The 57,671-nt window shown below is 71.7% G+C and carries 48 protein-coding genes and 1 pseudogene (1 of these 49 running past the window's edge); 27 read left to right on the forward strand and 22 right to left on the reverse strand.

All coding sequences use genetic code 11. The features are described 5' to 3' along the window. A protein-coding gene (locus ACIRR9_RS27015) for an NAD(+) synthase (RefSeq protein ID WP_403756971.1) crosses the window boundary here: on the forward strand, positions 1-71 show its 3' portion. It extends 1,963 nt beyond the left edge of the window; only the last 71 of its 2,034 coding nucleotides appear in the window; its start codon lies beyond the left edge, outside the window; the stop codon is at positions 69-71. A 171-nt stretch (positions 72-242) separates the two neighbouring features. Here ACIRR9_RS27015 and ACIRR9_RS27020 read toward each other — a convergent pair whose 3' ends face one another. From ACIRR9_RS27020 to ACIRR9_RS27035, 4 genes are all read right to left on the reverse strand, one after another. Then, the gene (locus ACIRR9_RS27020) at positions 243-542 is read right to left on the reverse strand and encodes a serine hydrolase (protein WP_403756635.1); all 300 of its coding nucleotides are present in this window, start codon (positions 540-542) and stop codon (positions 243-245) included. Positions 543-632: 90 nt separating this feature from the next. Then, a complete protein-coding gene (locus tag ACIRR9_RS27025; protein ID WP_403756638.1) occupies positions 633-1,097 on the reverse strand; it encodes a PaaI family thioesterase in 465 nt (154 codons plus the stop codon). A 44-nt stretch (positions 1,098-1,141) separates the two neighbouring features. Next, entirely contained in the window at positions 1,142-1,693 is a 552-nt protein-coding gene (locus ACIRR9_RS27030; protein WP_365349823.1) for a TetR/AcrR family transcriptional regulator, read from the reverse strand. A 205-nt stretch (positions 1,694-1,898) separates the two neighbouring features. Then, positions 1,899-3,182: an MFS transporter gene (locus ACIRR9_RS27035; protein ID WP_403756641.1), complete on the reverse strand. Its 1,284-nt coding sequence runs from the start codon at positions 3,180-3,182 to the stop codon at positions 1,899-1,901. A gap of 269 nt (positions 3,183-3,451) precedes the next feature. Between ACIRR9_RS27035 and ACIRR9_RS27040 the strand changes: the two genes are divergently transcribed. Then, positions 3,452-4,084 (forward strand): hypothetical protein, encoded by a 633-nt coding sequence (locus ACIRR9_RS27040; protein WP_403756644.1) that lies wholly within the window; start codon positions 3,452-3,454, stop codon positions 4,082-4,084. A gap of 42 nt (positions 4,085-4,126) precedes the next feature. Here ACIRR9_RS27040 and ACIRR9_RS27045 read toward each other — a convergent pair whose 3' ends face one another. After that, positions 4,127-4,816 carry a DUF6215 domain-containing protein gene (locus ACIRR9_RS27045; protein WP_403756647.1) on the reverse strand — a complete coding sequence of 230 codons (690 nt, stop codon included), beginning with the start codon at positions 4,814-4,816 and terminating at the stop codon, positions 4,127-4,129. 116 nt (positions 4,817-4,932) lie between these two features. Here ACIRR9_RS27045 and ACIRR9_RS27050 point away from each other — a divergent pair, with 116 nt between their 5' ends. Together ACIRR9_RS27050 and ACIRR9_RS27055 are read left to right on the forward strand one after the other, a co-directional pair. Then, complete coding sequence (locus ACIRR9_RS27050) at positions 4,933-5,682, forward strand: dienelactone hydrolase family protein (RefSeq protein WP_403756650.1); 750 nt, start codon at positions 4,933-4,935, stop codon at positions 5,680-5,682. 56 nt (positions 5,683-5,738) lie between these two features. Beyond that, entirely contained in the window at positions 5,739-7,652 is a 1,914-nt protein-coding gene (locus ACIRR9_RS27055) for a glycoside hydrolase family 5 protein (protein ID WP_403756653.1), read from the forward strand. Between the two features lie 84 nt (positions 7,653-7,736). Here ACIRR9_RS27055 and ACIRR9_RS27060 read toward each other — a convergent pair whose 3' ends face one another. Then, positions 7,737-8,567 (reverse strand): BTAD domain-containing putative transcriptional regulator, encoded by an 831-nt coding sequence (locus ACIRR9_RS27060; protein WP_403756657.1) that lies wholly within the window; start codon positions 8,565-8,567, stop codon positions 7,737-7,739. A 294-nt stretch (positions 8,568-8,861) separates the two neighbouring features. Further along, on the reverse strand, positions 8,862-9,830 hold the full coding sequence (locus tag ACIRR9_RS27065; protein WP_403756660.1) for a DMT family transporter: 969 nt from the start codon (positions 9,828-9,830) through the stop codon (positions 8,862-8,864). A 580-nt stretch (positions 9,831-10,410) separates the two neighbouring features. Here ACIRR9_RS27065 and ACIRR9_RS27070 point away from each other — a divergent pair. Together ACIRR9_RS27070 and ACIRR9_RS27075 are read left to right on the forward strand one after the other, a co-directional pair. After that, positions 10,411-11,682: an FAD-dependent oxidoreductase gene (locus ACIRR9_RS27070; RefSeq protein ID WP_365349837.1), complete on the forward strand. Its 1,272-nt coding sequence runs from the start codon at positions 10,411-10,413 to the stop codon at positions 11,680-11,682. Positions 11,683-11,836: 154 nt separating this feature from the next. Further along, complete coding sequence (locus ACIRR9_RS27075) at positions 11,837-12,949, forward strand: MFS transporter (protein ID WP_403756974.1); 1,113 nt, start codon at positions 11,837-11,839, stop codon at positions 12,947-12,949. Positions 12,950-12,998: 49 nt separating this feature from the next. Here ACIRR9_RS27075 and ACIRR9_RS27080 read toward each other — a convergent pair. The 4 genes and pseudogenes from ACIRR9_RS27080 to ACIRR9_RS27095 form a co-directional block, all read right to left on the reverse strand. Then, positions 12,999-13,515 (reverse strand): annotated as a pseudogene (locus ACIRR9_RS27080) (BTAD domain-containing putative transcriptional regulator); the annotation flags it as partial. Positions 13,516-13,746: 231 nt separating this feature from the next. After that, entirely contained in the window at positions 13,747-14,418 is a 672-nt protein-coding gene (locus ACIRR9_RS27085; protein ID WP_123971291.1) for a ScbR family autoregulator-binding transcription factor, read from the reverse strand. A gap of 156 nt (positions 14,419-14,574) precedes the next feature. Continuing rightward, positions 14,575-15,348 carry an SDR family NAD(P)-dependent oxidoreductase gene (locus ACIRR9_RS27090; RefSeq protein WP_403253540.1) on the reverse strand — a complete coding sequence of 258 codons (774 nt, stop codon included), beginning with the start codon at positions 15,346-15,348 and terminating at the stop codon, positions 14,575-14,577. Beyond that, entirely contained in the window at positions 15,345-16,076 is a 732-nt protein-coding gene (locus tag ACIRR9_RS27095) for an HAD family phosphatase (protein ID WP_403756665.1), read from the reverse strand. The genes ACIRR9_RS27090 and ACIRR9_RS27095 overlap by 4 nt, the downstream gene beginning before the upstream one ends. Before the next feature lie 397 nt (positions 16,077-16,473). Here ACIRR9_RS27095 and ACIRR9_RS27100 point away from each other — a divergent pair, with 397 nt between their 5' ends. Next, on the forward strand, positions 16,474-17,430 hold the full coding sequence (locus ACIRR9_RS27100) for a ScbA/BarX family gamma-butyrolactone biosynthesis protein (RefSeq protein ID WP_403756668.1): 957 nt from the start codon (positions 16,474-16,476) through the stop codon (positions 17,428-17,430). 72 nt (positions 17,431-17,502) lie between these two features. Here the strand turns inward: ACIRR9_RS27100 and ACIRR9_RS27105 are convergent, their stop codons facing one another. After that, the gene (locus tag ACIRR9_RS27105) at positions 17,503-18,234 is read right to left on the reverse strand and encodes a lamin tail domain-containing protein (protein WP_403756671.1); all 732 of its coding nucleotides are present in this window, start codon (positions 18,232-18,234) and stop codon (positions 17,503-17,505) included. Positions 18,235-18,719: 485 nt separating this feature from the next. Between ACIRR9_RS27105 and ACIRR9_RS27110 the strand changes: the two genes are divergently transcribed. After that, positions 18,720-20,054, forward strand: a complete 1,335-nt coding sequence (locus ACIRR9_RS27110) for a jacalin-like lectin (RefSeq protein WP_403756674.1) — start codon at positions 18,720-18,722, stop codon at positions 20,052-20,054. Positions 20,055-20,283: 229 nt separating this feature from the next. On the opposite strand, the gene ACIRR9_RS27115 is transcribed toward ACIRR9_RS27110, so the two are convergent. Then, positions 20,284-22,005 (reverse strand): sigma-54-dependent Fis family transcriptional regulator, encoded by a 1,722-nt coding sequence (locus tag ACIRR9_RS27115; protein WP_403756676.1) that lies wholly within the window; start codon positions 22,003-22,005, stop codon positions 20,284-20,286. A gap of 174 nt (positions 22,006-22,179) precedes the next feature. Here ACIRR9_RS27115 and ACIRR9_RS27120 point away from each other — a divergent pair, with 174 nt between their 5' ends. From ACIRR9_RS27120 to ACIRR9_RS27130, 3 genes are all read left to right on the forward strand, one after another. Next, positions 22,180-23,919, forward strand: a complete 1,740-nt coding sequence (locus ACIRR9_RS27120; RefSeq protein WP_403756679.1) for an FAD-dependent oxidoreductase — start codon at positions 22,180-22,182, stop codon at positions 23,917-23,919. An 81-nt stretch (positions 23,920-24,000) separates the two neighbouring features. Then, positions 24,001-24,915: a YceI family protein gene (locus ACIRR9_RS27125; RefSeq protein WP_403756682.1), complete on the forward strand. Its 915-nt coding sequence runs from the start codon at positions 24,001-24,003 to the stop codon at positions 24,913-24,915. 106 nt (positions 24,916-25,021) lie between these two features. Then, a complete protein-coding gene (locus ACIRR9_RS27130; protein ID WP_403756685.1) occupies positions 25,022-25,822 on the forward strand; it encodes a thioesterase family protein in 801 nt (266 codons plus the stop codon). Between the two features lie 91 nt (positions 25,823-25,913). Here the strand turns inward: ACIRR9_RS27130 and ACIRR9_RS27135 are convergent, their stop codons facing one another. After that, positions 25,914-29,090, reverse strand: a complete 3,177-nt coding sequence (locus ACIRR9_RS27135; protein ID WP_403756688.1) for an amidohydrolase family protein — start codon at positions 29,088-29,090, stop codon at positions 25,914-25,916. 219 nt (positions 29,091-29,309) lie between these two features. On the opposite strand from ACIRR9_RS27135, the gene ACIRR9_RS27140 reads away from it, so the two are divergent. The 10 genes from ACIRR9_RS27140 to ACIRR9_RS27185 all read left to right on the forward strand — a co-directional run bounded on the left by ACIRR9_RS27140 (position 29,310) and on the right by ACIRR9_RS27185 (position 41,430). Continuing rightward, entirely contained in the window at positions 29,310-30,608 is a 1,299-nt protein-coding gene (locus ACIRR9_RS27140) for an extracellular solute-binding protein (protein ID WP_403756691.1), read from the forward strand. Continuing rightward, positions 30,605-31,477 (forward strand): carbohydrate ABC transporter permease, encoded by an 873-nt coding sequence (locus tag ACIRR9_RS27145; RefSeq protein ID WP_403756694.1) that lies wholly within the window; start codon positions 30,605-30,607, stop codon positions 31,475-31,477. Before ACIRR9_RS27140 ends, ACIRR9_RS27145 begins: the two co-directional genes overlap by 4 nt. Next, positions 31,474-32,358 carry a carbohydrate ABC transporter permease gene (locus ACIRR9_RS27150; RefSeq protein ID WP_403756697.1) on the forward strand — a complete coding sequence of 295 codons (885 nt, stop codon included), beginning with the start codon at positions 31,474-31,476 and terminating at the stop codon, positions 32,356-32,358. The genes ACIRR9_RS27145 and ACIRR9_RS27150 overlap by 4 nt, the downstream gene beginning before the upstream one ends. Positions 32,359-32,360: 2 nt before the next feature. Continuing rightward, entirely contained in the window at positions 32,361-33,764 is a 1,404-nt protein-coding gene (locus ACIRR9_RS27155; RefSeq protein WP_403756700.1) for a carboxylesterase family protein, read from the forward strand. Positions 33,765-33,772: 8 nt separating this feature from the next. Continuing rightward, positions 33,773-34,903 carry an ROK family protein gene (locus tag ACIRR9_RS27160; RefSeq protein WP_403756977.1) on the forward strand — a complete coding sequence of 377 codons (1,131 nt, stop codon included), beginning with the start codon at positions 33,773-33,775 and terminating at the stop codon, positions 34,901-34,903. 35 nt (positions 34,904-34,938) lie between these two features. Continuing rightward, positions 34,939-36,498, forward strand: a complete 1,560-nt coding sequence (locus ACIRR9_RS27165) for a GMC oxidoreductase (RefSeq protein ID WP_403756702.1) — start codon at positions 34,939-34,941, stop codon at positions 36,496-36,498. Further along, entirely contained in the window at positions 36,495-37,103 is a 609-nt protein-coding gene (locus tag ACIRR9_RS27170; protein ID WP_403756704.1) for a nucleoside deaminase, read from the forward strand. Before ACIRR9_RS27165 ends, ACIRR9_RS27170 begins: the two co-directional genes overlap by 4 nt. Then, on the forward strand, positions 37,100-38,035 hold the full coding sequence (locus ACIRR9_RS27175; protein ID WP_403756707.1) for a sugar phosphate isomerase/epimerase family protein: 936 nt from the start codon (positions 37,100-37,102) through the stop codon (positions 38,033-38,035). The genes ACIRR9_RS27170 and ACIRR9_RS27175 overlap by 4 nt, the downstream gene beginning before the upstream one ends. Positions 38,036-38,113: 78 nt before the next feature. Further along, entirely contained in the window at positions 38,114-38,956 is an 843-nt protein-coding gene (locus tag ACIRR9_RS27180) for a DUF1684 domain-containing protein (protein ID WP_403756710.1), read from the forward strand. A 206-nt stretch (positions 38,957-39,162) separates the two neighbouring features. Continuing rightward, on the forward strand, positions 39,163-41,430 hold the full coding sequence (locus ACIRR9_RS27185; RefSeq protein ID WP_403756713.1) for a nitrate- and nitrite sensing domain-containing protein: 2,268 nt from the start codon (positions 39,163-39,165) through the stop codon (positions 41,428-41,430). A gap of 18 nt (positions 41,431-41,448) precedes the next feature. On the opposite strand, the gene ACIRR9_RS27190 is transcribed toward ACIRR9_RS27185, so the two are convergent. Next, positions 41,449-42,624 (reverse strand): AI-2E family transporter, encoded by a 1,176-nt coding sequence (locus tag ACIRR9_RS27190; protein ID WP_403756716.1) that lies wholly within the window; start codon positions 42,622-42,624, stop codon positions 41,449-41,451. Positions 42,625-42,710: 86 nt separating this feature from the next. Continuing rightward, entirely contained in the window at positions 42,711-43,517 is an 807-nt protein-coding gene (locus ACIRR9_RS27195; RefSeq protein ID WP_403756719.1) for a serine hydrolase, read from the reverse strand. A 233-nt stretch (positions 43,518-43,750) separates the two neighbouring features. Here ACIRR9_RS27195 and ACIRR9_RS27200 point away from each other — a divergent pair, with 233 nt between their 5' ends. After that, positions 43,751-45,202 carry a purine-cytosine permease family protein gene (locus ACIRR9_RS27200; protein WP_403756722.1) on the forward strand — a complete coding sequence of 484 codons (1,452 nt, stop codon included), beginning with the start codon at positions 43,751-43,753 and terminating at the stop codon, positions 45,200-45,202. 6 nt (positions 45,203-45,208) lie between these two features. Here the strand turns inward: ACIRR9_RS27200 and ACIRR9_RS27205 are convergent, their stop codons facing one another. Then, positions 45,209-45,805 (reverse strand): AAA family ATPase, encoded by a 597-nt coding sequence (locus ACIRR9_RS27205; protein ID WP_403756725.1) that lies wholly within the window; start codon positions 45,803-45,805, stop codon positions 45,209-45,211. 58 nt (positions 45,806-45,863) lie between these two features. Between ACIRR9_RS27205 and ACIRR9_RS27210 the strand changes: the two genes are divergently transcribed. The 3 genes from ACIRR9_RS27210 (at position 45,864) to ACIRR9_RS27220 (ending at position 49,549) form a co-directional block, all read left to right on the forward strand. Continuing rightward, the gene (locus ACIRR9_RS27210; RefSeq protein ID WP_403756728.1) at positions 45,864-46,589 is read left to right on the forward strand and encodes a response regulator transcription factor; all 726 of its coding nucleotides are present in this window, start codon (positions 45,864-45,866) and stop codon (positions 46,587-46,589) included. Continuing rightward, positions 46,586-48,079 carry a sensor histidine kinase gene (locus ACIRR9_RS27215; RefSeq protein ID WP_403756731.1) on the forward strand — a complete coding sequence of 498 codons (1,494 nt, stop codon included), beginning with the start codon at positions 46,586-46,588 and terminating at the stop codon, positions 48,077-48,079. The genes ACIRR9_RS27210 and ACIRR9_RS27215 overlap by 4 nt, the downstream gene beginning before the upstream one ends. A gap of 147 nt (positions 48,080-48,226) precedes the next feature. Further along, positions 48,227-49,549: a DUF3500 domain-containing protein gene (locus ACIRR9_RS27220; protein WP_403756733.1), complete on the forward strand. Its 1,323-nt coding sequence runs from the start codon at positions 48,227-48,229 to the stop codon at positions 49,547-49,549. Here the strand turns inward: ACIRR9_RS27220 and ACIRR9_RS27225 are convergent. Genes ACIRR9_RS27225 through ACIRR9_RS27240 form a run of 4 tightly spaced genes read right to left on the reverse strand, consistent with a single transcriptional unit; the run spans position 49,532 to position 55,032 of the window. Beyond that, complete coding sequence (locus ACIRR9_RS27225) at positions 49,532-51,916, reverse strand: bifunctional salicylyl-CoA 5-hydroxylase/oxidoreductase (RefSeq protein WP_403756736.1); 2,385 nt, start codon at positions 51,914-51,916, stop codon at positions 49,532-49,534. The genes ACIRR9_RS27220 and ACIRR9_RS27225 overlap by 18 nt on opposite strands. Positions 51,917-51,927: 11 nt before the next feature. Continuing rightward, positions 51,928-53,580: an AMP-binding protein gene (locus tag ACIRR9_RS27230; RefSeq protein WP_403756739.1), complete on the reverse strand. Its 1,653-nt coding sequence runs from the start codon at positions 53,578-53,580 to the stop codon at positions 51,928-51,930. A gap of 46 nt (positions 53,581-53,626) precedes the next feature. After that, complete coding sequence (locus tag ACIRR9_RS27235) at positions 53,627-54,553, reverse strand: acyl-CoA thioesterase (protein WP_403756741.1); 927 nt, start codon at positions 54,551-54,553, stop codon at positions 53,627-53,629. Then, a complete protein-coding gene (locus ACIRR9_RS27240; RefSeq protein ID WP_403756744.1) occupies positions 54,550-55,032 on the reverse strand; it encodes a cupin domain-containing protein in 483 nt (160 codons plus the stop codon). The genes ACIRR9_RS27235 and ACIRR9_RS27240 overlap by 4 nt, the downstream gene beginning before the upstream one ends. A 192-nt stretch (positions 55,033-55,224) precedes the next feature. Here ACIRR9_RS27240 and ACIRR9_RS27245 point away from each other — a divergent pair, with 192 nt between their 5' ends. After that, positions 55,225-55,638: a RidA family protein gene (locus ACIRR9_RS27245; protein ID WP_316775764.1), complete on the forward strand. Its 414-nt coding sequence runs from the start codon at positions 55,225-55,227 to the stop codon at positions 55,636-55,638. Between the two features lie 5 nt (positions 55,639-55,643). Here ACIRR9_RS27245 and ACIRR9_RS27250 read toward each other — a convergent pair whose 3' ends face one another. Then, entirely contained in the window at positions 55,644-56,498 is an 855-nt protein-coding gene (locus ACIRR9_RS27250) for a PaaX family transcriptional regulator C-terminal domain-containing protein (RefSeq protein ID WP_403756747.1), read from the reverse strand. 288 nt (positions 56,499-56,786) lie between these two features. Between ACIRR9_RS27250 and ACIRR9_RS27255 the strand changes: the two genes are divergently transcribed. Continuing rightward, positions 56,787-57,392: a GPP34 family phosphoprotein gene (locus tag ACIRR9_RS27255; protein ID WP_403756750.1), complete on the forward strand. Its 606-nt coding sequence runs from the start codon at positions 56,787-56,789 to the stop codon at positions 57,390-57,392. The last annotated feature ends 279 nt before the right edge of the window (positions 57,393-57,671 follow it).

Here is a 57,671-nt window from a genome sequence, read left to right on the forward strand (position 1 = left end):
ACTGGCGCGCCCCGTCCGACAGCTCGGCGAAGGCCTGGCTGCACGACCTGGCCCGCGTCCCGGAGGCGTAGGAGCGGGCGGACCGGTCAGGCGGAGGGCTGCCGACAGCCCTCCAGATGGGCGACGGCGCGCGCGGTGGCGGTCCCGATGGCGGTGTTGATCGCGAAGTCGTCCGCGCCGGGACCTGGTGAAAACGGCCGCCAGGTACTGCCGGTCGTCCGTGCAGGGGTTGTCGCTGATCGTCAGCATGAGGACGACCATGTCCCGCCAGGACATGGCCACATCGTCCTCGAACAGGGAGAGGCCGACCGGTCCGGGCGTCCGGTCCGCCCCCCGAGGGCCACGCGCTCACGAGGATCCAGGCTGCCGTCGGCGAAGCGCGTCTCCGCCTCCAAGGCGACCAGCACCTTGATGACCGAGGCCGGTACCACGAGTTCGTCGGCACGCAGCCCGAACTCGGCGCCGTCCGCCGCCGATCGGACCAGCATCGCACCCTCGCAGCCCGACCGTTCGAAGATCTCCTGGATCTCGTCGTCGACCATGGCGGAGATCATGCCAGCGGTACGACGCGGTGAACAGGACAGCGGCTTCCCGCACCTCGATCCCCGGTCCCCACCCCTCGGTCCCCCTCCTCAGTCGTCGCTCGGCCGGAGGATCAGGCAGGTGGTGGTGGCGTGGGCGATCAGCTTTCCGTTCTCGTCCAGGACCTTTCCCTCGGCCGTGGCGGTGCTGCGGCCGACGTGGATGACGTTCCCCTCCGCCGTGAGCGTCTGGCCTCCGGTGTGGGCGGCGCGGATGTAGTTGACCTTGAGTTCGAGAGTCGTGTAGCCGACACCGGCCGGGAGGGTCGTGTGCACGGCGCAGCCCATGACGGAGTCCAGGAGGGTGGCCCCGATGCCGCCGTGGACGGTGCCCAGGGGGTTGGCGAAGTCGGGCCGGGTGTCGAGCGAGATGACCATGCGCCCGTGCTCCACTTCGTCGAAGCGCATGCCGAGCAGTCGGCCGATCGAGGGGGTCACGGTGTCGGTCGGCCGCGCGGACTGTATCCAGCGCATCAGTTCGAGGCCGGACAGGGCGGCGAGGTCGGTGGTGGACACGGGGTGGCTCCTTGCTGTGCTGGTACTGGTCGACCGTGGGGTCGTCACTCGTCGCGAAAGGTGTGCAGAAGCAGTTCGCGGATCTCGGCGGCGGCCGCGTCGAGCGGAGCGGTGCTCTGTTCGGCCCGGCACATGATCACGGCGCCTTCGAGGGCCGCGATGACGAAGGAGGCCAGCCGAGTGCTCCTGGCCGGCGCCAGGCCGTGACGGACGAGCAGCTCGGCCAGTGCCTCCCGCCAGCGCGCGAACACCGCCGCGGCCGAGCGGGCGAGCTGGGGTGCCTCGTCATTGGTCTCCACGGCGACCGCGACGACCGGACAGCCGACCCGGAAGCCGCTGTCCACGAGCCGGACCCGCCACAGCACGAAGAACGAGTCGACCGCCTCCAGCGGGTCCGGCAGCTCCCCGGCGGCTTCGATCATCTCCGCGATGTAGTCCCCGGACAGCGCCACCGCCTCGTCGATCAGCTGTGCGCGTCCCCCGGGAAAGTGGTGGTACACGGAGCCGCGCGGCGCACCGCTGTGGGCGAGGACCCGGTCGATGCTGGTGGCGCCGGCACCGTACTCACGGAGCAGGTCCGCGGCACCGCGAACCATGCGCTCCCGGCTGTCACTCCTGCGTGGGCTCACCGCGCCACCGCCTTCCGCCGGACCGCCTCCGGACCACCTTCCTGACACCTACGTATCGGTAACTTATGCTGTATGCCATAGAACATGCAAGAGGGGCATCCCTTCGGCCCGAGTGCAAGGGCTCGCGCTCGGGTGACGCGCGGTGCACGACGCGCGATGCGTTCGTGATCCGTCAGGGGCGGGACTCCTGCTTCGCGGGCACGGGCACGGGCGCGGTCGCGGCGCGGAGACCCCAGGGCAGCAGGACGGCGCTGGCGAGGCAGAGGACGCCTGCCACGGCGAGGGCGGTACGCACCCCGGTCCACTCGGCCAGGAGGCCTCCGGCGAGCATGAACACCGGCTGCACCGTCTTCGAGCTCACCGACCAGGCCGTGACGACCCGGGCCATGACATGGTCGGGCGTGGCGGCCATCCGGTAGGCGACGAAGGACGGGTTGAACACCCCGGCCACGCACAGCAGCCCCGTGTCGATCGCGACGAGCACGGCCAGGCCGGTGAGCCCGGAGGGCACCAGGGGCAGCAGAAGCAGCCATGGTGTCCGCAGGACCCCGAACAGCAGCAGGACACGTTCCGCGCCCAGCCGGCGGGTGAGCGGCACGGTCAGGCGCGAGCCGACGATGCCGCCGAGACAGGGCAGTCCCAGTGCCAGGCCGTACTGCCACGGGGTGAAGTGCAGCTCGCGCAGCATCAGCACGGTCATCAGCGGAGACGTCATCATCACCGCCCCGCCGAACAGCATCGCGTTGAAGAAGAGGGGGCGGAGGCTGCGGTGCCCGAGGAGGTACCGCCAGCCCTCCGTCAGACTCCCCCGGCGCGCGGCAGCGCCGGCACCGGCCGGAGACTCCGGGCGGGCCGGGGGCGGCGGCTCGGGGGTGCGCAGGCGGCGGACGCCCAGGGCCGAGAGCAGGAAGGAGACGGCGTCCACGGCCAGCGTCGCCGTCGTTCCCACGGTCCCGATCAGCAGTCCGCCGACCGGCGGGCCCGCGCTCTGGCTCACCCAGTCCGTGGTCTCGAAGCGGGCCGCGGCCCGGACCCGGTCCTCCGCCGTCACGAGCCCCTTCAGATGCGCGGTGCTCGCCGCGGAGAACACGATGACTCCCGCCGCCTGCACCACATCCACGACGCACAGCTGCACGAACGACAGCACGCCCAGGGCGGCCGCCACCGGCACGCTGCCCAGGGCCACGCAACGCACCAGATCCGCGGCGACCATCACCGGGCGCTTGCGGCGGAACTCGACCCGGCTGCCGAGAGGCAGGGTGAGCGCGGCACCGGCGACCGCCGACAGCGCGGCGAGCAGCGAGACCTGGAACGCCGTGGCGTGCAGCGCCATCACCGCCACCAGCGCCAACGCGCCCGAGCTGACGGCCGTCCCCGCCGCGCTCACCGCGTACGCGCGCCACAGTCGAGCGAAATCCCGTCGGACGGAGTTGAGTTGACCGGCAGCAGTGATCACAGCGGGTGATCCTATGGACCTTCGCCGCGACGCCGAACCAAATCCGGCCAACCGGCAGCCCGCTCACGATCCCGGCCGTGCGGTGCGGGCCCACCCTGACGGGCGAACCACCGCCCGACACCCGGAAGGAGCCTCATGGCGAGGCAAACATCCTGGTCGGGGGCTTTGCGACGGTACGACGGGCAGAGCCTTCGGTGTGCGACCGGTTGCGGTGCCCCGCGCCGCTTCCCACGGTGGGCCCAAGGACAGCAGTTCTCGAAAGGAAACCCATGCGCGCCCCAGCCTCCCGCGGCCTTCTCGTCTGCCCCCTGGTCTGTGCCGCCCTGGTCCTCGGACCGGCCGCCGCCACCGCTGCCGCCGCCGACGTCGGCCGGGAAGCGTCGGGACTGCGTGTCACGCAGCCGGTCGCGCCGCCCGGCACCGACATCGCCACGCTCCTGAAACGCGTCGACGCGACGGACACGACACGGTACGGCCACGTCCTGGCCCCGCTCCTGGACACGCTGCCCGACCTCGCCGGGGAACACGGCACCCGTCTCGACCCGGCCCGGGCCGCCGCCTACGCGGAGGCGGTACGGAAATGGCGCAGCACCCTGCAGGAGCGGCTGAGGCACCTGGACTCCGGCTCCGCGGACCGCGCGCACCGGACCCTGCCCCGCGCGGCCGACCCCGTGTACGACCTGGTGAACGCAATCGAGTCAGCGGTCGACAGCCTGCTCAGCTCCCTGGTCTCGCTCGACCTCGGCGGAGTGCTGAGCGCCGCCACCGGGCTGCTCGCCCCGGTCCTCGACACGACCACCGGCCTGCTCGGCGACGCCGTGCCCGCGCTGCCGCCACTGCCCGCACTGCCGCCACTGCCCGCCGCGGACGCCCCGACGGCGACGCTGACCGTCACTCCGTGAGGAGTTGAGAGAGGCGGTTGCGGCCGCCGGCATTCCGGCGCGTCAGTGCGCGCTCCATCCCGGGACCGTCTGCAGGACCTGTTCGGCGACCCGCAACAGCGCCGTGTCGTCGGGAGGCACGTCGTCCTGACGCCAGACGGCGACCTCGAACGAGCCGTCGCCGTCGTCCTTGCGGTGCTTCGAGACCAGGACGCAGCGCGCGGTGCCGCCGGGGCCCGTGTGCGCCTTCCCGCCGCCGAGGTTGAACTTGATGGAGATGGTCGGGCTGGAGTAGACGACGGCGGGGTGCCCGAGAACCGTCGTCTTCCGCGCGTCACTCATCAACTCGCCCGTCTCGGCAACCGATATGTCGTCGTACGACGCAGACAGCTTCACGGAGTACGTCTCCAGCGACACGGTCGCCTCGGGCGCGGCGATCTTCGTGCCCCCGGCGAGGGTGATCCACTCCCCGCTGCCGTTCGCGCTCTCGATCTCCTCCTTCGGCGTCCCCAGGAGGGCCGGGAGGTCCGAGCGGTTCAGCGCCGTACACAGCCGGGCGCCGGACACATAACGCGCCGGCAGGTGGTTCTCCGAGTTCGAGCACGCCGCCGGTCGACCGCTCGCGTCCTTGTGGGCGGCGAACTTGTGCTGGGCCCACAGCCCGCCCATGACACCCATGACCAGCACCACCGCCGCGATCGCCTGAAGAGCCGGTCTGCCGCCGCCTTCGGGCGCGCTGGAACCTTCGGTCATATGCCCCACCCCCGCTGTGCATCCCCTGTGCGCGCGTGGAGCCTAGCTGATGTTGGCGTGAACGGCACAAGCCGGACGGCACCCATGGTGGCTGCGGATTCCTCCGGGAGTGTTTGATGGCGACAGCACGCAGCACGCCGGAGGAGGCAGACGTGGACACGGTGGGCGACGGGCGGGCCGTCGAGGCGGGCGGGAGCGCCCTGGTGGTGCGGCGCGCACCCCGGGACCGGGCCCGTGGGGCGGTGCTCGTCCTGCACGGCGGTCAGGAGAACGGCCGGCAGGCCGCCCGCCCGTGGCAGCCGGCGGCGCTGCGCATGCGCCCCTTCCTGGGCGTCGCCGCGTCGGTCTCCTCGCCCCGTGAGGTGCTGATCGGACAGGTCCGGTACCGCTACCGGGGCTGGAACGAGGGCGCCGACCCACTCCAGGACGCCTTGCGCGCCCTGGACGAACTGCGCCTGCTGGCCGGGGACGTGCCCGTGGTGCTGATCGGGCACTCGATGGGCGGACGGGCGGCGCTACGTGCGGCGGGCGACCCCTCGGTGCGCGGCGTACTCGCCCTGGCACCCTGGTGCCCGCCGGGCGATCCCGTGGCCGACCTCGCCGGGACCAGGATCCTCGTCCTGCACGGCGACCGGGACCGGGTGACCGAGCCCGCCGAGTCGGCCGCGTACGTACGGCAGGCCCGCGGCGCCGGCGCGGAGGCCGGGATGGTGCTGCTCAGGGGCAGCGACCACGCGATGCTCCGCCGGAGCCGGGACTGGCATCGCGCCTCCGCCGCCGCGATCAGGCGATTGCTGCACCCCGAGCGTGACCTCGAAGGCTGGACGGCCGAAGCCTGCGGGGCGCAGGAGCCACTTCTGCGCTGAGACCCACGCTGATAAGGTGCCACGCCCCCACGCGAGTTCGGCCCGGAGGACTGCTGATGCCGATCATGAAGCCGATCAAGATTGTCATATACCTGACAGTCACCTTCCTGGTGCTGACTCTCGTCGGCACCGCCCCGACGACCGCCGGATCGCGGTCCCCCGCGCCGGCACCGGTCGCCGCGGCCACCGGCACCTGGCAGCCGCCGCTGTCCACCCGGGGCCGCTACATCGTCGACGCCGACGGGAACCGCTTCCGCCTGAAGGCCGCCAACTGGGACGGCGCGCAAGGCTCGTGGACCGGCAGCGGCAGCATCACCGACCCCGCCGAACACCACGCCGGCCAGGACTCCTACGGCATCCCCCTCGGCCTGGACCGCGCAACCCTCCCCCAACTCCTCGCGGACTTCCACGCGTTGGGCATCAACAGCATCCGGCTGCCGTTCTCCAACGAGATGATCCACACGACGACTCCGGTGCCGGACGCAGCCGTCGCGGCCAATCCCCAGTTGCGTGGGAAGACACCCCTGGAGGTCTACGACGCCGTCGTGGCCGCCCTCACCGGAGACGGGTTCGCCGTCATCCTCAACAACCACACCAACACGTCCCGTTGGTGCTGCGGCATCGACGGCAACGAGCGCTGGAACACCAGCCAGTCCACCGGGCAGTGGGCCGACGACTGGGTCTTCATGGCCCGCCGCTACGCCGCGAACCCCCGTGTCGTCGGCGCCGACCTCTACAACGAGGTACGCCGGAACGTCCTGGACGACCCCAACTGGGGCCTGGGCGACGACCACGACTGGTATGCGGCCGCACAGCTCGCCGGCGACCGCATACTCACCGAGGCGAACCCGAACCTCCTCATCGTCATCGAGGGCATCAACTGGACGGGGCTGCCGGTCGACGGACTCCCGCACGGCCGCCCCACCCTCACCCCCGTCCGCGCCCTCTCCAACACCCTCGTCGACGCCCACAAGCTGGTCTACTCGGCCCACTTCTACGGCTACACCGGCCCCCACCACAGCGGTGCCACCGGCATCGGCGAGACCAGCGACCCGCGCTACCAGGACCTGAGCCGCGACGAGCTGTACCAGGCCCTCGCCGACGAGGCGTTCTTCGTCACCACCGAGGGCAAGCACTACACCGCGCCGGTATGGGTCAGCGAGTTCGGCATCGGCGCGAACGAAACCGGCACCGCCGCCCGCACCTGGTTCGGCAACGTCACCGACTACTTCACCGACCACGACACCGACTTCGCCTACTGGCCGCTGGTCGGCTGGGAGGGCCACGACGACTGGGCGCTGCTGCGCTACGACACCTCCGGGCACCGGTACGGCCTCCTCGACGGGGGAGACTGGCGGGCCACCGCGTGGGACCACCTCATGGACACCCCCGGCCGCACCGGGTACGTCGAGCCCGGGACGACCTGGCGCATGCTGTCCACGGACCACGGCGACCAGGTCGAGTCCCTGCGCGTCAGGGCGGGCGGCGACTGGGACTCGGGCGCCTACAAGGCGGCCTGCCCGGACGGACTGCGGCTGATCGGTCTCGCGCACTCCGGCGGACGCGGCCTGTGCACCGACGCGACGGCGGGCGGCCTGCGGGCCCCGGGCAGCACCCAGACGGTCGTCACGGACGAGCGGTACGTCCCGGCGGGCGGTGACTGGGCGTCCGGCTACACCAAGTTCCAGTGCCCGGCGGGCCAGTTCGTCATCGGGTACAGCCGGCGCGGGGAGCGGGTGTCGGCGGCGTTGTGCGCGCCGGCCGGCCGGACGCTGGGGACCGGTGCCCGGACCCTGTGGTTCGACCGGTCCGACAACCGCCCAGCCGACGGCGCGGGAGACGACTACGCGTCCGGCGCCTACAAGGGCCAGTGCAACGCCGACGAGTACCTCGCCGGGGTCGCCTTCACGACCCGCGTGGGCAGCACGCCCGGCCCGGCCGCCGTGCTGTGTGTCCCGCTCCAGCCCTGACCAACACCCGACCACCGCTTTGGCACCGGTCGCGGTGACCCCACTCCGCCCACTCCGCCCGGGACCGGGACGGCGGAAGGGTGTTCAGGACACCCCGGCCAGGTCGTCGTACTGCTGCGGTGCGCCGGGGCCGTCGGCGGTGGCCGTGAGGATGGAGTGCTGCAGTCGGCGCAGCCGCGCCGAGGGTTCCAGTCCGAGCTCTCTGACGAGGAGGGCGCGCAACTGCTGGTAGACGTGGAGGGCTTCGCCGCGCCGGCCCGAGCGGTGGAGGGCCAGCATGAACTGCGCGTGCAGGTTCTCGTGGGTGCGGTAGCGGCTGGTGAGGACGGTGAGTTCGGCGAGCAGTTCACGGTGCCGGCCGAGCCGCAGGTCGGCCTCGATGCGCTGGTCCAGGGCGCACAGCCGGCTCTCCTCCAGGCGCCGTGCCTCCATGGCCAGGTGGGCGCCGGTGTGCACGTCGGCGAAGGGGGTGGCGGTCCACAGGTCCAGTGCCTGGCGCAGGGTGCGGGAGGCGCAGGCGAAGTTGTCGTCCTCCATGGCGCGGTAGCCCAGTTCGGAGAGCCGCTCGAACTCGCGGATGTCGCTGGTGCCGCCCCCGGAGGCGAGCAGGTAGCCGCCCGGCAGGGTCGTCAGGACGTCCTTCGCGTTCCTGGCTTCCGGGTCCTCGTGGCCGGCGCCCTCGCGCAGTGCCGTCGCGATGAGCTCTCTGAGCTGGAGCACATAGGTCTGCAGGGTGGTGCGGGCGCTGCGCGGCGGGGTGCCCGCCCAGAGTTCCTCGATGAGGGCCGGGACGGGCACCACCTGGTCGGCGCGCAGTGCCAGCAGGGCCAGCAGCTGCCGGGGCTTCGGCGCGGTCGGGGCGATGGAGACCCCGTTCTCCCTCACATCCAGTGCACCCAGCAGGCCGATGTCCACACGCGTCTCCCTGGTCCTCTTTCCTGACACGACGCCAGTAGAAAACAGCACGACCGGTCTGTCAACAGACCGGCTGCCGGACCGTCCCTGACGAGCTGCCGGAGAACGGCCGCACGACTCCGCCACACCCGGGAGAAACGAGAAGTGGCAGCACAGCGCGACCGTTTCCACGGCCGACAGGGCAGGACGGCACGAACCCCCTTACAGAGCAGGGAGGTTGGGCCACAAAGTATCGGGCTCTCCAGGACCGTACCGAAACTGGCCAACCGGTCGGTTACTTGATCGTGTCCCAGGTCAGTGTTTCCGGCGGCCGGAGTCGGCCGGGAAGGCGAGGAACACGATCCCCAGGGCCAGTACCGCGAGTCCGCACCAGGAGACGGCGGGCAGGCGTTCGCCCAGGACCACGACTCCGAGGACGGCGGCCACGGCCGGTTCGACCAGGGTCAGGGTGGTCGCGGTCTGGGCGGCGGTGTACCGCAGGCCGTATCCGAAGAGGCGGTAGCAGAGGAAGGTGGTGGCCGCTCCCAGGTACAGGACGACCAGCGCGCCGCGTGCCGTCAGCAGCCACGGCCCCGCGCTCCACAGCAGTACCGGCAGCACGAGCAGGGCCGCTCCCCCGAACAGCACGCCCATCACCGCGCCGGAGCCGTGCCCCCGCGCGATGAGCCGGCCGCCGACGAGGGCGTAGACGGCGTAGGACAGTCCCGCGAGCCCCGCCAGCAGGACGCCGACGAGGTCCACGGGGGCGGCGGCGCCTGCGAACTCGGGCCCCAGGACGAGCACGGTGCAGCCGAGGACGGCCGCCGCGGTCGCGGTCGCCCAGCGGGCGGTGGGCCGGGACCGGCGGGTGAGCCAGGCGAGGAGGCCGGCGAAGACGGGGGCGCCGCCGAGCGCGATCACGGTGGCCACGGCCACACCCGTGCGCGCCACGGCGGGGTAGAAGGTGAGCGGGTACCCGGCCACCGCCAGGGCGCCCAGGACGAGCAGCCGGCGTTCTCCCCCGGTGCAGGACCCGGGCAGGGAGCGGCCGCCGGGTGCGGTCAGGAACAGCAGGAGACCGCCGAGGACCAGCCCGGCGGCACCGATGGCGGCGGCCGACGTTCCGGCGGGGGCCAGGGAACTGGCGGTCCCGGTGGTGCCCCACAGCACGGCGGCCGTGAGGATCGGGAGCGGGCCGGCGGTGCGGGGGCGCTGGCGCGCGGGGGACGCGCCGGTGAGGTCCCGGGAAGAGCGGGAAGACCTGGATGAGGTGTCGTTCGGCACAGTCGTGAACTTCCGTCGTCGAAATACCGTCTGCGGACTGGTTTCGAAACGGGCGCACGACACCGGCTCCGGGCGGCCTCGGGGCCGGGCCGGGAGCGTGGTTTCAAGCCGTCAGCGGGTGCGCCCGGTCAGGCGCAGAGGGGCGGCAGAACGACGTGCCAGTAGGTGTTCACGAGGGGATCGTACCGAGTCGGACAGGGGGCGACCGGCTCGTCCGCACTTCGGGACGCCGGAACCGCCCCGGAGCACGGCCGAGGGCACGGCCCGGGGCGGGTATTTCTTCCGCTCCGCGCTGCCGGTATCACGGAGTGCCGCACGCTCTCCACCGCTAGATCGTTCCTATCGCATCCGTGATCACCGGCAGACCTCTGACGCACGTCAATGACATGGTCGACGTCGCTTGTCGTATGATTCGACCAAGTTTTGGCCAACGTGCGTCGTTATCGTTTCCCGGTACCGGCCGGTGGGACAGACTCAGCCGCGGAGGGGGGACGAGCACGGCCGAGTCACGCCGGGCGTGCCATCCCGCAGTGTCGCGCCGCCCAGGGGAAAGGCGGCGAGCAGACCAGCGGAGGGTTGCATGACGCAGTCGCTTCCGGGGCAGAGCCCTGCCCAGGAGCAGGCGTTCGCCGGGGCCGGACGACCACCGGTCGTGGTGATCGGCGCCGGACCGTACGGATTGTCGGTGGCCGCCCATCTGCGGGCGGCGGGGTTGCCGGTCCGCGTCTTCGGTGAGGTGATGGGCAGTTGGCGGCATGCCATGGCCACGGGGATGTTCCTGAAATCGACGCCGGCCGCCACCGACCTGTCGGCGCCGGAGCCCGGCGGCCGGCTGGCGGACTTCCGGCGCGAACACGGCGAGCCGGAGCTGACCGAGCTGACCCCGATCCCGTGCGATGTCTTCGTACGGTACGGCCAGTGGTTCCAGAAGCGGTACGTCGGTGAGGTCGAGCCGACCCGGGTGACGGCGGTCGAGCGCCCCGAGTCCGGGTCCGGATTCGTCGTCCGGCTGGACGACGGGAAGGAGATGGCGGCCTCGGCCGTCGTGGTGGCGACCGGTCTGAACGGGCTCGCCCATGTCCCGGAGGAGTTGCGGCAGCTCGCGCCCGAGGGGCCGGGGCCCCGGGCACCGGTGTCGCACACCAGCCACCACACCGATCTGTCGGTGTACGCGGGGCGGCGGGTGGCCGTCGTCGGCGGTGGTCAGTCCGCCCTGGAGAGCGCCGCGCTGCTGCACGAGGCGGGCGCCGAGGCGCAGGTCCTGGTGCGCGAGCGGAACGTGCTCTGGGGTATGACCCCGGACCTGGGCCGACCCTGGTCGCAGCGGGTGGCCAAGCCCGCCTCGCCGCTGGGTACGGGCTGGGTCCTGGCCGCGGTCTGTGCGGCACCGGGAAGTGTGCGGTGGTTTCCGGCGGCTGCCCGGCTGCTGCTGTTCCGGCGGGCGCTCGGTCCGTCGGGCGGCTGGTGGCTGCGGGACCGGGTGGAGGGTGTCGTACGGGTGCGGACCTCGCGCCGGGTGACCGGTGCGGTGCTCTCCGGGCCGGCGGTGCGCCTCGATGTCGCCGGTCCCGGGGGCGAGCGGGAGTCCCTGACCGTCGACCATGTGCTGGCGGCCACCGGATACCGGCTGGACCTGGACGCCCTGCCCTTCCTGTCCCCGGCCCTGCGACGTGCCGTGGCGTGTGTGCCGGGTTCGAGGGCGCCCGCGTTGCGGGGGACGTTCGAGTCCTCGGTGCCCGGCCTGTACTTCACCGGGTCGCTGGCCGCGCCGATGTTCGGGCCGATGATGCGGTTCGTGGCGGGCACGCGGTTCGCCGCCGTCCGGATCGCCCGGCACGTCAGGTCCTCCTGAGCAGGGAAATCGGTTGCGGCGGGACCGGTGCGCCCGCTGAGCTGATCGCATGGGCGGTGCCACGGAGCAGGGGCGGCGGGCGACGGCGGGCGGCGACCGCTTGCGCGCGCGGCGACGGGCTCCGTGGCGCGGGCCGGCGGTGCTCGGGGCCCTGATGCTGGCCGCCTTCACCTTCAACACCGCCGAGAACCTGCCGGTCGGTCTCCTCGAGGTGATCTCCGCAAGCCTTCGGGTGTCGCTGTCGGCGGTCGGTCTCCTGATCACCGGCTACGGCGTGACGGTGGCCGTCGCGTCCCTGCCGCTCGCCCATGTCACCCGGTCCGTGCCCCGCCGCCATGTCCTCACGGGACTGCTGGCCGCGCTGGTCGTGTCCAGTGCGGCCGCGGCGCCGGCCACTTCCTACTGGCTGCTGCTCGGGGCGCGGCTGCTGACCGCGCTCGCCCAGGCGCTGTTCTGGGCGGTGCTGGGGCCGGTCGCGGTGGGGCTGTTCGCACCCCGGGTCCGTGGGCGTGTGGTCGGGGCGCTGTCGGTCGCCGGTTCCCTCGCCCTCGTGCTCGGTGTTCCTGCCGGGACCTGGCTGGGCCGGCACACCGACTGGCGGACCCCGGTCGCCGTACTGGCGGCGCTGGGGCTGGTCTCCCTGGTGACGATCGCCGTGCTGCTGCCGACGTCGCGTCCGCAGGAGGCACCCGCCGCCTACGGAACCGGTCCGGACGCCCGCCGGTTCGGCACGGTGCTGGCGGCCGGGACCCTGTCCGCCACCGGGGCGTTCGCGGGATACACCTACGTGGTGGAGTTCCTGGGCGAGGTGGGCGGATTCTCCCCAAGTGCGGTCAGCGCCCTGCTGGTGGCCTTCGGTGTCGCGTGTCTGACCGGTACGGCCGTCACCGGGGCGCTGCTGGACCGCTTCCCGCACTCCTCGCTGAGCACCGCCGTGGCCGTCCAGGCGGTGGGCATGCTCGGCCTGTACGCGATCGGCACCCGTCCGGTGGCGGCAGTGGTTTTTCTGGTCCTGACGGGCGGTGCGCTCGGGCCGGTGTTCATGGCCGCCCAGAACGCGATGCTGCTCTGCGCGCCGGGTCGCACGGACATCGCCCTGGCGGCGAACTCCGGCTGCTACAACGCCGGTATCGCGGCGGGTGCCGCTCTCGGAGGTCTGATCCTGCCGTCGGCCGGCGTGCGGGACACCTTCCTGGCGGGCGGGCTGCTGACCGTGGCGGCGTGCGCGGTGCTGCTCCGCGCGGGTCGTGCCCGTCAGCCGCTCTGAGCGAACGGGCCCTGGGTGTCGTCCGCGGGGGTCAGGATGGACTGGCGTACAGCGCGCAAAGCCGGCTCTCCTCCAGCCCCCGGATGTGTGTGCGCAGATGCTCCCCGGCGGCGACGTCGGCCAGGGCGGCCCCGGTCCACAGGTCGAGCGCCGTGCGGAGCAGCCGCGCTGCCTCACGGTGGCCCCCGTCGTCCATGGCCCGGTATCCGGTCTCGGCGAGCCGCTCGAACTCCGGGATGTCACTGGTCCCTTCACCGCTGTCGAGCAGATAGCCGCCGGGGACGGTACGAAGGACCTCCTTGGCGGTGCGTGCGTCCGCGCCGTCGCCCGTCCGCCGCAGCGCCGGGGCCATGAGCTCGCGCAGGTGCATGACGTACGTCTGCAGGGTGGGGCGTGCGCTGCGTGGTGGCCGTTGCCCCCAGAGTTCCTCGGTCAGTGTCTCGACGGTCAGCCCGGTCGGCGTGCAGGGCGAGGAGAGCAAGTACCTGGCGGGGCTTGGGCGCGGTCGGGGTGACGGAGATGCCGTTCTCGCGCACGTCGAGAGCGCCGAGTATGCCGATGTCCACGCCGTCTCCCTGCTCGTCCGCCACTTGGGTCCTCCGGGGCGACTCCCGGCCCGGAGTCAAAAACGGCACGGACGGTTTGTCAACGGCATGCCGGTCGGTTTGTTCCCTCTTCACCGAGGCCGGGAATCGGACAGCGCGGCACGCACGAACCAGTCGCCGCATACGGCCGGTTGGGGTGGATCGAGCGCCTTGGCGAACAACGGACCGGACGGATGGTTCGCCGGAGGCGGGTCAGGCCTCGGTGTCCACCGGTACCGGTGCTTCCAGCCGGCGGCGTTCGACTTCCTCGACGACGCGGGCGCCCCGGTCGGGCGCGGTGTCCAGCCGGATCAGGGCCGCGGGGGTGGCGATGGCCGGCAGGACATGGTTGTAGAGGACGGAGATACGGTCGTTGAGGTCCGTCCAGTCGGAGACGACCTCGGACATGAACTGGGTCCCGATCCAGGCTCCGAGGAAGCACTCCGCGGTCTCGCGGGGGTTGACGTGCGGCAGCACCTCGCCGCGGTCCTTGGCCTCCACGAGCTTCTCCGTCACCACCTCGGTCCAGGCGGGCCAGGCGCTGCCGAACAGTGAACGCCCCTGGATGTCGGCGGACAGTCGTATGCCGGCGAGGAGGATGACCTCCTTGGGGATCCGGTGGGCCAGCGTCAGGCCGATGTCCACCCACTCCTGGAGCTTCAGCTCGCGCGGCACCCAGTAGTCGTCGCTGATCTGGGCGTTGATCACGCCTCGCGCGAGGGATTCCTTGGAGTCGAAGTGGAAGTACAGGGCACCCTTGGTGACGCCGGCCCGTTCGAGGATCTCGGAGATCGTCGCCGCCGTGTAGCCCCGCTCGGCGAAGACCGCGGCGGCGGCCTCGACAACAGCACGCCGGGTCCGAATCGCACGCTCCTGACGCGCCATGGGGACCCCTCCTCGGTCAAAACAAAACCGGACGTGACGTACCTTACCCCAATCGGGGGTCGGTATTTCGGCCGTACGGGCCGGACGCCCGGCCCGTCCCGCGCCGGGCGGCGCAGCGCCGGCGCCGGAGCGTCGGCGCGTGCCCCGGCGGGCAGTTCACCAGGCAGTGCGCCCCCCGTCCACGGTAAGTGTCGCACCCGTGACGAAGCTCGCCCTGTCGCTGCACAGCCAGGCGGCCGCCTCGGCGACCTCCTCCGGATCCGCGGCGCGGGCCTGCGGAGCGGAACGGTACGCCCGTGCCTCGTTCTCGGGCGACCTGGCGAACCAGTCGTCGATCATCTCGGAGCGGGTCAGGCCGGGGGCGATGGCGTTGACCCGGATGTGGTGCGGGGCGTACTCGACGGCGGCGGCCTTGGTCAGTCCGATCACCGCGTGTTTGGAGGCGATGTAGGGGGCGGCCGTCGAGGAGGCGACCAGGCCGCCCACACTGCTGGTGTTGACGATCGAGCCGCCGCCGCTCTCCAGCATCGCCGTGATCTCGTGGCGCAGGCAGTTCCACACGCCTCGCACATTGGTCTCGGTGACCCGCTCGTAGTCCGCGTCGTCGATGAGGTGCATCGGGGTCCTGGGCAGCGCGACGCCGGCGTTGTTGAAGGCGGCGTCGAGACGGCCGTACCGCTCGACGGTGAACTCGACCGTCCTGCGCACCTCTTCCCCGTCGCGCACGTCCAGGGTGCGGTGGCCCGCCTCGGCACCCGCGGCACGCAACTCATCGGCGAGCTCGCGCAGTCGGTCCTCGCGGCGGGCGGTGACGACGACAGTGGCGCCCTGCCTGGCGAACACCCGGGCGGCGGCTGCCCCGATGCCGCTGCTGGCGCCGGTGACGAGGACGACCCGGCCCGCGAGCACGGCTCCTTCGGCCGCGGTCACTTGACCGCCTCACGGGCGACGGCGAGGGAGCCGGCCGGGTCCCAGACGGTGCCGAGCCCGGCCTCACGGTCCAGGGTGCGCAGGAGCTCCTCGTCGATCTCTGCGAGGCCGCCGACCAGGTGCCGGACGCCGAGTTCGCGCATCAGCTCGCGCTGGTAGCCGTGTTCGAAGGTACTGGGGTGGCCGACGAACGGCACGTTCAGCTCCTTGGCGTGGCCGGCGAAGCGGGCCACGTCGTCGATGAAGAGGGCCTGGTGGTGGTCGAGGCCGAAGTGGTCCTGGACGATCTCCCGGATGCCGGGGCGGAAGGCGTCGGTGCAGATGTAGTGCGGGGCGGTGAACAGGTGCTCCCAGGTGCCGAGATGGCGGCGGAAGTGGCCCATGTCGAGGCCGCCGTAGCAGATGACGTCGAGGCCCAGGGCGCGCAGCCGGTGCAGGAGTTCCTCTGCTCCGTCGAGGGTGTGGACGGGGTGGCTGCGCAGGTAGCGCTCACGTTCGGCGAAGTAGTCGTCGATGGCCTCCTGCTCGCCCACACCGGCGCCCGTCTCGTCCAGCAGCACCCTGGCGGCCGCGAGCCGGGGCTGCGAGAAGAGCCGCTGCTCCAGGTCCCGGGTGTACTCACCGCCGTATCTGAGGACGAGGCGGTGCAGGACGGGGCTGAAGCTGTCGTTGAGCAGGACGCCGTCGATGTTGACGGCGGCGAGGCGCAGGGTGCGCAGTGGTTCCATCGGGTCTCCCTCTCTCGCAGGCCGTCAACAATCATGCAGCGGCTGTCGAGACCGGGGAGTCACGGGTAGGGCTGTAGCGGCGCCAACTCCCCTGTGGAACCTGGCCAAATGAAACCGCTGGACTGGTTTTGACGAAGTCGTGCCCTGCTCGCCACCCGACGATAACCGGCCGTCGACATCCGCCAGTTAGTCCGTTTTTCGCCGTGCCTTCGACGTAATTGAGCGCGAAAATACTTGGCCAAACCACCACTGAGCGGAGTCATGCATGGATCGAGTCGAACCACGCTTGGTGAATCCTTTACCTTGTGGCCGACCCGAGAAAACCGGTAGGTCCGTATCTTATAGGCGGCGAACAGGGCTTCAAGCCAAAGTAGAGCGTTCCGACGGGGGGTTGTCGATGAGCGTGTCCACCAGCGAGATCGGAGTCGGTCTGCCCGCACTGCCCCGGTTGACCACCACGGTGCCCAAGGAGTACGTCCACCGGGCGTCCCTGGCCGAGGTGTTCCTCACCGGCTGCACCGCCCAGGACGACGGACTGCGGTTCTCCCTGACCGGACAGTGGCCACGCGCCCATACGTTCTTCAACAGCGCCGACGGCTCGAGTCATGACCCGCTCCAGGCCGCAGAGACGTTTCGGCAGGCCGGTATGTTCGTGACACACGCGGAACACGGGGTACCGCTCGGCCATCACTTCGTGCTGTGGTCGCTCAGCTGCCACACCGATCTGGAGCAGCTGCGGATCACCTCCCGGCCCACCGACTTCGACCTCGAGGTGACATGTCCGGACTCCGCCCCGCGCGGCCGGGCGTCCGCCCGCCGGATGGGCATCGGGTTCGCGCTGCGCCGGGACGGCAGGCCCGTGGCCCGTGGTGAGGGGCTGTACTCCATCGTCACACCCGGCGTCTACGCGCGTCTGCGAGGCAACCGGCTGGAAGAACAGCCGGGTTCGGCCGACTTGGTCGTAGCGTCCGACCCGATGCCGCCGGCCGCGGTGGGCCGCACCTCTCCTGCCGACGTGGTGCTGACGCCCACCCGCACGGCGAACCGCTGGCTGCTGACACCGGATCTGAACCATCCGATCCTGTTCGACCACGACGGCGACCATCTGCCCGGCATGGTCCTGATGGAGGGCGCCCGGCAGGCCGCCTGCGCCCGGCTGGCACCCCGTGCGCTGATACCGGCGAGCACATCCACGTCATTCAGCCGCTACGTGGAACTCGACAGCCCCTGCTGGATCGACACGACGGGGGTGACGTCCGGCAGCGACGGCACGGCGACCGTCGATGTCGTCGGCGTGCAGGACGGCGAGATCGTATTCACGTCCACGGTGAGCGGGCCGGTCGTCCAAGGCTGACACCGGGCGCCGCCCGGACACACGTGCGCCGCCGGCCCCTTCTCAGGGGTCCGGCGGCGAAGGTTTCACGCGTCAGCGCTGGTGGTGCCCGAAGTCGCCCCGGTCACCGCCCTCACGCCGGTCACCGAACCCGTGGCGGTCGCCGCCCTCATGACGGTCACCGAACCCGTGGCGGTCGCCGCCCTCATGACGGTCACCGAAGCCATGCCGGTCGCCACCGTCATGACGGTCACCGAAGCCGTGCCGGTCGCCACCGTCATGACGGTCACCGAAGCCGTGCCGGTCGTCGAAGTCACCGCGGTGGCCGAACGCGTGCCGGTCGTCGGCGTCGCGGCGGTGGTGCAGGCCCCAGGAGGCGGAGTCGACGTAACGCCCGCGGTCGTTGCGCAGGGTGGCGGTGTCGGCGTCCCGGTTCCACACGGAGCGGCTGCGGTCCTGGTAGAGGTCCGTCATGGTGTCCCGGCCCTCCCCGGTGTGGACACGGACCGTGGTGCGGCCCTCCAGCCGGTAGTACCGGAAGGTGTAGCTGTGGCCTTCGGCGTCCGACAGCGTCCAGCCGCTCAGGTTCACATCCCGGCGGGAGGTGTTGCTGACGTCGACCCACTCCCGGTTCAGAGCACGGTTGGAGACCACCGCACGGCCCGGTACGTCGTGCTGCACGGCGCTGATGACGACCGTGCCGCGCTCCGGCGCGGGGTACGGGGCAGCGGCCGAGGCCGGCAGGGCCAGCGCGCCCACCAGGGCGGCGGCCACGGCGGTGGCGGAACCGAGACGACGTGCGGTCACGGAAACGGAAACGGACACGGGGTCCCCCTTTGCAGGGTTCGAGCACACCCCGGCGAAGCCGCAGGCCACGCGGAGTGTGTGGTGCGAGGTGGCGACCGGACGGCCGCGCAGCCACACCCTGCGCCCCGGCCGCGCGCAGACCGGGCGACACACGGCGCCTATTACGGATCCTTCGCTTTCCCATGACTCTCGCATGTAACGTCCATTTATTAGTTGAATGAGGGGATTTGACGGGTTCTCAGCCCTTTCTGCCCCATGAACAAAGGGCTCGGCCACCAATGGAGCAGTCGGCGAACAGGGCCCCTTTCACCCGAAAGTGAGTAACAGTCAGCCCCCCGATCGGACCGACCGGCGGAAGTCGATCTTCTGGGCGTCACGCGGAATTTCCAAACTGGTTAGTAACAAGAGGGGGGCAGGAGAAAGCGTTTGCCGCTACGTTTTGCCATGCCTCATTGGCATGCTCACACCCCTCTCAGCGCACACTCCCCATAGGAGACACCCCCATGCGCAGACTCGTTGCCTGCCTGGCGGCCGCAGTCGCCGCTCTCGGCGGGCTCACGGCGACGGCCACTCCGGCCGCGGCGGCCGGGGGCACGTTCAGCGTGCTCACGTACAACGTCGCCGGGCTCCCCGAAGGCCTGTCGAGCGCGCCGACTCCGCGCGACACCAGCACCACCGAGATCGGCAAGCGGATCGCGCCGTACGACATCGTCAACGTCCAGGAGGACTTCAACTACCACGCGTACCTGTACGCCACGGACACCCACCCCTACCGCACCGCGACCAGCGGCGGCGCGGGCATCGGCAGCGGGCTCAACACCGTCTCCGACTACGCCTGGGACACGGACGACTTCGAGCGGGACGGCTGGAACTCCTGCCAGATCGACTCCGGCGACTGCCTCACGCCGAAGGGCTTCACCTTCATGCGCGAGCGGCTCGCCGAGGGTGTCTACGTCGACTTCTACAACCTGCACACCAACGCGGGCACGAACGACGGCGACGAGGCCTCCCGGGCCGACAACCTCAGCCAGCTGACGTCCTTCATCAGCACCCACTCGGCCGGCAACGCGGTCGTGGTGATGGGTGACACCAACACCCGCTACACCCGCTCCGCCGACACCATCGCGGAGTTCGCCTCGAACAACGGGCTCACCGACGCCTGGGTGCAGCTGATCCGCGGCGGCAGCGCGCCGGCCAAGGGCAGCGACGCGCTCGTCTGCGACGACACCGCGGCGACCGTACCCAACACCTGCGAGGTCGTGGACAAGGTCCTCTACCGCAGCAGCAAGCTCGTCAACCTCAACGCAACCTCGTACAACAACGAGCACGCGAAGTTCCTCACCTCCGACGGGCTGATGCTCTCCGACCACGACCCGATCACGGTCGGCTTCTCCTGGTCGCAGAACGCGAACTTCCAGCTGAGCGACCAGTTCGGCGGTCCGCACGGCGACTACTACCAGGACATCGACAAGGTGGCCGCCGGAGCCCGCGCCACCAGCATCTCGCTACGCTCCGGCTCCCGTGTCGACCAGGTCGGCATCACCCTCGGCGACGGTACGACGCTCACCCACGGCGGTACCGGCGGCACCGCGTCCTCACTGACGCTGGGCAGCAGCGAGTACGTGACCACGGCGTACCTGTGCGAAGGCGTCAAGGACAGCCACACGCGGATCTTCTACGCCAAGTTCACCACCAACCTGGGCAACACCCTCGCGGGCGGTACGACGACCTCGGACTGCGTGACCCGCACCGCACCGTCGGGCTGGCAGATCGCCGGCTTCCACGGCCGCTCCGGCGACGAGCTCGACAAGGTCGGCTTCATCTACACCAAGCGCTGACCACGCCCGGCCGGCGATCCGTCGCGACGGGTCCGCCGGCCGGCCGAGGTGTCCCTGGCCGACGATGCGGCAGGGGGACTGCCCGGCGGGCGGGTGCCGAACGGCCGTGCGCGGGACCGGGAGTCGTTCGCGCCCACCCCTATCACCGCGATGCCGGCCTGCGGCGAGTCGCCGACGGCCCGGGCGCCGTCCGTGATCCTCAGCGCGGCCGGGCGGTGCCGCCGACCGCCTACGCGTGGGGGCCGTAAGTGCGCAGTTTCCGGTAGAGCGTCGCGCGGCCGATGCCCAGGGCGGCTGCCGCGCGGGCCTTGTTTCCGCCGTGGCGGCGCAGGGCCTCCAGGATGGCGGTGCGTTCGGCGTTCTCCATGGGGCTCAGCGGGCGTCCCGCCGGCCCTTCGCGTACGGGATCGGGCAGTTCGGCCCGCCGGACCGGCCCGGTCGTCCGGCGGCGCTGCGCCAACGACCGTACGACGTGGGTGAGTTCGGTGACGTTGCCGGGCCAGGGGTACCGCTCCAGCGCCCGCCGGGCGTCCAGCGTCCAGGTGAGCGGGGGCTGCCCGGGAACAGGTGCCGGCGCCACGGCCGTGAGCAACTCCCTGATGTCTTCCGTGCGTTCACGCAGCGCGGGCAGGGTGACCGAGCGGGCGGCCAGGGTGTCGAGGAGCCGCTGGAGACACGGTCCGGGCGGCGCCCCGGGTGTGTAGGTGACCAACAGGGGTGCGGTGGGCCGGGTTTCCAGCAGGGCGACGATCGCCGCCACGTCCGGCTGAGCCAGTCGCTCGGCGTGGCGCAGCACCAGACCGCGGGATCCGCCGGGCAGGGCCTCGTGCAGTCCGCCTTCGGCTGCGTCGACCACGAGCGGGTCGGTCCCGTTCAGCAACTCGCGGGCCAGGGCGGTCTTTCCGGTGCCACGTTCACCGACGAGCAGTAACGGGGCGTGGGTGGTGGCCAGTTCGGCCGCACGCTCGGTGGCGTGCCGCCAGGGCACCGACTGCCCGGCCAGTGCGATGGGCAACCGCCCGGCAGGGGTGGCGGGTTCACGTTCGCGTTTGGGGTCGAGTACGGCGACGGCGCCGACGGTCTCACCCAGGTGCCGGACCGGTTCGACCTCGGCGCCGTGCGGGAGCCCGGTGCCGGACCCGTCCTGTCGCAGCACCGCGTGTACGGCGCGTTCCAGGTCCTCGATCTCCCGTGTCGACAGCAGCCGGCCCGCCTCGTCGCTGACCAGACGGCTGTGCCCGGCGAATGCCACCACCGGCCGGTCCTGTCCCTCGCGCGCGGCGAGGTAGGCGTCCAGCAGGGCCCGCTCCGGCGGACGGGCGTGCGCCCGCAGTTCCGCCTCCACCGCGGCGGCCGTCGCCTCGGCCAGGCCCGCCTGCGGGTGCTGGGCGCAGCCGCCGCACAGGGCCGACGCGACGGTGACCGTGCCGACCGGCCTGCCGTCGCCGGGCGCCCGCAACGGCACGCTCACCGCGGAGACCTCCTGCCACACGTCGAGGATGTGCTCGGGCCCGTGCACCTCTGCGCGGTGACCGGTACGCAGGGCCAGGGCCGCACTGTTGGGACCGACCCGCTGCTCGGAGAGGTCGGGGCAGAGCACCTCGTCGGGGGCGTGTCCCCTGGCCCACTGCACGCGCAGCCTGGCGTCGGTGAGGACCAGTGTGGCCCGCTCGTGGTCGAGCACCGGGCCCAGCCGGTCCAGCACCGGGCGGGCCGCCTCCAGCAGCGCCGGGTCGGGCAACCGGGGCGTCTGGGCGGGGAAGGGGCCCGCGAGGTCGTGCCGTACTCCGTAGAAGCGGGCCCGGCGCCAGGCGGCGGCGACCTCGTCCGGTACGTCCTCGGGAAGGGGGTGACCGGCGAGGAAGCGGGCGCGAGCCCGGCGCAGCCGGCCGAGGGCGGGGCGGGGCGAGAGGTGCCGGTCGGCCGTGGGGAGATGCTCTGCGGTGGTCATGGCGCCCCTCACCGTACCGGGAGCAGTTGAACGGGCAACGACCGGTGTGCCCCGCCGGGTTCCGGCCCACACCGCGTGTCTCGGATTGAGACACCCACGGTCGTCCGGACCGATTCATGATCTTGAACGGTCGGTTTCCGTCCCCTTTTCCTGACCCCCTCCGGAGCGTTCCCCGTGCACACCGATGTCGTGACCGACGTCCTGATCGTGGGCAGCGGCCCGGCCGGCGCCTCCGCCGCCCTGGCCCTGAGCACCTACGGCGTACCGAACATGGTCGTCACCCGCTATGCGAGCCTCGCCGACACCCCGCGCGCCCACATCACCAACCAGCGCACGATGGAGGTCCTGCGTGACCTCGGCATCGAGCAGGAGGCCCTCGCCCAGGCGACCCCGCAGCACCTGATGGGGAACACGACGTTCTGCACCAGTCTGGCCGGCGAGGAGCTGGGCCGGGTGCGGTCGTGGGGCAACGAGCCGCTGGTGCAGGCGGCGCACGAACTGGCCAGCCCCACCACGATGTGTGACATACCACAGCACCTGATGGAGCCGGTGCTGGTGGACGCGGCCGTCGCCCGCGGCACCGTCTTCCGCTACAGCACCGTCTACAAGTCCTTCACGCAGGACGCGGACGGCGTGACCGTCACCGTCGAGGACCGGGTACGCGGGGACGAGTACACGATCCGCGCCAAGTACCTCATCGGCGCGGACGGCGGGCGTTCGCAGGTGGCGGAGGACGCCGGGCTGCCGATGGGCGGTCAGATGGGGGTCGCGGGCAGCATCAACATCGTCTTCGACGCCGACCTGAGCAAGTACACCGCGCACCGCCCCTCCACCCTGTACTGGGTACTGGCCCCGGGCGCGACCGTCGGCGGCATCGGCGCGGGCCTGGTGCGGTGCGTCCGCCCGTGGACGGAGTGGCTGATCGTGTGGGGGTACGACGTCACGGCGGGCGCCCCCGACCTCACCACCGAGTACGCGGAGTCGATCGTCCGTCAGCTGATAGGCGACGACGAGATCCCGGTGACCGTGAAGTCGTCCTCGGCGTGGACGGTGAACGAGATGTACGCCGAGACGTACTCCGACGGCCGGGTCTTCTGCGCCGGGGACGCCGTGCACCGCCACCCGCCGTCCAACGGGCTCGGCTCGAACACGTCCGTCCAGGACTCCTACAACCTGGCCTGGAAGCTGAAGCTGGTCCTCGACGGCGCCGCGGACCCGAGCCTGCTGGACACCTACACCGCCGAACGCGCGCCCGTCGGCAGGCAGATCGTGACCCGCGCCAACAAGTCGATCGGCGAGACGGCCCCCGTCTTCGAGGCGCTCGACGGTCTCGCGCCGCAGACGCCCGAGCAGTTGTGGGCCAACATCGCCGGCCGCAAGGAGCCCACCGAGGCGGCCGAGAAGCAGCGGGCGCGGCTGCGGGACGCGATCGCGTACAAGGTGTACGAGTTCAACGCGCACGGCGTCGACCTCAACCAGCGCTACGAATCGACCGCGATCGTCCCCGACGGCACCCCCGACCCCGGGTTCGCCCGCGACCCGGAGCTGTACCACCAGCCCAGCTCCCGCCCGGGCGCCAAGCTGCCGCACGCCTGGATCACTTCGGGCACCCGGACCGTGTCCACCCTGGACACCGTCGGCAAGGGCCGGTTCACCCTGCTGACCGGCATCGGCGGCGAGGGCTGGCTGCGCGCGGCGCGGGCCCAGGACCTCGACATCGCCACGGTCGTCATCGGCCCCGGCCAGGAGTACGAGGACCCGTACGGCGACTGGGCCCGGCTCAGCGAGGTGTCCGACTCGGGCGCGCTGCTGATACGCCCGGACGGGTACGTCGCCTTCCGCCACCAGACCGCCGCCCAGAATCCGGAAGAACTGCTGGCCCAGGCACTGCGCCGGATCCTCGGCCGTGACTGACCCGACCGGCCGATCACGGCACGGCCGTACCGGCGGCGGCCTTGCCGCCTCGGTCCCCGACACTCACGGAAGGTGAACAGCATGGCCCTCGGGCTGCTCAGGCGCCGGTGGTCCAAGGACGCCCCGGCCCGCACCGCAGGTCTCACCCTGCCCCTCCCGCCCGGTGCGGGCGGTGTCGCCCGCGCCGTCCTGGACCCCGTCGACCAGCCGCTCGGCGGCGCGGACGTCACGATCACCGCCCTGGACACCCACCAGGTGGCCGCGCGCGGCACGACGGATCCCTTCGGCTTCTTCATGGCGGCCCTCCCGCCCGGGCGCTACAGCATGCTGTTCGTCGCCGAGGGACTGGACCCGCACCGCGAGACCGTCGAGATCGTCGCCGGCGACTGTCCGGCACCGGCGCACATCCGGTTGCAGCCGGCCCGGCAGCTGCCGCTGCCGCCGACCGGCGGCTGGGTCTTCGATCCGCCGCACACCGCGATCCGGTTCATCGCCAAGCACGTCGGCATGGCCCACGTCCACGGCCGCTTCGAGCGTTTCGACGGTGCGATCAACGTCGCCCCGGACATGGGCCAGTCGACCGTCCGGGTACGGATCGACGCGTCGAGCATCAACACCGGGAACACCACCCGGGACAACCACCTGCGTTCGGGCGACTTCCTGGACGTCGAGCGGTACCCGTACATCGACTTCGTCAGCACCCGCTTCGCCTACCGGGGCGGCAGCAAGTGGACCCTCCTGGGCATCTTGACGATGCACGGCGTCAGCCGCTCGGTCTCCCTGGACACCACCTACCTGGGCACGGTCAACGGCGGCTACGGCGAGGAACTGCGCTGCGCCGCGCTCGCCACGGCCGAGCTGCACCGGGAGGACTACACCCTCAACTGGCGGACGATGCTGGCCCGCGGCATCGCGGTGGTCGGCCCGACGGTGCAGCTGGAGCTGGACGTCCAGGCGATGTACCGCTCGCCCGACACGCCCACTCCCCCGGAGTGAACGGACCGCGCCGGAACCTCGCCCGCGCGGTCGGGTACGTCGGCCTGGTGAGAAACTTGGCCTGTACAGCGACAGTGAGTGCACCGACCGCGAGGAGAGACGACCGTTGCCCAGCCCGACCGCTCCCCGGGGTAGTTACTTCGAGGCCATCGACGACCACCGCTACAAGCCGACGCCACACGCGAGCGGGGCCTGGGACACGGACGAGCAGCACTTCAGTCCGCTGGGCGGGCTCATCGCGCATGCCATCGACCGCCACCGGGCCGGCCGGCCGGACGAGGGCCTGCTGCTCTCCCGGATCAGCTACGACATCCTCGGCCGCCTCGCCTTGGACGAGTGCGAGATCCGGGTGGAGACCGTCCGGCCCGGCCGGACCATCGAACTCGTCGAAGCGGTCGTACAGATCGCCGGCCGCCCGGTCGTCCGGGCCCGCGCCTGGTTCCTGGCGGCGCTCGACACCACCGAGGTCGCGGGCGGACCCGAGGACCGGCTCACCCCGCCGGAGTCGCTCACCCCATGGCGGATCTCCGACGTCTGGCCGGGCGGCTATGTCGCCTCCGTGGACGTCCGCCCGGTGGCCCCGCCCCTCCCGGGCCGTACCACCGCATGGATCTCCACACCGCTCGAACTGGTCGGCGGCGTCCCGGTCGGCCCCGTCGCGTCGTATCTCACCCTGGTCGACACCGCCAACGGCATCGCCGCCCGGCAGCCGCCCGGAACATGGATGTTCCCGAACATCGACCTGACCGTGCACCTCCACCGGCAACCGCGAGGCGCCTGGACGGGGCTGGACACCACCGTGACCTTCGGCCCCACCGGCCAGGGCCTCACCAGCACCGTCCTCCACGACATCGACGGCCCGGTCGGACACGCCTCGCAGATCCTCACCGTCCGCCCCTTGCCCTGAGGCGCCCCGAAGGGGCGCGGGGAACTGCGCGCCCAGCCACCACGGCGCCGCAGCCGAACGACGACACATCGCGCCGCCTCCAGCGAAGCGCCTAGTGCCCGTCGCAGCACCCGTCCCTGCGCATCAGCCGCCCCACCTCCAGCCAGTCCTGCTCGGCCGCCGCCGTGCGTCGGGTCACCGTCTCGAAGGGGGCGGTCAACTCGGCGGTGGTGTACGGCACTCCGCCTCTGAGGACCGCCACGGTACGGACGAGGGCGGCGAAGTCGGTGAACGGGTCGCCGTCGACGACGGTCAGGTCGGCGAGCATGCCCTCCCGGACGGTGCCGAGGTCGCGGTCGACGCCGAAGAGCCGGGCGGGCAGGACGGTCGCCGTGCGCAGGGTCTGGGCCGGGGACAGACCGCCGCGGTGCAGGGCGCGCAGCCCGAGGTGGAGGGCGAGGCCGACGGGGACGAGGGGCTGGTCCGTACCGAGGGCGACGATCCCACCGGCGTCCAGGATGCGCCGGTAGACGTCGATCTCCGTGCTCAGGGTGGCGAGTTGGGCCGCGGTGGGCGGTACGCCGGCGCCCTGTCGGACGACGGCCGTGTCCCACGGGGGCATCACCGCGGTGACCCGGGGGTCGTCGGCGAGGGCGGGATCCGCGCCCAGGAGCGGTACCGAGGTGAAGGGTGTGGCGATCATGGAGAAGCGCACCCCGCGCGCGGTGTAGGTCTCCACGACGTCCTGGTAGGCGTGGCCGGTGGCGGTGACGGCGTGCCCGAACTCGGCGCGCTGGGTGGCCTGGAGATGGCTCGTCAGATCCTGGCCGAGCTGGACGCCTGGCGAGAGCAGATGGCTGCCGGAGCGGACGCCGAGCCGCTCGTGCGCGAAGCGGGCGGCCTCCGCCATCACCCAACCGGGCGCCCGCACATAGGTCTTGACGAAGTCCCAGTCCAGCGCCGCGCCCCGCTCCAGTGAGCGGCGCAGCCCCTGCCGGGTCCGGTGGGCGCGTCCCATGCTGTAGGCGACCCGTGCCCCGTCGAGGAGTTCGCCGGTGCTGAGCAGTCGCGGCCCGGCGAGCTGCCCGGCGGCCACCGCCTCGCGGACACGGGCCTGCTCGTAGGCGAATCCGCCCAGTGACACGGCGGTGGTGATGCCGTAGGTGAGCTGGCCGACGGTCTGCCGCCCGCCGTAGGTGGACTGCCAGGGGTGGGTGTGGGTGTCCCACAGGCCGGGGATCACGGTGCGCGCCGAGGCATCGACGAGGCGGCCGGTGGTCCGGCGTCCGGAGCGATGGGGCTCGACGGCCGTGACACGTCCGGCCCGGACGACGATGTCGACGTCGTCGCGGGTCGTCTCGCCGGTTCCGTCCCACAGTTGTCCGGCGTGCACGATGAGGTCGGCGGGTGCGGGTGCGGTGGCGTCGAGGGGGACGCGGACGGTGCGGGCGCGGCCGCCGTCGACGCCGACGAGCCGCAGCCGGCCGGCGGAGAGGTACAGCAGGGTCCGGGAGTCGGCCGACCAGGAGGGGTGGTCGGCCGGTTCGTCGGTGAGGGTGCGCAGGTCGCCGTTCGGGGTACCGTCGGGGCCGACGGGCAGCAGGCACAGCGCGGACTCGACGATCACCGCCATCCAGCGGCCGTCGGGCGACCAGACGGGCCCCGAGTCGTAGCGGTCGGCGATCGACACATGGGGTGCGACGGCGTGCAGGCGGTCCGCTCCGGTCGTGGTGTCGACGACGCGGACGAGGTTGTAGCCCTCGCGGAAGCGGGCGTTGAGCCGGTTGCGGTCGCACAGGGCGAGGTGCCGGCCGTCGGGCGACCAGCTGGGGCGGCCGGGCAGTCCGCCGCCGCCGAGCGCCGTCGCGAGGACGTGTTCCGTGCCGGTCGCGAGGTCGCGGACGAGGAGCCGGCCCGTGAGGTCGAGGCAGGCGAGCCGCTGTCCGTCGGGCGACAGCGCCGGGTGCACGCGGCCGCCGGCGGCGAGCGTGGTCTCCTCTCCGGTGGCGAGATCGTGCCGGTGGACGCCGAGCAGCCCGTCACGGTCGTCGGCGTAGACCAGCGACCCGCCGTCGGGGGCCCAAGCAGGACCGAGCACATAGCGGGTGCGGTCCGCCGTGTGCAGTCGCCGTGGCGGCTGGCCGCCCGAACTGCTCGCCACCCACAGCGAGTTGAGGGCGGCGAAGGCGATCTGCCGGCCGTCCGGCGAGAGCGCGGGCAGATGGATGCCGCGCACGGGCCGGGTGCGGGCCTCGCCGAGGTCGTACTCCTTGGTGCGGTAGCGGGGCCGCTGTACGGGGAGCACGCCCTCGAAGGGGATGGTCTCCGGGTGTGCGGGGCTGTCCGGTCGTACGAGGGTGAAGGCGCCGTCGACGGTGAGCAGGAGCTGCCCCTGAGGTGTCCAGCGCGGGGGCACGGGGGCGATGTCGCCGGTGACCGGGACGGGGCGGCCGTCGACGGCGAGGGTGCAGGAGGCGTTCGGGGCGGCGACGGTACGCAGGTGGGCAAGGCGGCCGTCGGCGGCGAGGGCGGGCGTCATGACCTGGACGGCCTCGGTCTCGGAGTACCGGACGGTGACCGGGCCGGAGCCGTCGGCGGGGGCCTCCGCGATGGTGCGGGCCTCCAGGGCCGGGCCCGTGGCGGTGGAGACCGTCTTCGCTCGGACGAAGAGGACGCGGGAGCCGTCCGGTGACCAGGTGGGGTCGAAATCCTCCCACGGGCCGTCCTGGAGGGGGCCGTCCTGGCCGGTGAGACCGGTGATCCGGGTGATCCGGCCGGTGCTCAGGTCAAGGACGTGGATGCGGTACGGGCTGCCGTCGACCGGGTCGCCGGCGCGCTCCGAGGCGAAGGCGAGCCGGGTTCCGTCGGGGGACCAGGCGGGGCCGCGGTCGTCCCAGGGGCCGTCTGTGCGCTGCCGCAGGCCGGAGCCGTCGGGGCGGACGGTCCAGAGGTGGAATCCGCCGTCCTGGTAGGCGCAGAAGGCGATGAGCCCGCCGTCCGGGGAGTGGGTGGGGCGGCCCGGTTCGAGGCCGGCCGGGGTCAGAGGGCGGGCCGCGCCGCCGGTGCGCGGGAGGGACCACAGGGTGCCCTGTGCCTCGGCGATCAGCTGGTCGCCGGAAGGGGCGAGGGTCGCCGCGCCGTTGGTGGCTCGGGTGAAGGCCAGTGAGGGGGCGTCGGTACGGGGTCTCGCCACGGCGGCCGGGGCCACGCCCACCAGGGGTACGGCGCCCGCGGCGGCGAGGAGTTGACGGCGGGTCGGACGAAAGCGGCTGTTCCGGTCGCGGTCCATGACCGTACACCCTGGTGCACCTGTCGTCCCGGTATCAACGGCATCCTCGGCCAACACGCACGGTGATCACAGCCCCTTTCGTCACAGTGAGCGACCGGTCGATTTCGCTACAAGTTCCGAAATTATTCGTGACGGCTCGGCCATTCCCGTGCAACACGGCGTTCGTAGCTTCGCAGTCAGCAATAACGCTGCTTTCCCGCGAAATCCAGGAGCCCCCGAATGTCCCATCCCTCCAGACGCGGTGCCCTGAAGCTGTCCGCCGGCCTGGCGCTCCTCGGCGCCGGTGCCCTCACCGGCTGTGGCCGCGGCGGCGCGACCACGGCCGCGAAGTCCTCCGCCGCGCCCGTCGACGATTCTCCCGCCACCGGCACCCTCAATGTCTGGGCCGCCCAGGGCGACGCGGACGTCCTGGACAAGATCATCAAGCCGTTCAAGGCCGCGAACCCGAAGCTCACGGTCGAGTTCACGCTGATCCCGAACGCCGAGTACTACACGAAGCTCCAGTCCGCGATCGCCGCGGGCAAGGGGCCGGACGTCGCCCAGTTCTTCCCGGAGTCGCAGGCGCAGTTCCTCGATCCGTCGATCCTGCGGGCCGTACCCGACGGCCTGGTCGACCCCAATTCCTTCTTCAGCAGCCTCTGGGACGCCGGTGTGGTCGGCGACGTCGCCTACACGGTCCCCTGGTACGCGTACACGTACGCACTGGTCTACCGCTCCGACCTCGCCGCGAAGGCCGGCGTCAAGGCGCCGACGACCTGGGCGCAGATGGTGCCGTTCCTCAAGGCGCTGCAGGGCGCGGGCGCCGGACACGGTCTCGGGGCGGACATCGGCTGGGACGTCTTCAACGGCCAGGACGTCGCCATGTACGCCTGGCAGGCGGGCGGCTCACTGCTCTCCGGCGGGAAGTGGACGCTGGACACGCCGGGGATGGTGGACGCGCTCAAGTACAACGCGTCGTTCTTCACCTCCAAGGTCGCCGACACCAGCGGCCCGACCTTCCTGGACGCGCAGCCTTACTTCGTGTCCGGCAAGACGGCCATGATGATCACCGGGCCCTGGGTCGTCGGTCAGCTCGACACCGCGGCGAAGAAGGAGGGCTGGACGGCCGCCCATGTCGCCACCGCCCCGCTGCCGGCCGGTTCGTCGGGCAGTGTCTCCTTCTCAGCGGGCGGCACCTGGGGCGTGCTCGCGGACGGCGGCAACCCGGACGCGGCGTGGAAGTTCGTGCGGTACCTCGCGAAGCCGGGAACCCAGGTCGCGCAGTACAGGGCGTACAGCTCGCTGCCGGCCGTCGTCTCCGCCTGGGACGACCCGGCCATCAAGGGACAGCCGCTGCTCGACGCCTTCCTGACCCAGCTGAAGAACACCCGGGCGTTCCCGCAGGTGACCACCTGGCAGCAGGTCGCCACCCGGCTCGGCAAGGAGACGGAGGCCGTGGCCAAGGGCACCGAGAGCGCGGCGAAGGCGGCGGCGAAGGTGCAGGCGTACGCCGAGAGTCTCGGCACGGGAGCGAAGTGAGGGCCCGCCGGGCGGCCGTCGGCTGGCTCTTCCTCGCACCGTTCACGCTGGTCTTCCTTCTCTACACGGCCGTCCCCACCGTCGCCGCGCTGGGTTTCAGCCTCACCGACCTGCGCGGCTCGGACCTGCGGCATCCGTTCGCGGTGAACTTCACGGGCCTGGAGAACTACGTCCGGCTGTTCCAGGACGACAGTTTCGTGCGGGACATCCTCAACACCGCACTGTTCGTGGTCGTCGGCGTTCCGCTGACCATGGCGGCGGGGTTCACGCTGGCCCTCGCCCTGAACTCCGGCATCCGGCGGCTGCGCGGGACCTTCCGCGCGGTCTTCTTCGCACCGGTCGTCACCAACGTCGTGGCGGTCGCGCTGATCTGGCGGTACGCCTTCAACGAGAACGGCGCCGTCAACAGCGTGCTCTCCGCCGTCGGCCTGGCCGGGCCGAACTGGCTGGACGACACCCATCTGGCGATGCCCGTGGTCATCGCACTCGGCGTCTGGCGCAACTTCGGCACCGCGATGGTGCTGTTCCTCGCCGGGCTCCAGGCGATCCCGCGGGACGTGTACGAGGCGGCGGCCCTCGACGGGGCCGGCCGATGGCGGCAGCTCAGGCACATCACCCTGCCGATGCTGATGCCCACCACCCTGATGGTGTCGGTCCTGCTGACCGTCTTCTACCTCCAGGTGTTCGACGAGCCGTATCTGCTCACCGACGGCGGCCCGCTCGGCTCCACCGAGTCGGTGGCGCTGTACACCTACCACCAGTTCGGCTCCGGCGAGCTCGGCGTGTCGTCCGCCGCGTCCTTCGTGATGCTGGTCCTGGTGGCCCTGGTGAGTGTCGTCCAGTTCCGACTGCTGAGGCCCCGCTCATGACCGCCGTAGCCACGTACCAGAACACCGAACCCGCCGCCGCCGACCGGATCGCCGTACGTCGCCGGTCCCTCACCCAGCCGCTGCTGTACGGCGCGCTGGTGCTGTGCGCGCTGCTCACCCTGCTGCCGTTCGTGTGGGTGATCGGCGGCTCGCTCCGCAGCCTCGACGAGATCCGCTCCGACCCCGGTGCCTGGCTGCCGCACCATGTCACCCTGGACAACTTCGTGCGGCTGTTCCGGACGCAGGGCTTCGGCCGGTTCCTGGTCAACAGCGTGGTCGTCGCGGTCATGGTGGTCGCCGGTAACGTCGTGGCCGCGTCGGCCGCCGGATACGCGCTCGCCAAGCTGGAGTTCGCGGGCCGACGGCTGGCGTTCGGGGCGGTCACGGCGGCGATGATGGTGCCGTTCACCACGGTCTTCGTCACCCAGTTCGTGATCACCGTGGACCTGGGTCTCGCGGACACCCTGACCGGGATCGCACTGCCGTCCCTGGCGCTGCCGCTGTCGGTGTTCATCATGCGTCAGTACGCGCTGTCGATCCCCGACGAGCTGCTGGAGGCCGCCCGGATCGACGGGGCCGGCGAGTTCCGGATCTTCTTCCGGATCTTCCTGCCGCTGGCCGGACCCGCGGTCGCGACGATCACGATCATGTCGTTCCTGTACTCGTGGAACAACTTCATCTGGCCGCTCGTCGTCGCCCAGAGCATGTCGACGTACACGCTCCCGGTGGGCCTCGCCGCGACCAGCCAGGCGGCCGCGCACGTCACGGACTACGGTCTGATGCTCGCCGGGGCGATCGTCGTGATGCTGCCCGTACTGGTGCTCTTCCTGCGCCTGCAGCGGTACTTCGTGCAGGGTGTCGCCGGAACGGGGATGCGGTGACCATGAGAGATGCGGTGCGGGCTCCCGCGGGCCCGATCGTCGGCCGTCGAACGAGCCGGGTGCGGCGCTTCCTCGGCGTCCCGTACGCCGAAGCGCCGGTCGGCGTAAGGCGGTTCGCGGCGCCGGTCCCCCTCAGCCGGTTCACGGAGCCGTACGACGCGTCCCGGCACGGCGCCATCTCGCAGGCGGTGCCGCTGTTCGCGACGACCACGATCCCGGAGCCGTCCGTGCCGGGCGAGGACGTGCTGAACCTGAGCGTCGTCGCCCCGGTCGACGGCGAGGGCTGCCCGGTCCTGGTGTGGATCCACGGCGGCGGTTTCCTGGCGGGGAGCCCGGCGAGCCCCTGGTACGACGGGCGCTCCTTCGCCCGCGACGGGATCGTCACCGTGACGGTCGGATACCGGCTGGGCGTGGACGGCTTCGCGCCGCTGGACGGCGTACCGGCCAACCTCGGGCTGCGCGACATGCTGCTGGCGCTCGACTGGGTACAGGAGAACATCGCCGCGTTCGGCGGTGATCCGGCCCGGGTCACCCTCGCCGGGCAGTCGGCCGGCGGCGCGGCGGTGCTGGCGCTGCTGTCGTCGCCGGCCGCCGAGGGCGGCTTCCAGCGGGCGGTGAGCATCTCCGGCGGTCTCTTCGAGGTGGGCCGGGACACCGCGCGCGGCTTCCTCGAACGACTGGGGGACCGACTCGCCGTACCCCCGACGCGGGAGGGTCTCGGCGGCGTCGCCGTCGAACGACTACAGGGGGCGGTACGGGATTTGAGAGGCGGGGAGACGCTGGTGCTCGGGCCGGTCACGGGTGACGACGTCCTGCCGGTGGCCGTCGCCGAAGGGCTCGCCCGGCACGGCCTCGACGTACCGCTGCTGCTCGGGGCGACCGGCGACGAGTTCGACGGCGACCGCGAGGAGACCGGCGGCGCGGCACCGGAGCTCACGCGTGTCACGGACCTGGCGACGGGGCCTGCCCGGGCGGCCGGCTCAGGAGCGTGGTCCGCCGCCCGCGCCGCCGGCAGCCGGGTCACGGACACCCTCTTCCGGTCCGCCTGCCCGCGCGTGGCGCGCTCCCGGCGGAAGGCCGCCGCCGGCACCTGGCTGTACTCCTTCGAATGGCCCTCGCCCGTCACCGGCGGCGCGACGCACTGCGTCGACCTCCCGTTCTTCTTCGACCTTCTCGACGTGCCGGGTGTCCGGGAGGCACTCGGCCAGCGTCCGCCCGCGGAACTGGCCGCGCTGATGCACGCCGACCTCGTCGGCTTCGTGCACGGCCGGCCGCCGTCCTGGACGCCGGCGAGCGGCGGCCCGGGCGATCCCGTGCGCGAGTACGGCCGCCCCGGCGCCGAGCCCGCTGTCGACACCACGGGCGGGTACGACCCCGTGGTCCCGTCGGACGCGGAGGCGTGCTGATGTCCGGGATGAACCAGAGCGCCGTACGCCGGGTCAACACCTCCGTGATCCTGCGAGCGCTGGCGGTGTCGGCCGGACCGACGACGCTGACCGCCCTCGCCGAGCGGACGACCCTGTCGCGGCGCACCATCGAGCTGATCCTGGACTCCCTCCTGACCGCCGGCTGGGTGACGGAGCTGGACCGGGTGCCCACCCGGGGCTGTGCCGGCCGCCCGGCCCGGCGGTACGAACTGCGGGCCGAGCACGCTCTGTTGGCGGCCGCGCGGATCACCACGGAGGACGTCTCCGCGGTCGTCGCCGACGTGCGCGGCCGGATCCTCGGCCGCGCGCACCGGCCGCTGCGCTGCTACCTGGACCCGCAGGCCTCACTCGACGACGTGGCGACGCTGGTGCGGGAGGCGCTGGCGGACGCGGGCGGGTCGCCGGAGCGGCTGCGCGCCGGTGCGCTCGCCGGCGGCGGCGCGATCGACGACGACGGAGTGGTGCGGCGGCTCGTCCACACCACCCGGTGGGAGGGCGTGGATCTGCCCGCGGAGCTCACCCGGCGCCTCCGGGTGCCCTGGTTCGCGGACAACGACTCCAACCTCGGTGCGCTGGCGGAGCGCTGGCGCGGCGTGGCCGTCGATCACGAGAACGTCGTATGGGCGGTGCTCGGCAACCGGACCGGCCTCGGCATCCTCATCCGGGGAGCGGTGCACCGGGGACTCGACGGCGCGGCGGGGGAGATCGTCGAGGCCGGGTCCATGCCGACCGACTCGGTCGCGCACCGGCCGGTCTCCTGGCTGACCTCGCCGGAACCGGACCGCCGGAGCATCGCGCTCGACCGTTTCGCCGCCGCCCGGGCGGGCGAGGCGAGCGCGCTCGCGGAGGTCGACGAACTCGTGGCGAACATCGCCTCGATCCTCACCACCCTGTCCTGGACGGTCGCCCCCTCCCTGTTCGTGCTGGGCGGCGGTCTGGAGGACGCGGCCGACGTACTGCTGCCCCGGGTCCGCGAGGCGCTGCGCGCCGCCCGCACCCCCGCGGTCGAGCTGCGGGCCACCAGCCTGGGCCGCGACGCCGCCCTCGTCGGCGCCGTCAAGCTGGCACTCGACCGCATGGACACCGAGTTGTTCGGACCGCTCGTACCGAGCCTGTGATCCCCTCCCCCACGCCATCGACCTACGGAGTCTCTGTGACCGACACCCCCCACAGCCATGTCCTGATCGTGGGCAGCGGCATCATGGGCGCCGTCGTGGCCCGCCTGCTGCGCGCGTCCGATCCGGCGCTGCGGATCACCATGGTGGACGCCGGCACCCCGATCGGCGACGCCCCCGGCCGGCACCTGCACGACCTCGACGATCCCGGCCTGTGGGCCCGCTACAACGAACGGGTCGCCACCGGCATCCAGGGCATGTACACGGGAGCCGAGATGGTGCGCGAGGTCCCCGGCAGCCTCACCGCCCTGCCGCCCGGCATGTACCACGCGCTCGCCTTCGGGGAGGACGCCGAGGCCATGCCGCAGGCGGCACTCGCATGGAACGCGGGAGGCATGGGCGTGCACTGGACGGCGGCGACGCCCTGGCCGGCCGGGCACGAGGTGTTCGACTTCGGGGACCCGGCCGGCTGGGCCGAGGACCTCGCCACCGCACGACGGCTGCTCGCGGTGGCACCGGCCGCGATCGGGCCGACCGCGATCGGGCGCCTGGTCCTCGACGTACTGCGCCGCCGCTACGACGGCATCGGACCGGCCGACCGGCGCCCTCAGCCGATGCCCATGGCCGTCACCGCGACGGCCACCGGGCCCATGCCGCGCACGGCACCCGGAACGATCTTCCCGGCGATCGCGACCGGCACGGAGCCCGCCTTCACCCTTGTCACCGGCACGCTCGTCACCCGGCTCCGGGTCACGGACGGCCGGGTCACGGGCGCCCGGCTGCGCCGGATCGCCGACGGCTCCGAGCGCGAACTGCACGCCGACGCCGTCGTGGTGTGCGCCGACGCGCTGCGCACTCCGCAGTTGCTGTTCGCCTCGGGCATCCGGCCGGACGCACTGGGCCGCCGGCTCAACGAGCACGCCTTCGTCACCGCCCGGGTGCTGCTCGACACCGACCGGTTCGGCATCGGCCTCGACGCGCTGCCGTTGCCTCGCCCCGGCGAGTTCAGCACCGACTCCCTGTGGCTGCCGCACAACGGTGCCGCGCAGCCGTTCCACGGCCAGATCATGAACCGGACGTACGTCGACGAGGCCGACCGGCCGCTGGCCCACTCGGTCGGCATCTCGCTGTACATCCCGTTCGAGTCGCGTCCGGAGAACCGGCTGGTGTTCTCCGAGTCGCACACGGACCTGACCGGAATGCCCCGGATCGGCGTCGAGTTCACCGCGTCCACCGCCGATCGCCTGCTGGTCCACCGTGCGCTGGACGAAGTCCGGTCGCTGGCCGAGGAGTTCGGTCCCTTCGATCCCGAGACCGAGAGCGCGCTGCTGCCTGCAGGCTCTTCCCTGCATCTGACGGGCACCGTCCGCTGCGGCCCCGCCGACGACGGCACCAGCGTGTGCGACCCGGACGGCAGGGTGTGGGGCCACCACAACCTGTACCTCGCCGGCAACGGCGTGATCCCCACCGCGATGGCCGCGAACGTCACCCTGACCGGCGCGATCACCGCCGTACGGGCCGCCCGCGCCGTCACCGCACAGACCGCTCACCGGCAAAACGCCGCGCACACCGCCCCTCGACAGAAGGACTTCGCGTGATCGACATCGTGAGAGAGTTCCGGGTCTCGCTGCCCGCGTGGATCGACCACGAACTGGCCGACGTGCCCGCCGTCGTCCCCGACCGGGCGGACCGGATGCGGCTCGTGCACCGGCTGGCCGACCGCAACTGGCGGGAGGGCAACGGCGGTCCGTTCGCCGCGCTGGTCGCCGAGCGGGACACCGGCCGGATCGTCTCGGTGGGTGTGAACGTCGTCCTCGCCTCCGGGGTCTCCAGCGCCCACGCCGAGGTCCTCGCCCTGGGGCTGGCCCAGATCGCGACCGGGAGCTGGGACCTGGGCGGCGACGGCGTGCCGGCGCACGAGCTGGTCGTCAACTGGCGTCCGTGCGTGCAGTGTTACGGCGCGACCCTGTGGTCCGGGGTGCGCTGCCTGGCGGTCGCCGGGGAGGGTCCGGAGCTGGAGGAGATCACCACCTTCGACGAGGGCCCGCTCGGCGCGGACTGGGCCGAGCAGTTCGAGGCCCGCGGCATCGAGGTCGTGGGGGACGTGCTCCGCGACGAGGCCCTCACGGTGTTCCGCGACTATCGCAAGGCCGTCGACGCGGGCCGGGTCGACGTCTACAACGCCCGTGGAGGTGCCGAGTGACCCCGCGCTTCGCCACCGACGTCATCACCTTCTACCATCCCGACTTCTGGGGGCTCGACTCCGCCGACGCCGTGCGTGCATGGGCCCTCGCCCATCCCGTGGCCTTCTGGGAGCGGGTCATGGACGCGCTGACCGAATCCGGTGTCACCGGCATCGAGTTGACCTTCGCACCCGGCGACATCGCTTCGGCGCTGCGGGCGTTCGGCAGCGCGTCGGCGTTCGGCGGCGAACTCGCCGCCCGCGGCCTGTCCGTGGTGAGCGCGTTCATCGCCGACAGCGACGCCCCGGACTGGCGGGACGGCGACCGCCTCCCGGAGATCGTCGCCGACGCCGAGCGGCGCGCCGGCTTCCTCGCCGAGGCGGGCGCCGAACTCCTCGTCGCCGGGCTGCCCATGCGGGCGACGTTCGGCACCCGGCCGCCCTTCTTCGTCGACGCCGCGTACATGAGCCGGATGGCGGACGTCGCCCACGCCGTCGGCGAGGCCGTGTCCCGCCACGGTGTGAGGCTCGCCCTCCACACCGAGTCCCACAGCACCCTTTGGTACGAGCGGGACATCGACCTGTTCATGGCCCTGACCGATCCACGGTACGTCTGGCTGTGCCCCGACTCCTGCCACATCGCCCTCGGCGGCGGCGACCCGGTGGCCGTGGCCCGCCGCCACGCGCCGCGCATCGCCCTGGCGCACTGGAAGGACGCGGTCGGACCGATCGACGTACACCTCACCATCGACGAGACCGTCTACGCCCGGCAGCAGCCGTACATGACGGAACCGGGCGAGGGCATCGTGGACTGGCGGGGCTGGGCGCAGGTCATGTCCCGCACACCGGGTGCCGGCACGGTCCTGATCGAGCTCGACGAGGCGGCCGATCCCGTCGCCGCGCTCCGGGCGGGCACGGCCGTGGCACAGGCCTCGCTCATTGCGGCCGTGTGAACACTTCCCGGTTCCGGATGGCATGCGCCCGCGTGCCGGTTGTACGAGGTACGACCCGTACAGCGAGAGGGAGCCGACATGACCGTCCAAGACGTCGACCGGGTGAGCTTCGTCCAGGAGTGGGAGGAGTGGCACCGGCAGAAGGAGGCGGTGCTCGCCGGCCCGCACGGGTTCCTCGCCATCACCGGCCTGCACTGGCTGGACGGGGAGCCCACCCGGTTCGAGGACGCGCCGGGCGCCTGGTCGAGCACGGCGGAGGGGGTGGTGGTCGAGCTGGCGGAGGACGAGGAGATCACCGTCGACGGGCATGCGGTGCGCGGCCGCCACGACTTCGGTGTCCTCGCCGAGCGCGCCAGTGTGTACGCCGGCTGGGGCGATGCGCTGATCGAGGTCGCCAAGCGCGGCGGACACGACATCGTGCGCCCCCGCCATCCCGGCAACGCGCTGCGTACGGCGTTCACCGGGACGCCCGCGTACGAACCCGACCCGCGCTGGGTGCTCACCGGCCGCTTCCTGCCCTTCGACGCACCGCGCGCGGTGACGGTGGGCGCCGCGGTCGAGGGTCTGGAGCATGTCTACGACTCCCCCGGCCAGGTCGAGTTCGAACTGGCCGGCACGGCGTACCGGCTCACCGCCTTCAACGGCAGGGCGCCGGGCGATCTGATGGTGCTGTTCACCGACCGGACCTCCGGCGTGACGACGTACGCGGCCAACCGCTCCCTGCAGATCGCCGCACCCGACGGCGAGGGCGCGGTCACGCTCGACTTCAACCGTGCCGCCAACCTGCCCTGCGCCTACACGGACCTGGCCACCTGCCCGCTGCCACCGGCGGAGAACCGGCTGCCGGTCGCGATCGAGACGGGCGAGAGGATCCCGCTGGAGCGCGGCGGCCGCCACTGGGAGAAAGCGCTCGCTGTCTGACTGTCGGACGGATCGCCGGGAACAAGCCATCCTCCCGGTGATCCGTGCGTTGACCATCGATGGTTTTGGATGAGCTTTGTACCACTTCGGAGAAACCGCTTCACTCAAACACCAGCCGAAGTCGATCGCTGGGTGTTAGAACTTGGCCACTGAACGTCGGGCTGCGAACAGCCCGCGCACGATTCCTGTTGTGAAATGGGACGGTCTTGTCCAAGCTCAGACCCCTGACCGGCAATTGGCGCGTCGCGAGACGCCTCCAGGCCATTCTGCTCATCCCGGTGCTCGTCGCCCTCGCTCTCGGCGGTATCCGGGTGAAGCACTCGATCGACACCCTCCAGGACGCCAACGACGCGGTACGCGTCGCGGAGTTGGTGCAGGCGGCGAACGCCTACGCCAGCGACGCGATCAACGAGCGTGACGTCTCGGTCATCCCGCTCCTGGAGGGCAAACGGAACGCACCGGCCGTGCTGGCGGCCCGCAAGGTCACCGACGCCGACGCGCAGGCGTTCGACGCGGCGGTGGCCCGCGCGCCGAAGACGGCGGGACTCCTGCGGCGGATCGAGCTGGTGCGGGCGGGCGAGAAGCAGCTCCCGACGGTACGGGCCGCCGCGTTCACGTCCAAGATGTCGGGTGTGCAGACGGAGGAGAGCTATCACGCCGTCCAGCACCCGCTGATGGAGATCTCGAACGAGCTGGGCTTCGGCAGCAACAACCAGGCGAGCTTCGGCCGCACCCTGTACGCCATCTCCCTGACCCAGGCGGCCGAGTCCCTGGTGCGCTCGATCGGCACGCATCTGCTGGTCGAGGACCGCGACGCGCTCGGCGAGGGCGAACTGCAGACCCAGCTCGGCTCGTTCAGCTCCTACGTCTACCTGGAGCAGGTGGGCCTGCAGGAGTACGCGGGCGCCGGTACCGCCGGTGACATGACCCGGCTGCAGACGGCGCTGGCGGCCGCGCAGAAGAAGGGGGCGGCGCAGACGGCCAAGGCCGCCGAGGAGGCCAAGGCGGCGGGGCAGACCTTCGTGACGCCGCCGAAGCTGGCCAAGATGCTCAGCGAGATCGCCACCGGCAAGCCGACCGAGGCACTCGCCGCCGAGGGCATCACCCCGGAGTCGTTCTTCGCGGCGTCCGCGCTCTCCTTCGACGCCTACCGGGGCATCGAGGTCAATCTCACCGACACGGCGCTCGCCAATGCCCGGAGCATCGCGAGTGACGCGCGCCGGGACGCGATCATCAACGGCACGCTCGCACTGAGCGCCGTACTCGTGGCGTTCCTGCTCGCGGCATGGGTGGCCCGTTCGATGAGCCGGGGCATGCGCCGGCTGAGCGCGTCGGCGATCGAGATCGCGGAGCAGCGGCTGCCGGCGGTGATCACCCAGCTGTCCCAGGCCGTGCCCGGCCAGGTGGACACCAAGGTCTCACCGATCCCGATCACCAGCACGGACGAGATCGGCGAAGTGGCCCGCGCCTTCGACCATGTGCACCGGGAGGCGGTCCGGCTCGCCGCGGAACAGGCTCTGTTGCGCGGCAACATCAACACGATCTTCACCAACCTGTCCCGCCGCAACCAGTCGCTGATCGAGCGCCAACTCGCCATGATCACCGACCTGGAGGACCGCGAGGCAGACCCGGAGCAGCTGGCGAACCTGTTCAAGCTGGACCACCTGGCCACGCGGGTGCGCCGCAACGGCGAGAACCTGCTGGTGCTCGGCGGCGAGCGGCCCACCCAGCAGTGGGACCGCCCGCTCCCCCTGGTCGACGTCATCCGGGCGGCGGCCTCCGAGGTGGAGCAGTACGAGCGGATCGAGCTGGCGGGCATCCCGGAGGCCGAGATCCACGGCCGTGCCGTGACCGACCTGGTGCATCTGCTGGCCGAGCTCCTGGAGAACGCCACCGCGTTCTCCTCGCCGCGCTCGGCGGTCCGCGTCACGGCGACGCGGCTGCCCGACACCCGGATCATGATCGAGATCCATGACCAGGGCATCGGGCTGCTGCCCGAGGACTTCGCGCTGATCAACCACAAGCTGGCGAACCCGCCGACCGCCGACGCCGACGTCTACCAGCACATGGGCCTGTTCGTGGTCGGCAGGCTGGCCGACCGGCACGGCATCCGGGTCCAGCTGCGGCCGTCCTCCGCGGAGTCCGGTACGACCTCGCTCGTGATGCTCCCGGGCACCATCACCTGGCGCAGCGGCGCGGAGTCCGACTCCGACACGCTGGCCCTGGCGGCGCTCAAGGCGCGCGGCACGCCCGGGCTCGCGGCTCTGCTCGCGAACGGGCCCGCCGACCCGTTCAGCGTGCACGAGGCGTGGGACGACGGCATCGGACACCCCTCCGCGGCCACCGCCGCTGCCGCCGCCGCACCCGACATGCCGGCGCCCTCCGGCAGGTCCGCGCCGTCCGGACCGCCGGCGACGTCCGAGCTGCCCCGCCGTACCCCGAAGCGGGGCCGCCGTCCCGGAAAGGACGGCTGAGCCCCGGGGGCCCGGATGTCAGGGCGGCACGGGGCGCAGGGCCCGCACCACCGCCCAGACGACGGAGACGAACGGCACGGCCACGACGGCGCCGATCACCCCCGCGACGATGCTGCCCGCGATGACGGAGACGGCGACGACGAGGGGGTGCAGGCGTACCGCCCAGCTCATCACGAGGGGGTGCAGCACATGCCCTTCGAGCTGGCCGATGACGACGATCAGCACGAGGACGGCGGCGGCGGTGAGCGGTCCGCGCCCGGCCAGCGCCACGACGGTGGCCACGCCGAGCGCGACCGGTGAGCCGACCAGCGGGATGAACGCGGCGAAGAACTCCAGCAGGGTGAGCGGCAGCGCGAGCGGCACCCGCAGCACGTACAGGGCGATGCCGACGAGTACGGCGTTGACGGCGGCCACGATGATGATGCCGCGGGTGTATCCGGAGAACGTCCGCCAGGCCGCCCGGCCCGTCCGGTCCCAGGCCGGGCGGGCACCGGCCGGAAGCAGTTCCCGGCTCGTCCAGGCCCACAGCCGTTCGCCGGAGTGGATGAAGAAGACCGAGGCGAAGAGCGCCAGCGCTCCCCCGGTGACCAGTTCGACGAGCGTGCCGAAGCCGCTCAGCGCCCTGCTGGCCAGGTTGGAGCGGTGGGCCTGGATGTAGTCCACGATCTGTTGCTGGAGATGCGACAGGGCGCCCGGGCCGAGCCGGAAGGGCGGCCGCTGGAGCCAGACCTCGATGCGGTGGATGCCGCCGCGGAACTCGTCGGCCAGGGTCGACGACTCCTCCGCGACCGCGTTGCCGACCAGGGCCAGCAGCCCGAAGAACAGGCAGATGCTGCCGACCAGGCTCACGGCCACGGCGAGCGGCCTCGGGAGCCACCGGCTCAGCAGATCGGCGAGCGGACGCAGTACCGAGGTGATGACCAGGGCCAGGAACACGGCCACGGCGATCAGCTGGAAACGGCCCAGGATGATGAAGACGCCGTAGACGACGATGCCGACCACGATGAGCCGCCAGGCGTAGGCGGCGGCGATCCGCAGGGCGGGGACGATGACGGCGCCGACGGAGGCGGCGGCACGCGGATCACGGGCCCGCTGGGGGATCCGTACCGCGCGGACGGCCCGGCGGCCGGGCGCCACGCCACGGGCCGGACGTGCCCGGCCCCGCCCGCGTGCCGGCCCGCCCGCATCCGCCACCGCACCTCCCGCTGCCGGCCTCCGTCGCCTCTAGTGCACATTAGGGGTAATTCGGACGGGTGGTGAGGTGTGCTGCGCCAACGGGGTCAGCGAGGCGCCGTCGTGGAGACGGCCGTGCCTGCGGCTCGTTCGACGAGGTTCACACCGTCCGGCATGGACGCGTTGCCGTCGGAGAGGACCGCGACGAGGTAGTGGTGGCCGCCGGCCGTGACGCGTCCGACGCTGTTGATGTCCCACAGGCTGGTGGTGGTGCGCATGAGCCAGCCGTTCTTCAGTGCCCAGCCGGAGTCCGCGGCGGCCGAAACGCCCCAGGACTGGTCGGCGGCGATCTCCGTCATCAGGGTGCCGATACGGTTCCGGGAGGCGGTGTCCAGCGGCGTGGAGCCGGTGCCGAAGATCGCGCGCAGCAGTCGTATCTGGTCACTGGCCGTGGTCCGGGCGAGCCCCCACCTGCCGTCGGGGCCGCCCGTGGTCGAGGTCAGTCCGAGCCGCCTGTTCGCCGACTCCAGGCCGGGGGCCCGGCCGATGGCCCGCCACAGGGCGCTGGCCGCGTCGTTGTCGCTGTTGCGGATCATCACCTCCGCCTGGGCGCTCTCCCGCGCGGTGAGTTCGCGCTGGTGGTCCCGCGCGTGGAGCAGCAGCGCGGCGAGGATGTCGACCTTGACGATGCTCGCCGTGTCGTAGGGGGTGTCGTCGCCGTAGACCGCGGGTTCCCGGCCCGTGCCGTCCAGGTCGAGGACGGCGGCCGTGACGCGCGCCTCGCCCTGCGCCTGCACGGCGGCACGGAAGTCGCCCGAAGTGGAGTCTGCGGTGCTGTCGGCCATGGCCACGGGCGCGGCTCCGGCGAACAGGGTCATCGCCATGGCCACGACGGACAGGGTGCGGTTGAGCATGGCGGGAGCCTCGGCAGTTCGGGTCGAAAGGACACAGAACTGCGAAGGTAGACAAAATGCCCGGACGGCGACATGACGCCCGCCACGACGGGGCCGGTTTGTGAGCAGGGCAACAGAGGCGGATACCGAGGCAATACTTCCGCCCTACGGAAAACAGATTCCGCATGCCTCATCCGGGCCTGTCCGGGGGAAGAATGTGATCAGAGTGGCGGACCTGGCCCCAGGGAGGTGCCATGAGCACATCGGCGGAACCGCGGGTGAGCGGTCTGGAGGTCAGGTCCATCGACTATGTGCCGCTGGACGAGCGGCACGGCAAACTGTGGCACCTGGGCCCGCTGTGGTTCATGTCCAACGCGCAGATCGCCACCCTTGCCGTGGGGCTGATCAGCATCACGGAGGGCGGCAACCTGATCTGGTCGCTGCTGGCGATCGTCGCGGGCACCCTGATCGGCACGTTCTTCATGGCGTTCCACTCGGCGCAGGGACCGCAGCTGGGCCTGCCGCAGATGATCCAGTCGCGGCCGCAGTTCGGCTATGTCGGGGCGCTGCTGGTGTGGCTGTTCGCGTATGTGCAGTACGCGGGCTTCAACGTGTTCAACACCATCCTGGCCGGTCAGGCGCTGCACACCACGCTCCACGGCAGTGTGAAGCTGTGGGTGGCCGTCGTCACCGCGATCGGACTCGTCGTGGCGCTGGTGGGCTACGACATCATCCACAAGGCCGAGCAGGTCCTGACGTACACCTTCCTGATCATCTTCGGGATCTTCACCGTCGGTGTCCTGGTCACCCTGCACTACCCGGCGGGCTCCTTCGACCTGAGCGCCTTCAAGGTCACCCCGTTCCTGGCCCAGTTCGGTGTGGTCGCCGGCTACCAGATCAGCTGGGCCATCTATGTGTCGGACTACTCGCGCTATCTGCCGCCGGACGTGACGGTCCGCAAGACGTTCTACTGGACCTACTTCGGCTCGGCGCTCGGCGGTATCTGGCTGATGGTGCTCGGGACGCTGCTGGCCGCCTGGGCGGGCACCCACTTCGACACGATCCCGTCGATCAACGCGGCCGGGGACAAGGTCTTCGACGGCTTCGGCGCGGTCGTGCTGCTGTTCTCCGCCCTGGGCCTGATCTCCGTGACCGCACTGAACATGTACGGCGGCTCGCTCACCCTGATCAGCGCCATCGACTCGTTCAAACGGGTCCGGCCGACGCTGGGGGTGCGCCTGCTCACCCTCGTCCTGACGGCGGTGCTCTCCCTGATCGGCGCGCTGGCCGCGACGTCCAACTTCCTGGCGAACTTCAACAACTTCCTGCTGCTGGTGCTCTATCTGTTCATCCCGTGGACCGCGGTGAACCTGATGGACTACTACGTGGTGCGCAAGGGCCACTACGCGATCGCCGAGATCTTCAAGCCGAACGGCATCTACGGACGCTGGGGCTGGCAGGGGATCTTCTCCTACCTGGTCGGCTTCGCCGTCATGATCCCGTTCTTCTCCGTCGGCACGCTGTTCGTCGGCCCCGCCGCCAAGGCCCTGGACGGCGCGGACATCTCCCTGTTCGTCGGGCTGCCGGTGTCGGCGCTGCTGTACTGGTGGCTGACCCGCTCCATCGATGTCGAGGCGGAGACACGCGTCGCCGAGGCGGAGGCGGAGATGCTGGAGCGCGCGGCGCACGAGCACCGCGAGCCGTAGGGACTGTCAGCGCAGCTCGCGACGGAGCGTCTCGAAGGCCGTGGGCCGCGCCAGGTCCCGCAGGGCCTGCCGCACGAGGCCGGCACACTCGCGGGGGCCGAGGACGCTGGTGTCCACGTCGATGTCGTGCAGCCCGTGGGCGTGGACCGCGTCGTACTGCATGGCCGCCAGGCCCACCTGGCGGTCGCCGCGCTCCCGTTCGCGCCGCTCCAGTTCCGGGAGCGGGCAGCGCACCCCGACCAGCAGGGTCTTCTCCGGCGCCAGCAGGTCCAGGAGCCGCCAGCGTCTGCTGAGCGGATGGTCGACGACCACGTTGTTCCCGGCCCGGGCCATGCCGGCGACGGCCCGGTGGAAGCCCTTGGCGGTGCGGTCGATCTCGGCCTGGAGGTCCTCGTCGGGTATCTCCTGGCCCCCGCGCATGGCGTGGAAGGCGTCGACGGGCATGTGGAACCAGGTGCCGTCGAGGATGCACAGCAGTTCGGCGGCCATGCTCGACTTGCCGGAGCTGGAGGCGCCGTTCAGCAGGATGACGGTGCCGGGCCCGCCCGTGTCCGGGATCTCGTCGTGCACCTGGCCCCCTTGCGGTTGTCGTGTCCCCACCATGATCGCAGAGAAGGCCGCTCCACAGCTCGCGTACAGCCCCCCGGGAGAGCATCGGGGCATGTCTGACACCCTCACACCGGCGACGGGCGCGATCCGTGTGCTGATCGTCGACGACGAACCCGAGCTGACCGAACTGCTGTCGGTTGCCGTGACAGCGGCGGGCTGGCAGCCGTACGTGGCGCAGGACGGCTACGGCGCCCTGCGCGCCGCCCGCAGGTACGGCCCGCACGCTGTCGTCCTCGACGGCATGCTGCCGGACCTGGACGGGATCCAGGTGCTGCGCCGGCTGCGGTACGAGAACGCCAGGCTGCCCGTGCTGATGCTGACCGCACGGGACGCGGTGGAGTACCGGGTCGACGGGCTGTCCTCCGGCGCCGACGACTATGTGACCAAGCCGTTCTCCCTGGAGGAGGTGATGCTCCGGCTGAGCGGGCTGCTGCGCCGCTCCGGAGCCGGTGACGTGGTCGAGGACGAGGGGGTGCGGGTCCTCGGCGACCTGGTGCTGGGCGAGCGGACCCGCGAGGTGCGCCGGGGCGGCACACCGATCTCGCTGACCGCCAAGGAGTTCGACCTGCTGCGGTTCCTGATGAACCACCCCCGGCAGGTGCTCAGCAAGACACAGATCCTCGACCACGTGTGGAACAGCTCTTTCGACGGCGGCGGAAACCTGGTGGAGGTGTACGTCTACGGCCTGCGGGCGAAGATCGACAAGGAGCGCCGGCCGATGATCCACACCGTGCGCGGCGCCGGCTATGTCATCAGAGCAGCGGAAGACGAGGCATGACGGCCGTACGCCGGGCCCTGGCACGGCTGCGCGGGCGCTCGCTGCGGGCCCGGATGGTCCTGGTCCACTCCCTCACCCTCGCGGCGGTCTGTACGGCGATGGCCCTCGCCACGGTGACCGTCCAGCGGGTCTATCTGATGAGCGACCTGGATCAGCGGGTGACCGACGCCGCCGAGCACAGCCAGGGCGGCCGGGAGCACGGACCGCCCGGCGCGAGCCTCGGTTTCCTCAACGAACGCGGTCAGCACACGGGCACCCTGGCGGCCGTGATGAACGGGGCGGCGATCGCCACGGCGGAGGTGGTGACCGACGACGGCCCGCGCAGCCTCACCGCCGCCCAGAGCGCCGCCCTGAACGGCATCCCGGCGGACGGGACCCTGCACACCCGTACGATCCCGGGCCTGGGCACCTACCGGCTGACGGCCGTCACCGAGGGCGGCACCGCCATGCTGGCCGGGCTGCCGGTGGGCAGCGTGCAGCACATGATCGACTCCCTGGTCGTGGTCGAGGCCGCCATCGCCGCGGTCGGGCTGGTCCTGGCCGGTTCGGTGTCGGCCGTGGCGGTCCGGCGGCAGCTGCGGCCGCTCCGGCGGGTCGCCACCACCGCCGTCGAGGTCTCCCGTGCCCCGCTCGACCGGGGCGAGGTCAGCGGGCTCACCCGGGTACCGGCCGCGGACACCGATCCGGGGACCGAGGTCGGCCAGGTCGGCGTCGCGCTCAACCGGCTGATCGACCACGTGGAGTGGTCCCTGTCCGAACGCCAGCGCGCCGAGGAGCACATGCGGCGCTTCCTCACCGACGCCAGCCACGAGCTGCGCACCCCGCTCGCCTCGATCGCCGGGTACGCCGAGCTGATGCTGATGGGCGTGGACACCCGGAAGATCGAACCGGAGCTGGCCTGGCGCCGAGTCTCCGCCCAGTCGGCGCGGATGACGGGACTGGTCGAGGACCTGCTCCTGCTCGCCCGTCTGGAGGAGGGCAGACCGCTGGAGTCCGCCGAGCTGAACCTGGCGACCCTGGTCGGGGACGCGGTGTGGGACGCGCGGGCGGCCGGGGCCGAGCACCACTGGCAGCTGGTGCTGCGCCTGGACGTGCCCGCCACGGTGCTCGGCGACCAGTCCCGGCTGCACCAGGTGGTGGCCAACCTGCTGGCCAACGCCCGGGCCCACACCCCCGCCGGGACGCGTATCACGGTCACGGTGGAGGCGGCGGGCGGGCACTGCGCGATCCGCGTGCACGACGACGGTCCGGGTATCCCCGGCGATCTCCTGCCGACGGTCTTCGAACGCTTCACCCGCGGCGACGCCTCCCGCTCCCGCGCCCCCGGCACCGAGGGCGGGACGGGGCTCGGGCTGGCCATCGCGGCCGCGATCACCCAGGCGCACGGTGGCCGCGTCGAGGTGGACAGCGCGCCGGGCGGCACCGAGTTCACCGTCACCCTGCCCCTCGCCGACACCGCCGCCGCTCAGATCCCCCTGAAGCTTTCCTGAACCCTCGGCGTCTTCACATAATCCCAGGTCATCGGCCGCTTCTGGGCTCTCGTGAGCAACTCGGCTCAGTTCAGCCTCAGTTGGACGAACCAGGCTGGTCGTCAGGTGGCCGTCCACGAGGGACGCGCCCATGACGAAGGGAGCCGCATGCCCGAGATCGACGCCGGTGAGAACCCGGTGCAGGTACCGGAGGGCACCGAGGCGAGCCGCCGTAACTTCATGCGCAAGGTGTTCTTCGCGTCCGGGGCGACCGCCCTGGTGACGATGGGCAGCGCCGGGGCCTGGACGGCGCTCGCCGACGACGGCACGGGTACGGCCGACGCGTCGGCGAGCCCCTCCCCCAGCGCCGCGCCGAGCGGCGGCCCGGGCGGCGGCGCAGGCGGTCCGGGCAACCAGTCACTGACGGAGGAGTTCTTCGGTCTGACGACGGACGGCAGGCGGATCGACGACCTGTTCACCGTCCACTCCACCAGGGTCGGCACCGCGCCCGTCATCGACGCCGCGAACGCCTTCCTGGCCGGTCTGACCGACACCCAGAAGTCCGCGACCCAGTTCACGGTCCACTCCACCGAGTGGCGGCTGTGGAGCAACGTCGACTCCTACGCCCGGCAGGGCGTGTCGCTCGCGGATCTCACCGACACGCAGAAGGACCTGGGCACGGCCCTGCTCAGGTCGGCGCTGAGCGCGGACGGCCTGGAGACCACGGAGAAGATCCGGAAGATCAACCAGGCGGCCGGCGAGGCGATCGGCAACACCACCTCGTTCAACGAGGACGCCTACTACTGGACCCTCATGGGCACCCCGTCCGCCACCGAGCCCTGGGGCTTCCAGTTCGACGGCCACCACTGCGTGATCAACTACTTCGTCCTCGGTGACCAGGTGGTCATGAGCCCCTGTTTCTGGGGCTCGGAACCGACCTCCATGGAGATCGACGGCGAGACGGTCACCGTCTGCCACGAGGAGGTCCTCGCGAGCCTGGCCTTCGTCGACTCCCTCACGGCGGACCAGCAGTCGGTCGCGATCGTCTCGGCCACCAAGACCAGCGAGTCGATGAAGGCGGGCGCCTTCTCCGACAACGCGGTCCAGGCGTACGAGGGCATCCGCGGCAACGCCCTCACCCGCGCCCAGAAGCAGAAGCTGCTCGGCATCGTCGAGGCGTTCGTCGACCGGGCCAAGGCGGACGCGGCGAAGGTGCGGATGGCCGAGGTGCGGGCGCATCTCGACGACACGTACGTGACCTGGGCCGGTGGTACGGGTGCCGACGACGCGTTCTACGTGCGTGTGCACAGCCCGGTGGTCTGGGTCGAGGTCGACTGCCAGGCTCCCGGCCCGCTGCGCGGCGCGTACGGCGGCACCGAGGGCGTCCCGACCCAGATGCACGTCCACTCGATCATCCGCACGCCCAACGGCAACGACTACGGCAAGGAGCTGATCAGCCAGCACTACCTGACGTCACCGCACCACCGGTAGTCCCTCCCCCGCGGGCTTCCACCGCAGATGGACGTTCTCCCCCGCCTGGTCCGCCCGGAGCAGCGACAGGCGGGGGCGTACGGCGTCGGTGCGCGAGGTGGGCGGCTTGCGCCGGCCGGCCCGGAACTGCACCGGCCACTCGGCGGCGGCGCCCCGGTACTCCTGGTCGGCGGCCGCGTGCAGGGTCCAGTGCGGGTCGTACAGGTGCGTACGCCCCACCGCGCACAGGTCGGCACGTCCGGCGAGGAGGATGGAGTTGACGTCGTCGTAGGAGGCGATGGCGCCGACCGCGATGACGGCGGTGCCGCTGGCGGCGGCGACCTCATGGCGGATCCGGTCCGCGAACGGGGTCTGGTAGGAGCGGCCGTAGGCGGGCTGCTCGTCCTTGGTGACCTGGCCGGTGGAGACGTCGATGGCGGCGGCGCCGTGGGCGATGAAGGCGCGGGCGATCTCGACGGCATCGTGCTCGGTATTGCCGTCGGGGACCCAGTCGGTGGCGGAGATCCGCACGATCATGGGGCGTCCGGCGGGCCAGGCGGCGCGGACGGCGTCGAAGACCTCAAGCGGGTAGCGCAGCCGGTTCGCCAGGGACCCGCCGTACTCGTCGGTGCGGTGGTTGGCGATCGGGGACAGGAACGAGGACAACAAGTAGCCGTGGGCGCAGTGGAGTTCGAGGAGATCGAAGCCCGCCTCGGCGCCTCGGCGGGCCGCCGCCACGAACTCGGCGGTGATCCGGTCCATGTCGGCGCGGGTGATCTCCCGGGGTACCGGCAGGCCCGGGCCGTACGGCAGCTCGGACGGGCCGACGGTCTCCCAGTTGCCGTCCGGGAGCGGTTCGTCGATGCCCTCCCACATCAGACGGGTGGAGCCCTTGCGGCCGGAGTGGCCGAGCTGGAGGCCGATACGGGCGGTGCTGTTGGTGTGGACGTAGGAGACGACGCGCTGCCAGGAGTCGCGCTGTTCGTCGTTCCACAGGCCGGTGCAGCCGGGGGTGATACGGCCCTCGGGCGAGACGCACACCATCTCCGTCATCACCAGCCCCGCCCCGCCCATGGCCTTGGAGCCGAGGTGGACGAGGTGGAAGTCGCCGGGGACGCCGTCGACGGCGGAGTACATGTCCATCGGGGAGACGATCACCCGGTTCTTCAGCTCCAGCTGCCCGATGCGGAACGGCTGGAACATCGCGGGGGCTTTGGTGCCCACCCCCTGCGCCTCGGCGAAGGCCTCGTCGACGAGGTCGGCGAACTCCTGGTCCCGGGTGCGCAGGTTGTCGTAGGTGATACGGCGCGAGCGGGTGAGGAGGTTGAAGCAGAACTGGGCCGGCTCCTGGCGGACGTACATGCCGATGTGCTCGAACCACTCCAGCGAGGCCTGCGCGGCCCGCTGGGTGGACTCCACGACCGGCCGCCGTTCGGCCTCGTAGGCCGTCAACGCGCTCTCCACGTCCGGGTGTTCGTGCAGGCAGGCGGCGAGGGCGAGGGCGTCCTCCATGGCCAGCTTGGTGCCCGAGCCGATGGAGAAGTGGGCCGTGTGGGCGGCGTCGCCGATGAGGACGAGGTTCCCGTGGTGCCAGTGCCGGTTGCGGACCGTGGTGAAGTTCAGCCACTTCGAGTTGTTGGCGAACACCTCGTGGCCGCCCAGCTCCTCGGCGAACAGCTCGCGGATCCGGGCCACGGCCTGCTCGTCGGAGACGCCCGGCGCGAACACCGCGTCCTCGGTGGCGTCGAAGCCGGCCCGCCGCCAGACGTCCTCGTGCATCTCCACGATGAACGTCGAGCCTGCGTCGGAGTAGGGGTAGCCGTGGACCTGCATGACCCCCCACTCGGTCTCCTTGACGAAGAACTGGAAGGCCTCGAAGACCCGGTCCGTGCCCAGCCACATGTACTTGCTGTGCCGCCGGTCCAGCTGCGGTCGGAAGACGTCCTCGTGGGCCGTACGGACGCCGGAGTTGACGCCGTCCGCGCCCACGACCAGGTCGTACGACGCCCGCAGCTCGGCGACATCGGGGGCGAGGGTGGAGAAGCGCAGGTCGACGCCGAGTTCGAGGCAGCGCTCCTGGAGGAGGTGCAGCAGTTCCTTGCGGCTCATGGCGGCGAAGCCCTGGCCGCCGACGGTGTGGGTCTCGCCCCGGTAGTGGATGTCGATGTCCGTCCAGCGGGCGAAGCGGCGGGACATCGCCTCGGAGAAGACGGTGTCGGCGTTCTCGATGCCGCCGAGCGTCTCGTCGGAGAAGACGACGCCGAAGCCGAAGGTGTCCTCGGGGGCGTTGCGTTCCCACACGGTGATCTCGTGGGCGGGGTCCAACTGCTTCATCAGGGCCGCGAGGTAGAGACCTCCCGGGCCACCGCCGATGATCGCGATTTTCAAGGGAGTTCCTCTCACTGCTCGGCGGCCTGCTCTGCTTCGATGATCTTGCGGAGCGCGAACCGCTGGAGTTTTCCGCTGGTGTTGCGCGGCAGGACGTCGTGGAAGCGGACGTCACGCGGGTACTTGTAGGGCGCCAGGACCTGCTTGACGTGGTCCTGGATCTCCTTGGCCTTCGCCGGGTCCCCGGTGACGCCCTCGCGCAGCACGACGAAGGCGCAGACGACCGAGCCGCGTTCGGGGTCGGGGCGGGCCACGACGGCCGACTCGACGACGTCGGGGTGGGTGTCGATGGCTGCCTCGACCTCGGGACCGCCGATGTTGTAGCCGGACGAGACGATCATGTTGTCGCTGCGCGCGTGGTAGTAGAAGTAGCCGTCCTCGTCGCGGTGGAAGATGTCACCGGTGACGTTCCAGCCGCCCACGACGTAGTCCTGCTGGCGCTTGTCGTCGAGGTAGCGGCAGCCGACCGGGCCGATGACGCCGAGCCGCCCTGGCTCCCCCGGGCCGAGTTCCTCGCCGTCGAAGCCGAGGATCGTCGCGCGGTAGCCCGGGACCGGGCGGCCGGTGGCACCGGGCCTGATGTCGTCGTCGGCCGCGGAGATGAAGATGTGCAGCAGTTCGGTCGCGCCGATGCCGTCGATGACCTTGAGGCCGATGCGGTCGCGCAGCTCCTCCCAGGTGGTGAGCGGTATGTGCTCACCGGCCGACACCCCGACCCGCAGGCCGGCCAGTTGCTGTTCCTTGCCGTCGCGGGTGATCGCCTTGTAGGCGGTGGGCGCGGTGGCGAGGACGGTGACACCGTGTTTCTCGACGAGGTCGGCAAGTTGAGCCGGGGTCGCCGTCTCCGTGAGCAGGGCGCAGGCGCCGGCCCGCAGCGGGAAGACGACCAGCATGCCGAGGCCGAAGGTGAAGGCGAACGGCGCGGTGCAGGCGACCACGTCGTCAGGCCCCAGCCGCAGGATGTGCCGGGCGAAGGTGTTGTCGATGGACAGGATGTCCCGGTGGAAGTGCATGGTGATCTTCGGGACGCCGGTGCTCCCGGAGGTGGGGCCGAACAGGGCCACGTCGTCGGCGGCGGTGTCGACGTCGCTGAACTCGCCCGACTTGGCGGCGCATCGGGCGGCCAGGTCGTCGGCGCCGGTGCCGCCGTACTCGACCACACGCAGGTCGGGCAGCACAGTGTCGCGGACCGTGTGGATGTCCTCGGTGAACCGGTGGTCGACCAGGGCGACGGACGGCCGGGTCCGGTCGGCGATGGGGACGATCTCGCGGGCGCGCAGTGCGGCCATGGTGGTCACCACGACCCCGCCGGCCTTGAGGACGCCGAGCCAGCAGGCCACCGCCCAGGGGTTGTTGGGCGCGCGGAGCAGTACTCGCTGCCCGGGGACCAGGCCCAGGTCCTCGGTGAGGACCTGGGCGACCTGGTTGGCGCGGGTGCGCAGGTCGCCGTAGGTCCACAGCTCTCCGGCGGGCGTGCGCAGGGCGGGGCGGTCGGCGCCGTGGCGTTCGACTGCCGCGTCGATGAGTTCGGCGGCCGCGTTGAGGCGGGCCGGGTAGGTCAGTTCGGGTGTGGTGAACTCGATGGTGGGCCACTGTTCGGCGGGCGGGAGGTGGTCCCGGGCGAAGGTGTCCACGTGCGAGGTGGGTGAGAGCGGAAGAGCCAACGTGAGGTTCCTTCCGGGAGCCCGCCGGTGGCGTGCGGCGGACGGCTCAGGCGGGGCGGATCATGCCTTCCTGGACCACGGTGGCCAGGTGGCGGTGGTCGCGGGTGAAGAAGCGACCCGTGCCCAGTCCGCGGCCCGCGTCGGCGGCCACCGCTTCCTGGAGGTAGAGGAGCCAGTCGCCGACCGCTCCGGGGCGGTGGAACCACATGGCGTGGTCGAGGCTGGCGGTGACCAGGCCTGGGTCGGCCCAGGCCAGGTCGAGGACCCGCAGGACGGGTTCGAGGATGGTGTAGTCGCAGACGTAGGCGAGGGCGGCGAGATCGCGCTGGGCGTCGGTGAGTCCCTCGACGGGGCGCAGCGCGTCGAACGGCCGTACCCAGACGGCCTGGTGGGGCAGTCGTTCGCCTTCGACGGTGAGGTAGACGGGGCCGGGTACATGGCGCATGTCGAAGCCGCGGCCGCCGCGCCAGTAGGCCTTGGACTCGTCGGTCATGGTGCCGCCGGTGCGGTCCGCGAGGTACTCGGCCGAGCTGGGCAGGTCCTCGGGGCCCGGGACGTCCTCGGCGAACTCGGTGTGGAAGGACGAACCGGCCTCGCCCGCCGCGAAGTTGGCGAGGCAGACGTAGAGCACCTTGCCGTTCTGGTAGCCGCGCACCTGGCGGGTGCTGTAGCCGCGGCCGTCGCGCAGCACCTCCACCTCGTAGCGGACCTCGGCGCCGATGTCGGCCGGGCGCAGGAAGTAACTGTGCATGGAGTGCAGGGACTTGCCGTCGGTCACCGAGCGCATCGCCGCGGCGGCGGCCTGGGCGACAAGGTCGCCGCCGTAGGCCTTGGGCCAGGGGCAGGGCTGGGTGGTGGCTGTGAAGGCGAGGTCGAAGCGCTCCGGCGGGGCGGGCTTCAGCGTGAGGGCCGCGGTGACGATCGCGGACGTCGGGGCGGCGGAGGCGGCCGGGGCGCCCGGGGTGGCGTTCATCGGTTCAGCCAGTCGCGCAGGTCGGCGTCGGCCACGTCGGGCAGGTTCACCACGATGTTCTCCGGGGTCCGGGTGGTCATCCACACCAGCGGTTTGGTCCGGGAGAGGTTGCACTCGACGTGCGGCATGAACGGCGGGACGAAGACCCAGTCGCCCTCCTCCATGTCGACGTAGTCCTCGAACTTCTCGCCGAAGTAGATCCGGGCCCGGCCGGACAGGACGTAGCCGCCGGTCTCGGCCTCGCCGTGGTGGTGGGTGACCGAGCGGTAGCCCGGCTCGTTGCTGACCTTGCCATACCACAGGCGGCGCGCCGGGGTGTGCTGGGCGCTGACACCCGACACGCGGACGGCGCCGCCCGAGTCGGCGGTGTTCACGTCCTCCAGACCGGCCCGGGTCACGACGGGGGCGACGATGCCGCTGGGCAGGCGGTACATCGCGTTGTCGCCCTCCAGTCGGTACTTGCTGAGGTCGGGCTCCATGGAATCGGCTCCGTTTCCGTGCCTTGCTCGGGTTCCGTGGCCTGCGCGGGTTCCACGGCCCGCTCGGGCTTCCGTGGCCCGCTCGGGCCCGGAACAGGACCGCGCTCTATCTCGTATTTTTCACGGTCGTCATTTATTGTCAATACGACCGGCCGTGCGGCCGGAGCCGGACACCACCGAACCGGAGGCCTCATGACTCCCGTCGCCGTGAACCCGCCCGAGCTGCCCGCCCCGAGCGGTTACTCGCACGGAACGCTCGCGGGCAACACGCTGCATCTGGGCGGCCAGACCGCACTCGACGCCGATATGAAGATCGTTCCGGGTGGGATCGTGGAGCAGTTCCGCCAGGCGTTCGGCAATGTGCTCACCACACTGCGCGCGGCGGGCGGTGAGCCGGCGGACCTGGTGAGCGTGACGATCTATCTCACCGACATCCCCGACTACCAGGCCCACGGCAAGGAGATCGGCAGGGTGTGGCGGGAGCTCGCGGGGCCGGTCTATCCGGCGATGGCGGGCATCGGCTGCACCGCGCTCTGGCAGCCGGAGGCGCTGATCGAGATCCTCGGCGTGGCCGTGATCCCGGACGAGCGGCTGGTCAGGCCGTAGGCCCCCTACGAGGTGTGGACGACCGCAAGCGCGTGTGCGCGCGCGGGCTCGCGCAGGGCCTTGTCGAGTTGTTCGAACAGCGCGCCGGCGGTGTCACCCTTCCAGCCCGCCGGCAGCAGGGTCAGCGGCAGGCCGGGGTCGCGGTACGGGAGCCGGCGCCACTCGGTGAGCATCGGCAGATAGACCGCGAACGCCTCCTGCGGGGCGACGCCGCCCGCGGCCGCGCGCTCGCTCACCGGCTGGTACCGCTCCAGGAAGTCCGCGTAGAGCGCGGTGAGCTCGTCGAGGTCCCACCACTCGCTGACCTTCGCCCGCAGGTCGCCGAAGGCGAAGTGGTCGCCGGTGAAGATGTCCACGTACGGCGTCAGTTCGAGGCGTTGCAGGGTGCGGCGGGTCTCGTCGGCGAGGATGCCGGGGGCCACCCACACACCGGGGGCCGCGGTGCCGAAGCCCAGGCGGGTCAGGGCCGTGCGCAGGGCGTGGCGCTTGTCCCGCTCGGACTCGGGCACGGAGAACACGACGACGAGCCAGCCGTCGTCGGCCGCGGCCCGGTTCCGCTCGAAGATACGTATGTCGCCTTCTTCGAGCACCTCCAGGGTGGCGTCGGCGACGGCGTACCCCGCGGCGCCCCCGTGCCGCTCGCCGCGCAGCACCCCACGCCGCTTCAGCCGGGAGACCGCGGACCGTACGGCCTGCCCCTCCACGCCGAGGTCGGCCATCAGGCGTATCAGGGAGGCCACGGAGAGCCAGTTGTGCTCACCGCGCGCGTACAGCCCGAAAAGGGTGATGATCAGGGGGCCCAGACGGCTGTCCCGCCCGCCCGCGCCGACGGCGGACGACGACTCGACTTCCGCTGTCATGTCCACCCACCTCCGGCCGATGTCACCCTTCTGATCGCCAAGCAGCCTATCGCGCATACCGGCGCCGCACCGGCCCTGCGGATCACCGTCGGCGGGTCCCGCGCCTCGACCTCGTCGTGCTGCGGGTCGCGGCCGCGCGGCACATGGTGGTGGTACGGCACGGGCGGGAGGGGTGACCGGTGCGGGTGAAGGGCGAGAGACTGCGGGGCATCCGTCCCGGGCATCGTATTCGTCCGCGTCACTGTTGCCTGTGATGCCTCCGTCGCCATCTCTGTTGGGGAGTCCGACATGACCACACCGCGGGACCTGTTCATCGTCACCGTGTACGACGCCGCCACCCGGCCCGTCGAACAGGGCGACCTGTCGCTGGCGCTCGCGGGAGCCGAACTGGTCGATCTGCTGGACGCCGGGGCCGTCACCCTCGACGACGAACTCATCGTGCCCGCTCCCGAGGGCGGAACCGGCGACCGGCTCCTCGACGAGGCGGTGGCTGCGCTGACCCGTCAGGCGCCGTACGAGTCGGTCGAGGACTGGCTGTGGCGCCGGGGGCGTGGCCTGTCCGCCGCCTACCTCGCCGTACTGGAGGCGGACGGCACGGTCGCCCGGCAGCGCCGGCGCTGGCTGCCGCTGCCGACCGAGCGGACGGAGCTGGCCGACTCGCCGGAGCGGGCCCGCTCGCACGAGCGCTGGACGTCGGGCGAGCCCGTGCTCGCCTCGCTGGCGGCGGCCGTGGGGATCCAGGACGAGGCGCCCGAGGACCTCGCGGGTGCGGCCTCCGACGCGACCGTGACGGTGGTGGCCGCCGTGACCGGCGCGGTGACGGAGCTGGCCGCCGTACGGCAGCGACGGGAGATCGAGGACGCGGCCTTCGACAACGTCTGGCGCGGCCTGTAGCGGTGCCTGCCGTGCGGTGCGTCCCGGAGGATGTCCGCCGCGCCGGCAGGGACGCCCGGCCCAACGGACCGAGGCGGGACTCGGCCGACGGTGGCCGGGCCGCCGTTCACCCTGCCTGCGTGGCGTCGGCGAAGAGCGCCACGCGGCCGTGCGGGGCGTTGTCGCCGACCGCCCTGCCCCGGCGGGGTGCCGGGTGTCGTCGTCGGACAGGCAGGTCTCGACGAGCGACAGACCGACGTAACCGGGTGCCGCGCCGGAGAGCGGCGGCCGGCCCGGGAC

The organism is Streptomyces sp. NPDC101234, from assembly GCF_044767525.1.
Taxonomy (GTDB): domain Bacteria; phylum Actinomycetota; class Actinomycetes; order Streptomycetales; family Streptomycetaceae; genus Streptomyces; species Streptomyces sasae.

Excerpts from the sequence above, each read along its gene's own strand:
- ACIRR9_RS27020 (WP_403756635.1), bottom strand. The coding sequence starts at position 542 with ATGGTCGACGACGAGATCCAGGAGATCTTCGAACGGTCGGGCTGCGAG.
- ACIRR9_RS27030 (WP_365349823.1), bottom strand. The coding sequence starts at position 1,693 with ATGGTTCGCGGTGCCGCGGACCTGCTCCGTGAGTACGGTGCCGGCGCC.
- ACIRR9_RS27040 (WP_403756644.1), top strand. The coding sequence starts at position 3,452 with ATGCGCGCCCCAGCCTCCCGCGGCCTTCTCGTCTGCCCCCTGGTCTGT.
- ACIRR9_RS27045 (WP_403756647.1), bottom strand. The coding sequence starts at position 4,816 with ATGACCGAAGGTTCCAGCGCGCCCGAAGGCGGCGGCAGACCGGCTCTT.
- ACIRR9_RS27050 (WP_403756650.1), top strand. The coding sequence starts at position 4,933 with ATGGCGACAGCACGCAGCACGCCGGAGGAGGCAGACGTGGACACGGTG.
- ACIRR9_RS27055 (WP_403756653.1), top strand. The coding sequence starts at position 5,739 with ATGCCGATCATGAAGCCGATCAAGATTGTCATATACCTGACAGTCACC.
- ACIRR9_RS27070 (WP_365349837.1), top strand. The coding sequence starts at position 10,411 with ATGACGCAGTCGCTTCCGGGGCAGAGCCCTGCCCAGGAGCAGGCGTTC.
- ACIRR9_RS27075 (WP_403756974.1), top strand. The coding sequence starts at position 11,837 with ATGCTGGCCGCCTTCACCTTCAACACCGCCGAGAACCTGCCGGTCGGT.
- ACIRR9_RS27085 (WP_123971291.1), bottom strand. The coding sequence starts at position 14,418 with ATGGCGCGTCAGGAGCGTGCGATTCGGACCCGGCGTGCTGTTGTCGAG.
- ACIRR9_RS27095 (WP_403756665.1), bottom strand. The coding sequence starts at position 16,076 with ATGGAACCACTGCGCACCCTGCGCCTCGCCGCCGTCAACATCGACGGC.
- ACIRR9_RS27100 (WP_403756668.1), top strand. The coding sequence starts at position 16,474 with ATGAGCGTGTCCACCAGCGAGATCGGAGTCGGTCTGCCCGCACTGCCC.
- ACIRR9_RS27110 (WP_403756674.1), top strand. The coding sequence starts at position 18,720 with ATGCGCAGACTCGTTGCCTGCCTGGCGGCCGCAGTCGCCGCTCTCGGC.
- ACIRR9_RS27115 (WP_403756676.1), bottom strand. The coding sequence starts at position 22,005 with ATGACCACCGCAGAGCATCTCCCCACGGCCGACCGGCACCTCTCGCCC.
- ACIRR9_RS27125 (WP_403756682.1), top strand. The coding sequence starts at position 24,001 with ATGGCCCTCGGGCTGCTCAGGCGCCGGTGGTCCAAGGACGCCCCGGCC.
- ACIRR9_RS27135 (WP_403756688.1), bottom strand. The coding sequence starts at position 29,090 with ATGGACCGCGACCGGAACAGCCGCTTTCGTCCGACCCGCCGTCAACTC.
- ACIRR9_RS27140 (WP_403756691.1), top strand. The coding sequence starts at position 29,310 with ATGTCCCATCCCTCCAGACGCGGTGCCCTGAAGCTGTCCGCCGGCCTG.
- ACIRR9_RS27150 (WP_403756697.1), top strand. The coding sequence starts at position 31,474 with ATGACCGCCGTAGCCACGTACCAGAACACCGAACCCGCCGCCGCCGAC.
- ACIRR9_RS27155 (WP_403756700.1), top strand. The coding sequence starts at position 32,361 with ATGAGAGATGCGGTGCGGGCTCCCGCGGGCCCGATCGTCGGCCGTCGA.
- ACIRR9_RS27160 (WP_403756977.1), top strand. The coding sequence starts at position 33,773 with ATGAACCAGAGCGCCGTACGCCGGGTCAACACCTCCGTGATCCTGCGA.
- ACIRR9_RS27180 (WP_403756710.1), top strand. The coding sequence starts at position 38,114 with ATGACCGTCCAAGACGTCGACCGGGTGAGCTTCGTCCAGGAGTGGGAG.
- ACIRR9_RS27195 (WP_403756719.1), bottom strand. The coding sequence starts at position 43,517 with ATGCTCAACCGCACCCTGTCCGTCGTGGCCATGGCGATGACCCTGTTC.
- ACIRR9_RS27200 (WP_403756722.1), top strand. The coding sequence starts at position 43,751 with ATGAGCACATCGGCGGAACCGCGGGTGAGCGGTCTGGAGGTCAGGTCC.
- ACIRR9_RS27205 (WP_403756725.1), bottom strand. The coding sequence starts at position 45,805 with ATGGTGGGGACACGACAACCGCAAGGGGGCCAGGTGCACGACGAGATC.
- ACIRR9_RS27210 (WP_403756728.1), top strand. The coding sequence starts at position 45,864 with ATGTCTGACACCCTCACACCGGCGACGGGCGCGATCCGTGTGCTGATC.
- ACIRR9_RS27215 (WP_403756731.1), top strand. The coding sequence starts at position 46,586 with ATGACGGCCGTACGCCGGGCCCTGGCACGGCTGCGCGGGCGCTCGCTG.
- ACIRR9_RS27220 (WP_403756733.1), top strand. The coding sequence starts at position 48,227 with ATGCCCGAGATCGACGCCGGTGAGAACCCGGTGCAGGTACCGGAGGGC.
- ACIRR9_RS27235 (WP_403756741.1), bottom strand. The coding sequence starts at position 54,553 with ATGAACGCCACCCCGGGCGCCCCGGCCGCCTCCGCCGCCCCGACGTCC.
- ACIRR9_RS27240 (WP_403756744.1), bottom strand. The coding sequence starts at position 55,032 with ATGGAGCCCGACCTCAGCAAGTACCGACTGGAGGGCGACAACGCGATG.
- ACIRR9_RS27245 (WP_316775764.1), top strand. The coding sequence starts at position 55,225 with ATGACTCCCGTCGCCGTGAACCCGCCCGAGCTGCCCGCCCCGAGCGGT.
- ACIRR9_RS27250 (WP_403756747.1), bottom strand. The coding sequence starts at position 56,498 with ATGACAGCGGAAGTCGAGTCGTCGTCCGCCGTCGGCGCGGGCGGGCGG.
- ACIRR9_RS27255 (WP_403756750.1), top strand. The coding sequence starts at position 56,787 with ATGACCACACCGCGGGACCTGTTCATCGTCACCGTGTACGACGCCGCC.